Annotated in this window: 53 protein-coding genes, 4 tRNA genes and 1 pseudogene (2 of these 58 cut by a window edge); 32 read left to right on the plus strand and 26 right to left on the minus strand. The window is 59.0% G+C overall.

What is annotated here, in order from left to right:
* The 5 genes from msrP to QOM10_RS24795 all read right to left on the minus strand — a co-directional run.
* Positions 1-893 carry the 5' portion of a protein-methionine-sulfoxide reductase catalytic subunit MsrP gene (msrP, locus tag QOM10_RS24775; protein WP_316917111.1) on the minus strand. It extends 121 nt beyond the left edge of the window, so 893 of the gene's 1,014 nt are visible here — the first part of the coding sequence; the start codon lies at positions 891-893; its stop codon lies beyond the left edge, outside the window.
* 63 nt (positions 894-956) lie between these two features.
* Entirely contained in the window at positions 957-1,814 is an 858-nt protein-coding gene (gene pssA, locus QOM10_RS24780) for a CDP-diacylglycerol--serine O-phosphatidyltransferase (RefSeq protein WP_016983477.1), read from the minus strand.
* A 147-nt stretch (positions 1,815-1,961) separates the two neighbouring features.
* On the minus strand, positions 1,962-2,978 hold the full coding sequence (gene ilvC, locus QOM10_RS24785) for a ketol-acid reductoisomerase (protein ID WP_007909969.1): 1,017 nt from the start codon (positions 2,976-2,978) through the stop codon (positions 1,962-1,964).
* A gap of 48 nt (positions 2,979-3,026) precedes the next feature.
* Positions 3,027-3,518 (minus strand): acetolactate synthase small subunit, encoded by a 492-nt coding sequence (gene ilvN, locus QOM10_RS24790; protein WP_003176102.1) that lies wholly within the window; start codon positions 3,516-3,518, stop codon positions 3,027-3,029.
* 2 nt (positions 3,519-3,520) lie between these two features.
* Positions 3,521-5,245 carry an acetolactate synthase 3 large subunit gene (locus tag QOM10_RS24795; RefSeq protein ID WP_093434972.1) on the minus strand — a complete coding sequence of 575 codons (1,725 nt, stop codon included), beginning with the start codon at positions 5,243-5,245 and terminating at the stop codon, positions 3,521-3,523.
* A gap of 399 nt (positions 5,246-5,644) precedes the next feature.
* Here QOM10_RS24795 and QOM10_RS24800 point away from each other — a divergent pair, with 399 nt between their 5' ends.
* Positions 5,645-6,061: a DUF4124 domain-containing protein gene (locus tag QOM10_RS24800; RefSeq protein ID WP_095121820.1), complete on the plus strand. Its 417-nt coding sequence runs from the start codon at positions 5,645-5,647 to the stop codon at positions 6,059-6,061.
* Positions 6,062-6,169: 108 nt separating this feature from the next.
* Here the strand turns inward: QOM10_RS24800 and QOM10_RS24805 are convergent, their stop codons facing one another.
* The 3 genes from QOM10_RS24805 to mrcB are packed head-to-tail and all read right to left on the minus strand — an operon-like array spanning position 6,170 to position 9,595.
* Positions 6,170-6,505 (minus strand): YqcC family protein, encoded by a 336-nt coding sequence (locus QOM10_RS24805; RefSeq protein ID WP_316917112.1) that lies wholly within the window; start codon positions 6,503-6,505, stop codon positions 6,170-6,172.
* Positions 6,505-7,254 carry a tetratricopeptide repeat protein gene (locus QOM10_RS24810; protein ID WP_316917113.1) on the minus strand — a complete coding sequence of 250 codons (750 nt, stop codon included), beginning with the start codon at positions 7,252-7,254 and terminating at the stop codon, positions 6,505-6,507. Before QOM10_RS24810 ends, QOM10_RS24805 begins: the two co-directional genes overlap by 1 nt.
* Before the next feature lie 16 nt (positions 7,255-7,270).
* Complete coding sequence (gene mrcB / locus QOM10_RS24815; RefSeq protein ID WP_127929792.1) at positions 7,271-9,595, minus strand: penicillin-binding protein 1B; 2,325 nt, start codon at positions 9,593-9,595, stop codon at positions 7,271-7,273.
* 118 nt (positions 9,596-9,713) lie between these two features.
* Between mrcB and QOM10_RS24820 the strand changes: the two genes are divergently transcribed.
* The 4 genes from QOM10_RS24820 (at position 9,714) to QOM10_RS24835 (ending at position 13,055) form a co-directional block, all read left to right on the plus strand.
* Positions 9,714-11,270 carry an AAA family ATPase gene (locus QOM10_RS24820; RefSeq protein ID WP_095121812.1) on the plus strand — a complete coding sequence of 519 codons (1,557 nt, stop codon included), beginning with the start codon at positions 9,714-9,716 and terminating at the stop codon, positions 11,268-11,270.
* Positions 11,271-11,360: 90 nt separating this feature from the next.
* Entirely contained in the window at positions 11,361-11,705 is a 345-nt protein-coding gene (locus QOM10_RS24825) for a pentapeptide repeat-containing protein (protein WP_007909940.1), read from the plus strand.
* Positions 11,706-11,971: 266 nt separating this feature from the next.
* Entirely contained in the window at positions 11,972-12,244 is a 273-nt protein-coding gene (locus tag QOM10_RS24830; RefSeq protein WP_003228231.1) for a TfoX/Sxy family protein, read from the plus strand.
* Positions 12,245-12,260: 16 nt separating this feature from the next.
* Positions 12,261-13,055, plus strand: a complete 795-nt coding sequence (locus QOM10_RS24835) for a Crp/Fnr family transcriptional regulator (RefSeq protein WP_127929794.1) — start codon at positions 12,261-12,263, stop codon at positions 13,053-13,055.
* Positions 13,056-13,287: 232 nt separating this feature from the next.
* Here QOM10_RS24835 and QOM10_RS24840 read toward each other — a convergent pair whose 3' ends face one another.
* Genes QOM10_RS24840 through QOM10_RS24855 form a run of 4 tightly spaced genes read right to left on the minus strand, consistent with a single transcriptional unit; the run spans position 13,288 to position 16,834 of the window.
* Positions 13,288-14,139, minus strand: a complete 852-nt coding sequence (locus QOM10_RS24840; RefSeq protein WP_316917115.1) for a ChaN family lipoprotein — start codon at positions 14,137-14,139, stop codon at positions 13,288-13,290.
* 21 nt (positions 14,140-14,160) lie between these two features.
* A complete protein-coding gene (locus QOM10_RS24845) occupies positions 14,161-14,928 on the minus strand; it encodes a heme ABC transporter ATP-binding protein (protein ID WP_316917116.1) in 768 nt (255 codons plus the stop codon).
* Positions 14,928-15,911: an iron ABC transporter permease gene (locus QOM10_RS24850; protein WP_316918397.1), complete on the minus strand. Its 984-nt coding sequence runs from the start codon at positions 15,909-15,911 to the stop codon at positions 14,928-14,930. The genes QOM10_RS24845 and QOM10_RS24850 overlap by 1 nt, the downstream gene beginning before the upstream one ends.
* A 50-nt stretch (positions 15,912-15,961) precedes the next feature.
* Positions 15,962-16,834 (minus strand): hemin ABC transporter substrate-binding protein, encoded by an 873-nt coding sequence (locus QOM10_RS24855; RefSeq protein WP_316917117.1) that lies wholly within the window; start codon positions 16,832-16,834, stop codon positions 15,962-15,964.
* A 165-nt stretch (positions 16,835-16,999) separates the two neighbouring features.
* Here QOM10_RS24855 and QOM10_RS24860 point away from each other — a divergent pair, with 165 nt between their 5' ends.
* Positions 17,000-17,317 carry a Rieske (2Fe-2S) protein gene (locus QOM10_RS24860; protein ID WP_127929798.1) on the plus strand — a complete coding sequence of 106 codons (318 nt, stop codon included), beginning with the start codon at positions 17,000-17,002 and terminating at the stop codon, positions 17,315-17,317.
* Here QOM10_RS24860 and sfsA read toward each other — a convergent pair.
* Together sfsA and QOM10_RS24870 are read right to left on the minus strand one after the other, a co-directional pair.
* On the minus strand, positions 17,314-18,027 hold the full coding sequence (gene sfsA, locus QOM10_RS24865) for a DNA/RNA nuclease SfsA (protein ID WP_316917118.1): 714 nt from the start codon (positions 18,025-18,027) through the stop codon (positions 17,314-17,316). The two genes, QOM10_RS24860 and sfsA, sit on opposite strands and share 4 nt — an antisense overlap.
* On the minus strand, positions 18,027-19,199 hold the full coding sequence (locus QOM10_RS24870; RefSeq protein ID WP_316917119.1) for a pyridoxal phosphate-dependent aminotransferase: 1,173 nt from the start codon (positions 19,197-19,199) through the stop codon (positions 18,027-18,029). Before QOM10_RS24870 ends, sfsA begins: the two co-directional genes overlap by 1 nt.
* Positions 19,200-19,533: 334 nt before the next feature.
* Here QOM10_RS24870 and dksA point away from each other — a divergent pair, with 334 nt between their 5' ends.
* The 16 genes from dksA to QOM10_RS24950 all read left to right on the plus strand — a co-directional run bounded on the left by dksA (position 19,534) and on the right by QOM10_RS24950 (position 40,611).
* Positions 19,534-19,977 carry an RNA polymerase-binding protein DksA gene (gene dksA, locus QOM10_RS24875; RefSeq protein ID WP_064118688.1) on the plus strand — a complete coding sequence of 148 codons (444 nt, stop codon included), beginning with the start codon at positions 19,534-19,536 and terminating at the stop codon, positions 19,975-19,977.
* A 220-nt stretch (positions 19,978-20,197) separates the two neighbouring features.
* On the plus strand, positions 20,198-21,094 hold the full coding sequence (gene gluQRS, locus QOM10_RS24880; RefSeq protein WP_150751684.1) for a tRNA glutamyl-Q(34) synthetase GluQRS: 897 nt from the start codon (positions 20,198-20,200) through the stop codon (positions 21,092-21,094).
* A gap of 77 nt (positions 21,095-21,171) precedes the next feature.
* Positions 21,172-21,348, plus strand: a complete 177-nt coding sequence (locus QOM10_RS24885) for a hypothetical protein (RefSeq protein WP_003176118.1) — start codon at positions 21,172-21,174, stop codon at positions 21,346-21,348.
* Entirely contained in the window at positions 21,332-24,286 is a 2,955-nt protein-coding gene (locus tag QOM10_RS24890) for a sensor histidine kinase (RefSeq protein ID WP_162483053.1), read from the plus strand. The genes QOM10_RS24885 and QOM10_RS24890 overlap by 17 nt, the downstream gene beginning before the upstream one ends.
* Before the next feature lie 22 nt (positions 24,287-24,308).
* Positions 24,309-25,745, plus strand: a complete 1,437-nt coding sequence (locus QOM10_RS24895) for a sigma-54-dependent transcriptional regulator (protein WP_127929802.1) — start codon at positions 24,309-24,311, stop codon at positions 25,743-25,745.
* Between the two features lie 734 nt (positions 25,746-26,479).
* Positions 26,480-27,883, plus strand: coding sequence for a polynucleotide adenylyltransferase PcnB (locus QOM10_RS24900; protein WP_038369032.1), 1,404 nt, complete (start codon positions 26,480-26,482; stop codon positions 27,881-27,883).
* A gap of 4 nt (positions 27,884-27,887) precedes the next feature.
* Positions 27,888-28,373 (plus strand): 2-amino-4-hydroxy-6-hydroxymethyldihydropteridine diphosphokinase, encoded by a 486-nt coding sequence (folK, locus tag QOM10_RS24905; protein WP_150751686.1) that lies wholly within the window; start codon positions 27,888-27,890, stop codon positions 28,371-28,373.
* Positions 28,374-28,771: 398 nt separating this feature from the next.
* Positions 28,772-29,572 carry a 3-methyl-2-oxobutanoate hydroxymethyltransferase gene (gene panB, locus QOM10_RS24910; protein ID WP_316917120.1) on the plus strand — a complete coding sequence of 267 codons (801 nt, stop codon included), beginning with the start codon at positions 28,772-28,774 and terminating at the stop codon, positions 29,570-29,572.
* A complete protein-coding gene (gene panC / locus QOM10_RS24915) occupies positions 29,569-30,429 on the plus strand; it encodes a pantoate--beta-alanine ligase (protein ID WP_127929807.1) in 861 nt (286 codons plus the stop codon). The genes panB and panC overlap by 4 nt, the downstream gene beginning before the upstream one ends.
* Positions 30,430-30,638: 209 nt before the next feature.
* Positions 30,639-31,019 carry an aspartate 1-decarboxylase gene (gene panD / locus QOM10_RS24920; protein WP_095048673.1) on the plus strand — a complete coding sequence of 127 codons (381 nt, stop codon included), beginning with the start codon at positions 30,639-30,641 and terminating at the stop codon, positions 31,017-31,019.
* Between the two features lie 228 nt (positions 31,020-31,247).
* Complete coding sequence (gene pgi, locus QOM10_RS24925; protein WP_150774955.1) at positions 31,248-32,912, plus strand: glucose-6-phosphate isomerase; 1,665 nt, start codon at positions 31,248-31,250, stop codon at positions 32,910-32,912.
* 214 nt (positions 32,913-33,126) lie between these two features.
* Positions 33,127-35,064 (plus strand): acetate--CoA ligase, encoded by a 1,938-nt coding sequence (gene acs, locus QOM10_RS24930; RefSeq protein ID WP_316917121.1) that lies wholly within the window; start codon positions 33,127-33,129, stop codon positions 35,062-35,064.
* Positions 35,065-35,115: 51 nt separating this feature from the next.
* Complete coding sequence (locus QOM10_RS24935; RefSeq protein WP_127929810.1) at positions 35,116-35,988, plus strand: oxygenase MpaB family protein; 873 nt, start codon at positions 35,116-35,118, stop codon at positions 35,986-35,988.
* 138 nt (positions 35,989-36,126) lie between these two features.
* Positions 36,127-37,143: a class I SAM-dependent rRNA methyltransferase gene (locus tag QOM10_RS24940; RefSeq protein WP_316917122.1), complete on the plus strand. Its 1,017-nt coding sequence runs from the start codon at positions 36,127-36,129 to the stop codon at positions 37,141-37,143.
* A gap of 220 nt (positions 37,144-37,363) precedes the next feature.
* Positions 37,364-40,315 carry a DUF748 domain-containing protein gene (locus QOM10_RS24945; RefSeq protein ID WP_316917123.1) on the plus strand — a complete coding sequence of 984 codons (2,952 nt, stop codon included), beginning with the start codon at positions 37,364-37,366 and terminating at the stop codon, positions 40,313-40,315.
* Positions 40,315-40,611, plus strand: a complete 297-nt coding sequence (locus QOM10_RS24950) for a DUF2845 domain-containing protein (RefSeq protein ID WP_316917124.1) — start codon at positions 40,315-40,317, stop codon at positions 40,609-40,611. The genes QOM10_RS24945 and QOM10_RS24950 overlap by 1 nt, the downstream gene beginning before the upstream one ends.
* Before the next feature lie 270 nt (positions 40,612-40,881).
* Here the strand turns inward: QOM10_RS24950 and QOM10_RS24955 are convergent, their stop codons facing one another.
* Entirely contained in the window at positions 40,882-41,238 is a 357-nt protein-coding gene (locus QOM10_RS24955) for a BON domain-containing protein (RefSeq protein ID WP_047600285.1), read from the minus strand.
* Positions 41,239-41,536: 298 nt separating this feature from the next.
* Positions 41,537-41,968, minus strand: a complete 432-nt coding sequence (locus tag QOM10_RS24960) for a pilin (protein ID WP_034153877.1) — start codon at positions 41,966-41,968, stop codon at positions 41,537-41,539.
* A gap of 226 nt (positions 41,969-42,194) precedes the next feature.
* Between QOM10_RS24960 and pilB the strand changes: the two genes are divergently transcribed.
* The 5 genes from pilB to yacG are packed head-to-tail and all read left to right on the plus strand — an operon-like array spanning position 42,195 to position 46,806.
* On the plus strand, positions 42,195-43,895 hold the full coding sequence (pilB, locus tag QOM10_RS24965; RefSeq protein ID WP_150774961.1) for a type IV-A pilus assembly ATPase PilB: 1,701 nt from the start codon (positions 42,195-42,197) through the stop codon (positions 43,893-43,895).
* A gap of 2 nt (positions 43,896-43,897) precedes the next feature.
* Positions 43,898-45,115, plus strand: coding sequence for a type II secretion system F family protein (locus tag QOM10_RS24970; RefSeq protein ID WP_127929816.1), 1,218 nt, complete (start codon positions 43,898-43,900; stop codon positions 45,113-45,115).
* A gap of 1 nt (position 45,116) precedes the next feature.
* The gene (locus QOM10_RS24975; RefSeq protein WP_150751695.1) at positions 45,117-45,989 is read left to right on the plus strand and encodes a prepilin peptidase; all 873 of its coding nucleotides are present in this window, start codon (positions 45,117-45,119) and stop codon (positions 45,987-45,989) included.
* On the plus strand, positions 45,986-46,609 hold the full coding sequence (coaE, locus tag QOM10_RS24980; RefSeq protein WP_122607921.1) for a dephospho-CoA kinase: 624 nt from the start codon (positions 45,986-45,988) through the stop codon (positions 46,607-46,609). The genes QOM10_RS24975 and coaE overlap by 4 nt, the downstream gene beginning before the upstream one ends.
* Entirely contained in the window at positions 46,606-46,806 is a 201-nt protein-coding gene (yacG, locus tag QOM10_RS24985; protein ID WP_007909902.1) for a DNA gyrase inhibitor YacG, read from the plus strand. The genes coaE and yacG overlap by 4 nt, the downstream gene beginning before the upstream one ends.
* 5 nt (positions 46,807-46,811) lie before the next feature.
* On the opposite strand, the gene QOM10_RS24990 is transcribed toward yacG, so the two are convergent.
* The gene (locus QOM10_RS24990) at positions 46,812-47,027 is read right to left on the minus strand and encodes a hypothetical protein (RefSeq protein WP_007909901.1); all 216 of its coding nucleotides are present in this window, start codon (positions 47,025-47,027) and stop codon (positions 46,812-46,814) included.
* 65 nt (positions 47,028-47,092) lie between these two features.
* Positions 47,093-47,782, minus strand: coding sequence for an energy-coupling factor ABC transporter permease (locus tag QOM10_RS24995; RefSeq protein ID WP_150774964.1), 690 nt, complete (start codon positions 47,780-47,782; stop codon positions 47,093-47,095).
* Between the two features lie 192 nt (positions 47,783-47,974).
* Here QOM10_RS24995 and QOM10_RS25000 point away from each other — a divergent pair, with 192 nt between their 5' ends.
* The 5 genes from QOM10_RS25000 to QOM10_RS25020 all read left to right on the plus strand — a co-directional run bounded on the left by QOM10_RS25000 (position 47,975) and on the right by QOM10_RS25020 (position 51,402).
* Positions 47,975-48,601: a DUF1780 domain-containing protein gene (locus QOM10_RS25000; protein ID WP_007909887.1), complete on the plus strand. Its 627-nt coding sequence runs from the start codon at positions 47,975-47,977 to the stop codon at positions 48,599-48,601.
* The gene (locus tag QOM10_RS25005) at positions 48,598-49,125 is read left to right on the plus strand and encodes an MOSC domain-containing protein (protein WP_150751697.1); all 528 of its coding nucleotides are present in this window, start codon (positions 48,598-48,600) and stop codon (positions 49,123-49,125) included. Before QOM10_RS25000 ends, QOM10_RS25005 begins: the two co-directional genes overlap by 4 nt.
* Before the next feature lie 51 nt (positions 49,126-49,176).
* On the plus strand, positions 49,177-49,350 hold the full coding sequence (locus QOM10_RS25010; protein WP_007909875.1) for a DUF3094 domain-containing protein: 174 nt from the start codon (positions 49,177-49,179) through the stop codon (positions 49,348-49,350).
* A gap of 63 nt (positions 49,351-49,413) precedes the next feature.
* The gene (locus QOM10_RS25015; protein ID WP_016986237.1) at positions 49,414-50,712 is read left to right on the plus strand and encodes an NAD(P)/FAD-dependent oxidoreductase; all 1,299 of its coding nucleotides are present in this window, start codon (positions 49,414-49,416) and stop codon (positions 50,710-50,712) included.
* Positions 50,713-50,994: 282 nt separating this feature from the next.
* A complete protein-coding gene (locus QOM10_RS25020; RefSeq protein WP_127929823.1) occupies positions 50,995-51,402 on the plus strand; it encodes an EF-hand domain-containing protein in 408 nt (135 codons plus the stop codon).
* Between the two features lie 63 nt (positions 51,403-51,465).
* Here QOM10_RS25020 and QOM10_RS31425 read toward each other — a convergent pair whose 3' ends face one another.
* The 8 genes and pseudogenes from QOM10_RS31425 to pgeF all read right to left on the minus strand — a co-directional run.
* The gene (locus QOM10_RS31425) at positions 51,466-52,329 is read right to left on the minus strand and encodes a methyl-accepting chemotaxis protein (RefSeq protein ID WP_371044025.1); all 864 of its coding nucleotides are present in this window, start codon (positions 52,327-52,329) and stop codon (positions 51,466-51,468) included.
* Positions 52,321-53,091: pseudogene (locus QOM10_RS31430) on the minus strand (MCP four helix bundle domain-containing protein); the annotation flags it as partial. The gene QOM10_RS31425 and the pseudogene QOM10_RS31430, both read right to left, overlap by 9 nt.
* Before the next feature lie 164 nt (positions 53,092-53,255).
* Positions 53,256-53,332, minus strand: a tRNA-Pro gene (locus QOM10_RS25030).
* A gap of 97 nt (positions 53,333-53,429) precedes the next feature.
* Positions 53,430-53,505 (minus strand) — tRNA-Lys (locus QOM10_RS25035).
* 5 nt (positions 53,506-53,510) lie between these two features.
* A tRNA-Pro gene (locus tag QOM10_RS25040) sits at positions 53,511-53,587 on the minus strand.
* Between the two features lie 9 nt (positions 53,588-53,596).
* Positions 53,597-53,672, minus strand: a tRNA-Asn gene (locus tag QOM10_RS25045).
* 297 nt (positions 53,673-53,969) lie between these two features.
* On the minus strand, positions 53,970-56,534 hold the full coding sequence (clpB, locus tag QOM10_RS25050; RefSeq protein WP_127929824.1) for an ATP-dependent chaperone ClpB: 2,565 nt from the start codon (positions 56,532-56,534) through the stop codon (positions 53,970-53,972).
* A gap of 129 nt (positions 56,535-56,663) precedes the next feature.
* Positions 56,664-57,140, minus strand: partial view of a peptidoglycan editing factor PgeF gene (pgeF, locus tag QOM10_RS25055; RefSeq protein ID WP_316917126.1) — the 3' portion only. The gene runs 246 nt beyond the window's last position; only the last 477 of its 723 coding nucleotides appear in the window; the start codon falls outside the window, past its right edge — the gene reads right to left on this strand; its stop codon occupies positions 56,664-56,666.

Consider the following 57,140-nt stretch of genomic DNA (forward strand, 5'->3'; position numbering starts at 1 on the left):
CGCGCCTGCGTCCAGCGCGGGTGATCAACTGTCGGGTTCACATTTGCATAGAAGCCGTACTCATCTGCCGCAATGCTCTGCCAGGTCGTCTTCGGCTGCTCGCTGACCAGACTGATACGCACGATGGATTTGACGCTCTTGAAGCCATACTTCCACGGCACCACCAAACGCAGCGGCGCGCCATTCTGGTTCGGCAACTCACGGCCATACATGCCTACCGCCAGAATCGCCAAGGGATTCATCGCCTCATCCAGTCGCAGACCTTCTACATAAGGCCAATCGATCAAGGCAAAACCAGAACGCTGGCCAGGCATGGTTTTGGGATCCTGCAAGGTTTCAAACCGGATGTATTTGGCATTGGACGTCGGCTCGACCTGCTTGAGCAGCGCCGAGATCGGAAAGCCAATCCACGGAATAACCATCGACCACGCCTCGACACAGCGCAAACGATAGATACGCTCCTCCAACTGGTAAGGCTTCATGAAGTCTTCCAGCGCATAGCGCCCTGGCTTACCCACCTCCCCGTCGATCACTACGCTCCATGGTTCGGTTTTCAGTGAGCCGGCATTAGCTGCCGGATCACCCTTGTCGGTTCCGAACTCATAGAAGTTGTTGTAATGGGTGGCGTCTTTATAAGGCGTGATCGCCTCATCCTTAACGTTGACTGCTCCCCATTTAGTAGAGGACAGCTTGTCGTTAAACCAGGCAGGCGCTTTACCGGGTTCAACATCGGCGTACCGAGCGGCATCCTCGGCATTGGCCCAGCGCGGCAGGCTACTGACGACAAGTCCGGCAGCAGTAGCCCCCAACAATTGGCGGCGAGAGAGATAAATGGCTTCAGGCGTGACATCCGACTCGTGGCAGTCGGACGCTTTGGGGACTTTGATCAACATGGCAACTCCGCAGCTTTGGAGGACTGATGCACCCATAGACTGCGGAGTATGCGGGAAATTACATCACTCGGCTTTTTTGTGCCGACGAAGATGCAACAGGTACTGCACCGGGCCAGAAGCGGCGTAGGCGAGGAACACCAGCAGCAGAATGCGCGGTGGATCGCTGAAGACCACGGCGAACACCAGCACCACCGCAAGGATCGCCACGAACGGCACGCGACCTTTCAAATCCAGCTCCTTAAAGCTGTTGTACTTGATATTACTGACCATCAGCATGCCGGCCGCCGCAACCATCAGTGCGACCAGGAACGACATCTTCGAACCTTGAATGCCGTAATCGCTGAACGCCCAGACAATACCTGCAACCACACCGGCAGCCGCCGGACTGGCCAGACCGATGAAGTAGCGCTTGTCAGCCGTACCCACCTGAGTATTGAAGCGCGCCAGACGCAACGCCGCGCCCGCAACATAAATGAAGGCGACCATCCAGCCGACCTTGCCCATGTCACCCAGCGCCCAACCGAATGCCAGCAACGCCGGTGCAACGCCGAAAGCGACCATGTCCGACAGCGAGTCGTACTCGGCGCCGAAGGCACTTTGCGTATTGGTCATGCGCGCCACGCGACCGTCGAGGCCGTCGAGCACCATGGCGACGAATATCGCGATCGCGGCGAACGCGAAATACTTGCTCGCATTGGCTGAGTCGCCAGCGCTTAGAGCAGCCTGAGCGCTCATGGAGTTGATGATGGAATAAAACCCTGCGAACAGGTTCGCAGTGGTGAACAGATTCGGCAGCAGATAGATACCACGATGCCGGACTTTACGACCTTCTGCGTCGTGCCCTTCTTCGATGTGTTCATCGATGGGCAGCAGGCTTTCGGCGTCAGAAGCCTTGTTCGGCTCTTCGGGACGTTCGCTCATGGACATTACCTTGCAACGGTTTGGAGAAATTTCGACAGGTGCTTGAGGACGACAGTTCGGCCACAAACGCTGCAGCTTTATACCAGAACCACACGCTCAAACGAAAAAACGCGGCCGAGGCCGCGTTTTCCGTACAAGAAGGACGACTTAGTTTTTGGCTTTGTCGACGATCTTGTTGGCACCGATCCACGGCATCATGGAGCGCAGTTGCTCGCCGATGACTTCGATACCGTGAGCGGCGTTGTTACGACGCTTGGCGGTCATCGAAGGGTAGCCGGTTGCGCCTTCGCTGATGAACATTTTGGCGTATTCGCCATCCTGAATACGTTTCAGGGCGTTGCGCATGGCCTGACGGGACTCGGCGTTGATCACTTCCGGGCCAGTCACGTACTCGCCGTATTCGGCGTTGTTGGAGATCGAGTAGTTCATGTTGGCGATACCGCCTTCGTACATGAGGTCAACGATCAGCTTCAGTTCGTGCAGGCACTCGAAGTAGGCCATTTCCGGCGCGTAGCCAGCTTCAACCAGGGTTTCGAAACCGGCTTTTACCAGTTCAACGGTACCGCCGCACAGTACGGCTTGTTCGCCGAACAGGTCGGTTTCGGTCTCGTCCTTGAAAGTGGTTTCGATGATGCCGGTACGACCGCCACCAACACCTGCCGCGTAGGACAGTGCAACGTTTTTGGCGTTGCCCGAGGCGTCCTGGTAGATCGCGATCAGGTCAGGGATACCGCCACCCTTCACGAACTCGGAACGTACGGTGTGACCCGGAGCTTTCGGCGCGATCATGATCACGTCGAGGTCGGCACGCGGAACAACCTGGTTGTAATGGATCGCGAAGCCGTGGGAGAAGGCCAGGGTGGCGCCTTTCTTGATGTTCGGCTCGATTTCGTTTTTGTACAGGGAGGACTGGAACTCGTCCGGGGTCAGGATCATGACCAGGTCGGCAGCCGCAACAGCGGAAGCAACGTCGGTCACTTTCAGGCCGTGAGCTTCAGCTTTGGCAACGGTGGCCGAACCTTTACGCAGACCAACGGTAACGTCGACACCGGAGTCTTTCAGGTTGCACGCTTGGGCGTGGCCCTGGGAACCGTAACCGATGATGGCAACTTTCTTGCCCTGGATGATCGACAGGTCGCAGTCTTTATCGTAGAAAACTTTCATGAATTTCCCCTTTATATCCAGGCCGTTCAGGCCATTCGCTAATTTGGTTTAGATGCTGAGTACTTTGTCGCCGCGGGCAATGCCGGTCACGCCGCTACGGACGGTTTCCAGAATCGATGCGGTGCCGATGGACTGAATGAAGCTGTCGAGCTTGTCGCTGGTACCGGTCAATTGAACGGTATACACGCTGGCACTGACATCGACGATCTGTCCACGGTAAATATCGGTGGTGCGTTTGATCTCGGCGCGCTGGGCGCCAGTGGCCTTGACCTTGACCAGCATCAGCTCGCGCTCGATGTGAGCGCTTTCCGACAGGTCCACCAGCTTGACCACTTCGATCAGCTTGTTCAGGTTTTTGGTGATCTGCTCGATGACTTCATCGTGGCCCACAGTGGTCAGCGTCAGACGCGACAGGGTCGGGTCTTCGGTCGGGGCCACGGTCAGGCTTTCGATGTTGTAGTTGCGCTGCGAGAACAGGCCGACTACGCGAGACAAAGCGCCGGGTTCGTTTTCCAGAAGCAAGGAAATAATGTGCCGCATGATTAAGTACGCTCCGTCTTGCTCAGCCACATATCGCGCATCGAGCCGTCTTTGATCTGCATCGGATAGACGTGCTCGCTGGTGTCGACCGAAATATCGATCACGACCAGGCGATCCTTCATGGCGAACGCTTCTGCCATCTTCGACTTCAAATCTTTCGATTCGGTGATGCGTACGCCAACGTGGCCGTAGGCTTCAGCCAGCTTGACGAAGTCAGGCAGCGATTCCATGTAGGAGTGCGAGTGACGGCTGCCGTAGCTCATGTCCTGCCACTGACGCACCATCCCCAGAACACCGTTGTTCAGGATGACGATTTTGACTGGCAAGCCATACTGCAGGCAGGTCGACAGTTCCTGGATGTTCATCTGGATACTGCCTTCGCCGGTGACGCAGGCAACGTCGTCATCCGGGAAGCTCAACTTGATGCCCATGGCCGCCGGGAAACCGAAGCCCATGGTGCCCAGACCGCCGGAGTTGATCCAGCGATTCGGCTTGTTGAACGTGTAGTACTGCGCAGCGAACATCTGATGCTGACCCACGTCGGAGGTGATAAAGGCATCGCCCTTGGTCACTTCGCAAAGGGTTTCGATCACGGTCTGCGGCTTGATCAGGCTGCCGTCGCCCTTTTCATAAGGGAACAGGCCTCGATCACCGCGCCATTCATCCACCTGCTTCCACCAACTGGCCACGGACTCCTTGTTCGGGGTCTCGCCGATTTCCTTGAGGATCGCGACCATTTCGGTCAGGACGCTCTCGACCGGACCCACGATTGGCACGTCGGCCTTGATGGTCTTGGAAATCGAAGCCGGGTCGATGTCGATGTGGATGATCTTGGCGTTCGGGCAGAACTTCGCCGCGCCGTTGATCACGCGATCGTCGAAACGCGCGCCGACCGCGAGGATCACGTCAGCGTGGTGCATCGCCAGGTTGGCGGTGTAGCTGCCGTGCATGCCGAGCATGCCGATGAACTGACGATCAGTCCCCGGGAAACCACCCAGGCCCATCAAGGTGTTGGTCACGGGCAGGTTAAGCATTTTCGCCAGTTCGGTCAGCGGTGCGGAACCGTTGCCGAGAATCACGCCGCCACCGGAGTACATGACCGGACGCTTGGCCGCCAGGAGCATTTCTGCTGCCTTGCGGATTTGCCCGGAGTGACCGCGAACGGCCGGGCTGTAGGAACGCAGCTTGGCTTTCTTCGGGAAGATGTATTCGAACTTCTCGGCCGGGTTGGTCATGTCTTTCGGGATATCGACCACGACCGGGCCCGGACGACCGGATTGCGCCAGGTAGAAGGCCTTCTTCATGACTTCCGGGATTTCCGAAGCGTGCTTGATCATGAAGCTGTGCTTCACGATCGGCCGGGAGATACCGATCATGTCGGTTTCCTGGAACGCGTCGGTGCCGACCATAGTGCTTGGCACCTGACCGGAAATGATCACCATTGGAATCGAGTCCATATAGGCGGTCGCGATACCGGTAATGGCGTTTGTGGCGCCAGGACCGGACGTCACCAATACCACGCCGGCTTTACCGGTGGCACGGGCATAACCGTCAGCCATATGGGTTGCCGCTTGTTCGTGACGAACCAGAATGTGAGTCACTTCCGGTTCTTTGAACAGGGCATCGTAAACATGCAGGAGAGCACCACCCGGGTACCCGTAGATATATTTGACGCCTTCGTCACGCAAAAAGCGGACGAGCATCTCACCGCCAGATAAAAGCTCCACGTTGTTCACCTCTAAAACGCCAGAATACCGTCCACAAAAAAGGGGCGGGTCTTAATAGGTTTACTTCTCGGCAGAGCATGAGCGACGGTGGTCGCCGACTACGTCAGCACTGACTGAGCAAGTATTGGGATCGTCCCAAGTGTTGCGGGCCTTTCCCACCCAGCGCGAGGTAACGCGTTGCGGGTGTAACAGGTCGGCGCGGATGTGCGCCTCATGATCTACCGAGTGGGTCTGCTTCTGGCAGTCCCTCTACAGCGGACTTTGGATTCTTCTGTTTCGCCCTCTCCAAGTCAAGTCGTCTATGTGGTTAATTGTGGGTAAGCACATGAGAACGCAAGAAAAAACCTGAAAACCGCTACTCTGTTAGTGTCAATTGCGCAATTTTGCCAAGGAATCAGCATGCGAACGCTCCTCCTTACTCTGCTGATCGGCCTAAGCCCATGGTGCATGGCCGCTCAAATCTACAAATGGGTCGATGCTCAAGGTGTCACGCACTTTGATGCGCAGCCGCCGCAGGGTCAGCCATCGACGACAATGCAGACGCCCTCCTCGCCTCCGCCGAAGCCGGCGGCAATGCCGGGCAGTGGCGTGCTTGGTGATCAGAAGGCGATTGATGACAAGGTGAAGAAACAGGTCGCCGACCAACAGGCACAGCTCAAGCAGTTTTGCGAGCAAGCACGCACGAATCTGGCGCAATTGCAGAACAACCCACGATTGAGGGAGGAAGTGGAGGGACAGTTGCGGAGGCTGGATGATGCGCAGCGGCAGGAGCGCATTGTCGAGGCGCAGAAGCAAATCGCGCAGAATTGTGAATAGACACCTGTAGGAGCTGCCGCAGGCTGCGATCTCCTGATTTTGCTTTCAAAAACAAGATCAAAAGATCGCAGCCTGCGGCAGCTCCTACCTATCCGGTGTCAGTCTGGCTCAGCGCGAGGCAGTGATCAGCAGGTCAAACTCTTTGAGCAGCACCTGCAACCGACGATCCTTGCCACCCAGGTTGCGCTGGGCGAAGACCATTTCGGCCATTTCCTGAATACCCGAGGCATTCGGCAACGGCAGATCCTGCTCGAGGATCATCTTCATGCGAGGCAGGAAGATCCATTGCAGCCATTGCTCGAAGTCCAGCGTATCGACCGAAAACGGCTCGACACTGCTCAACGCTTCGGCCGACGGCGAAACTTCGTCCCACCAACCCTGAGTGCGCAGTTCACGCTCGATCAGCAATAGCTGATCGGCGATTCTCGGGAAACGAGCATCCATCACAGTGAAACCTTGGCCTTCTGACGGGCCAGAGCAGCACCGGCCGAGTCGCCTTGTTTCTCACGGGATTGAGCGATGATTTCCCACAGGCTGGCTTGCAGGTCAGGACGACCGTTGGCCATGGTCAACGCGCGGCGGGCAAACTGCTCGGCTTGCGGCGCATCACCTTGAGCCATGCGCACCTGCGCCAGACGATAAAGCACTTGCGGCTCACGCGGCGCAACGCGCTGTGCACGTTCAAGGCTGGAAGACGCACCGTTGAGGTCGCCACCGGCCTGTTGCTGTTGCGCGGTGGTCAGCAAAGCGAGAACCGGGCCGTCAAGTTGCTCATCGGCCGACAAGCCGCCGCCACTGCTGGCGGAAGGAATCCCGCTTGGCGTGGATGGCATGCTGTAGCTGCCCGTGTTGACCGGCGCCGAGTCAACCGCTGAAGGGTTGTACGGGCCCGCCGTGATACCACCGGATGCAGGGCCCGGCACGATCGGCGAAGAGCTGATGGGCGCGGACGTTGTCGCGCCGCCACCCGGCACCATGACCACCACGCCAGTATCACCTTGCGGGATCGCTTGAGTTTGCGCTTGCGCAGGACGCTTTACGGTTGTTTGACGGAAACCGCCATTGGCCGAAATGCGCTCGCTGTTGGACACCGCTGTACCGGAATCAACCACCGGAATCGAACCACGCTGTACGGTAGAGCAGCCGCTGAGCAAAGCCACGGCGGTCACCGCTGGAATCAACCACTTGTTCACTTGAAACCCTCTTTGCTTAATTCATCCAGCCCTTGACCCAATCCATCACCGACTCGCCGGAAGCAGGCGTTTCGCTTGCACAGGCAGCGCCGGGTGGCGGTTCGCTGCCGCGAATATACGGCATCTGTACCGCCCCCGGGCAGTTGGCATCGGAGCCCTGCCCGGTACGTGAATCGACCCATGCCTGCACGACGTTGTCCGGCTGCGGCATGTCCAGCGGCAGCGGATCGGCCTTGCGCATGAAACTGGTCCACACTTGCAACGCACCGGTGGCACCGGTGAACGGCGTCTTGCCATTGTCATCGCGGCCCAGCCAGACCACTGCCAGCAAGTCCTGACTGAAACCGGCGAACCAGCTGTCACGGGAATCGTTACTGGTACCGGTTTTGCCGGCCAGTGTCAGAGTCTTGGGCAGCACGTTATAAACCGAGCTGCCGGTACCTTCACGCATCACGCGCTGCATGGCGTTCTGGATCAGATAGATGGACGCCGGATCGAAACGCTGTTCGATCTGGAAAGGATAACGCTTGAGCGGTTCGCCCTCAGCGGTCAGCACGCTGCGAATCCCGCGCATCGGCGTATTGAAACCACCGTTGGCCAGCGTCTGGTACATGGTCGCGACTTCGATCGGGGTCATGCCACCGGCGCCCAGCAACATCGACGGGAATGCCGGGAACTCACGCGTCACGCCCAGACGACCCAAGGTCTTGAGCACGTTAGGCACGCCGACTTCCAGACCCAGACGCGAGGTCGACAGGTTGTAGGAATGCGCCAGGCCTTGATAGAGGAACACGGTACCGTGGGAGCGGCGGTCATAGTTCTGCGGTTTCCACACCTGACCGTTCGCGCCTTTGACCGACAACGGATCGTCGGACAGCCAACTGGTCAGTGTGTACTGGCTCGGTTTTTCCAGCGCGGTCAGATAAACCGCCGGTTTGATCAACGAACCGATCGGCCGCACCGCGTCCAGTGCGCGGTTGAAACCGGCATAACTGGCCTGACGGCTGCCGATCATCGCCTGGACTTCACCGGTTTCCGGATTGGTCACGACCATCGCCGCTTCGACATCATCGGAGCCTTTACGCCCGGACAGACGCTTAAAGGTGTCGTTGACCGACGCCTCGGCTTTCATCTGCAGGATCGGGTCGAAGCTGGTGAAGATGCGCAGGCCTTCTTCGGTCAAGTCTTCGTCGCGGTAGTCTTCACGCAACTGGCGCTTGACCAGATCGATGAAGCCGGGGAACGAGCTGTCGGCGAGCTTGCCGCGCGTGGTCACACCCAGTGGCATTTTCTTCGCCGCTTCGACCTGTTCGGCCGTCGCCACGCCTTGCTGCTCAAGCACATCGAGCACCAGGTTACGCCGCTCCAGCGCGCGCTCAGGATTGCGACGCGGGTTGTAGTAGGACGGACCTTTGACCATGCCGACCAGCATCGCCACCTGATGCAGCTTCAGCTCGGACAATGGCTGGCCAAAGAAGAACTGGCTGGCCAGACCGAAGCCGTGCACCGCACGTTGACCGTCCTGGCCGACAAAGACTTCATTGAGGTAGGCCTCAAGGATTTCCTTTTTGTCGTAATGCAGTTCCAGCAGCATCGCCATCATCGCTTCGGTGAGCTTGCGGCTCAGGCTGCGTTCGTTGGTCAGGTAGAAGTTTTTCACCAACTGCTGGGTCAGCGTACTGCCGCCCTGCGTCATCTTGCCGCCAGAGGTATTAACCCAGACTGCGCGGGCAATCGACTTCGGCGACACGCCCCAGTGGCTATAAAAGTCGCGGTCTTCGACAGCGATCAGGGTTTCGAGCAGATACGGCGGCACCTGATCGAGTTTGATCAGAATGCGGTCTTCGAGATTTTTCGGATAAATGCCGCCGATCATCAGCGGTTCAAGGCGCACCACGGACAGCTTCGACCCGTTGGTCGCCGACAGCTCAGCGACGTAATCACCAGAGAAACGCACGCGCACCGGCTGCGGTTTTTCCAGGCCTTCATAGAACTGGAAGCCACGGGTATTCAGATCGACCGTATTGCCACTGACGGCTGCGGCGCCGGGGCCATTGCTCACGGCTTCGCGGCGATAGCCGAGGGCATCGAGTTCGGTAAGGAAGTCGTCCTTGCTGAGCTTTTGTCCGACGAACAGCTCGAGCGGCCGCGCGTAAACCTTGGCCGGGATGGTCCAGCGCTTGCCGGAGAACTTCTCCTGCACCACGGCATCGAGGTAAACGGCGAAGCCGGCCAGCACCACAAGGCCGACCAGACTGAGTTTAATGGCCCAGCTCAACCATGGGCTGAGGCCCTTGGAGGGTGGTTTTTTCTTGGTACGGGGGGATCGAGTTCGAGTCATGGCGGCGGATTATACGCACTTTATTCATACTCAACAGGAGCGCTCCGAGGTTTGCGTCAGGCTGGCGAGCGGCCATAATGGCGACCTCGAATTTCCCCCAGTCTCTGAAGGATCGCCCGTGAGCCAGTCACTGATCGCTGCCCTGCAAAACCCGGCCCTCTACCCGCACCCTGTCGAAGGGTTTCAGGTCATCGAAACGCATATCTCGTGGGTGATCCTCACCGGTCCCTTCGCTTATAAAGTGAAAAAACCGGTTAACTTCGGCTTCCTCGACTTCACCGGCCTCGAATCACGCGCACATTTCTGCGCTGAAGAGCTGCGTCTGAACCAGCGCCTGACTGATGATTTGTATCTGGAAGTGTTGCCGGTAACTGGCAGCGTTGAAGCACCGCAACTGGGCGGCGACGGCCCGGCCATCGAATATGTGCTGAAAATGCGCCAGTTTCCGCAGACCGGTTTGCTCAGCACCCTGCAAGCCAACGGCGAGCTGACCACCCAGCACATCGACGAGATGGCGCAGCAGATCGCTCACTTCCACCTCACGGCGCCAAAAGTCCCCGCCGAACACGACGCAGGCACCCCGGACAGTGTGATGGCGCCGGTCTCGCAAAACTTCGAGCAGATCCTGCCGTTCCTCAGCGACAAAAACGATCTGCTGCAACTCGATGCACTGAAAGCCTGGGCCGAAAGCAGCTTCGAGCGTCTCAAGCCACTGTTCGCGCAACGCAAGGCCGAAGGTTTCACCCGTGAGTGCCACGGCGATATCCACCTGGGCAACGCCACGGTCATTGACGGCAAAGTGGTGATCTTCGACTGCATCGAGTTCAACGAACCGTTCCGCTTCACCGACGTCTGGGCCGATACCGGTTTCCTCGCGATGGACCTGGAAGACCGTGGCCTGAAATCCCTGGCTCGCCGCTTCATCAGCCAATACCTGGAGCAGACCGGCGATTATCAAGGTCTGGAAGTGCTGAACTTCTATAAAGCCTACCGCGCACTGGTTCGCGCCAAGGTTGCACTGTTCAGCATGCCGGCGGACGCGTCCCCGGTGCAGCGCGCCACCACCCTGCGCCAATACCGCAACTACGCCAACCTGGCGGAAAGCTACAGCACCATTCCTTCGCGTTTCATGGCGATCACCCACGGCGTTTCCGCTGTCGGCAAGAGCCACGTGGCCATGCGCCTGGTCGAAGCGCTGGGCGCGATTCGTCTGCGTTCGGACGTAGAACGCAAGCGTCTGTTCGGTGAGCAGACTGTTGCCAATGATGTGCAGGCCGGCATTTACAGCGCCGACGCCAGCGCCGCCACTTATGCGCGTCTGCATGAGATCGCGGAAGTGATCCTGCACGCCGGTTTCCCGGTGGTGATCGACGCGACTTACCTCAAACGCGAACAACGCGACAACGCGGCGAAGATCGCCGAAGCCACCGGCACGCCGTTCCTGATCCTCGACTGCAACGCGCCGCAAGCGGTGATCGAGAGCTGGCTGGCGATTCGTCAGGCGGACAAACAGGATCCGTCCGACGCCACACTGGCCGTGATCGAAGCGCAGCAGGCCAACCGCGAAGCGCTGACACCAGAAGAAATTCTGCGCAGCAAACGCGTGCAGACCAATGAATCCGGAACCCTGGACACCGTGGTCGCGCAGATCCGTCAGCGCTTGCCGGGCCTGTAAGAAACTATTTCGGCCGTGAAGCCCTCCCTCGCTTCACGGCCGTCAAATAGTGGCACTATACTGGCGTCATAAAACCAACGGTGATATGACATGAGCCAGCCGAAACTTCTCGACACCCCGCTATATGCCTTGCTGCACAAAGACGACATCACTGGCTTCAACAAGGAGCGTCCACAGGACGGCCCGATCGATATGGTCGGCGGCGATTTCCGTGGTCTCGATCTGCGTGAACTGAATGCCGATGGCGTGGATTTCCGGGACGCGTACTTCCGATCCGCCGATTTGCGCGGCATCGATTTCCGTAACGCATCGTTGGAAGGTGCAAGCCTGGCCCATGCGCAGATTTCCGGGGCGTACTTCCCGCCGGAGCTGAGTGCCGACGAGATTCTGATGTCGATGAATTTCGGTACGCGTTTGCGTTATCGCACTCGCTGATATAACCATCTAGCGCCTGCCCCTGTAGGAGTGAGCCTGCTCGCGATAGCGGTTTAACATTCAACACATGTGTGCCTGGCAGTCCGCTATCGCGAGCAGGCTCACTCCTACATTGATATGTGTGTTTCCCCCTCCTTTCTGCGTTCGCAGCCCTTTTCTTAGAAGCGTTTGCGTTGAATCCGACCAAACAACCACGCTTTTCCTACTGATGGCTACACTCCTGAGAAGCTCGCCCACGCACCATTCGGCCGTCGCAAGGAGGCTTGATGAATGATGAACTGCAACACCTGAAGAATCTTGGCAAGACGTCGGCGCAATGGCTGCATGCCGTGGGCATCCACAGCGCCTCCGACTTGCGTCGCCTGGGCGCGGTGGACGCCTACCGGGCCGTGCGTACCCGCGGGTTTCGCGCATCGAAGGTGTTGTTGTATGCGATCGAAGGCGCGCTGATGGATGTGCACTGGAACGACATCCCCGCCGAACGCAAGGACGCCCTGAACAAACAGCTTGAAGCCATCTCCTCGCGCCACAAGAACTGAACGGGCATAGACCGTCATGTATTTACTGGGGGAACAATCGGCTCACGTCGATGCCTTGATCAACCGTTTGCAGAGCTTGCCCGCGCTGTGGCTGCGCGATCTGTTGCCTTGCGGGCCGGTTCTGCAACTTGAAGCGACGGACGATCTGATACCGCAGTTACCCGCTGATCAGTTGTTTCTGCTCAATGACGGTGTGATCAATGGCTGCATCGGAACCCGGCCACTGTTTTATTGGCAGGAGGGCGATGTGATCGGCCTTCAGCAGGGAGACGACTGGACGGATTGCCGCTTATGCAGTGAGGGCACGTTACGTTTGACGCCCTATCGACGTCCGGAAGTCTTCCAGCATTTATTTGCTGACTCTCGTCGGGCAGAACAGTTTCTCGAGTATCTGCTGGGGCAAGTGGCGATCCTTGCCCATGCTGTCGCGGAACTGAAGCCGCGAGAGTTTCGCAGTACCAACGGTTTTAAACGGGTTGAGGCGGGGGAAACACTGATCAACCAGGGTGACGCTGCTGACCATGTGTTTGTGATCATCGATGGGCATGCCGAGGCGTTTGTGGACGGACTTAAGGTGGGAGACGTGGCCAAGGACGAGATTTTCGGGGCCATGGCCGTGTTTACCGGCGAGCTGCGCAATGCCACGGTCATTGCCCGGGAGCCAAGTACGGTGATGCTGATTCCCGGTGAGCAATTCTTGAGCATGACCCGCACCAATCCAAAGATCGCACACAGCCTGATCGAGAGCATGGCCCGACGAATCGGCCAACTGAACAAGCAAGTCACCCAATTGAGCGCAAACAAAAGCTAAGGCCACGCCCCTTGTTTTCGAGCCATTGCGGCCATTTCCAAGTCTAATTCAAAGAAATGAGAAAACAGTTGTTGACGCGGTAATGAGAATCGCTATGATTATCACAACTGGTCGCGAGATCAGTCGATATTCTGAAAGCCCTTGGTTCGGACTCTCAGATTATCTCCTCATCAGGCTAATCACGGTTATTTGACCCGGTTTTTACCGGGTCTTTTTTTTGCCTGTAGAAAAGTCATTTGCCGAACTGTTTGCGCATCTGTTCGCAGTAATCCTGTTTTGGTGTAGCAGGCGTATACCAAACGTAATCAGCCATCGCCGCGGTCACTTCGCCGCCCTGCTCTGCCAGCATCAGCACTGTCGGTGACTCAGTGGCGCCCAAATCCACAACGTGCAGCGGCACGCCAACATCCTTGCGCGCATGCCACGCACCGGCCAGCAACAGAACTGGTTTCGGTGCAGCCAACAAGCGTTCGGCCATCCGCCGATCACGTTGTTGCTGAACGGCGAGCATCGCCGGCATCTGTGATTCAGGCAGTAAACCGCAGTGAGATTCAGCGATCTGTTCCAGCAGCGTTTCTTTCACCGACGGCACGTTACTGTACGCACCGTTCATAACGGGAGGATTGCGGTAAAAGGCGCGGATTTCGCTGCTTTCAAGATTGGCCGCCAGCAGCGGATAAGTTTGCGTAAGGGCGAAACGAATGATCGGGCCATAAAGGTTCCAGTCCCAGCCATCCTGCCAAGCCAATGCGCCAGGGAGGTCAGCGGGTGGCGTTGTCGCCTGGCGCACTAGATCAACGCGAGGCTGCTGATCTGGCGTGAGCATTTCCAGGAGCAGGCTACCTTGCGGCCGCTGCTCACCGAGCGAGCGCAACAACCACAATTGCGCTGCGTGATGATCGGCGTTGTCATGCTGTTCACCGATAATCAGCCGTTCAGACTCGACAAGACGCGTCAGCAACTGCTGTGCCGTCAGCACTTCACCGCTGCGCAGATCGCGAATCTCGCCATTGATCGGCGGCGGCGCCAGAGCATGCTGACACCCCGCAAGCAACACCACCGCCAACAGCCACAAGCCACGCATGCAATCACCTCAATGATCCAGTCAGCGGGCGATAATCAGCGGATGCCCACGCTCCGGGTGCGGCTGCACCAGCACTTCCAGACCGAACACAGCCTGGAGCGTGTCCGGACGCAAAACCTGCTGCGGTGTATCCAACGCCACCGGCCGCCCGCCCTCAAGCAGCAGAATGCGGTCACAATAACGCGCCGCCAGATTCAGATCATGCAGGATCACCAACACCGCCGCGCCGCGATCGGCAAACTCGCGCACAGCCTGCAGCGTCGTGTGCTGATGCAGCGGATCAAGCATTGACGTCGGCTCATCCAACAGCAACGTCTGCCCGGCCTGACCAGGCCAAAGCTGCGCCAACACCCGCGCCAGATGCACACGCTGACGCTCGCCACCGGACAGCGCCAGATAACTGCGCCCGCTCAAGTGTCCGGCATCCGCCGCGGCCAAAGCCGCCGCGATGATTTCGTCGTCACGCACCCGACCGCTTTGATAAGGCAAGCGGCCCATGCCGACCACTTCTTCAACGCGAAAGGCGAAATCCAGGGTCGACACTTGTGGCAACACCGCCAATCGTTGCGCACGCTGCGGGCCAGTCCATTGACTCAATGCCTGCCCGTCGAGCGAAACCTCGCCCGCACTCGCCGCCAACTCACCGCACAAGGCGCCCAGCAAGGTACTTTTGCCAGCGCCGTTCGGCCCAAGCACACCGAGCACTTCGCCCGGTTCAAGTTGCAGCGTTACATCGCTGAGCACTGCCTTGCGCCCACGCTGGATGTGCAAATTTTGCGCACGCAACATCAGGCGCGTCCTCGCAGCAGCAGATAAAGGAAGAACGGCGCACCGATAAACGCGGTGACAATACCGATCGGCAACTCCGCCGGTGCCAAGGCCAAACGCGCGACCAGATCAGCCAGCAACAACAGACTCGCCCCGGCCAGCACCGATGCCGGCAGCAGCACTTTGTGATCCGGCCCCGCCAGCAAGCGCACCAGATGCGGCACCACCAGCCCGACAAAACCGATCATGCCCGCGGCTGCCACCGCTGCGCCAACACCCAGCGCCGTGCAGAACACCAGTTCACGCTTGAGCCGCTCGACATCAATGCCCAAATGCCCAGCCTCGGACTCCCCGAGCAGCAAGGCATTCAGCGCTTTGGCGCGACGTGGCAACCACAACGCCACGCCGGCGCTGATGATCAGCAATGGCCACAGCCGCGCGTAACTGGCGCCGTTGAGACTGCCGAGGTTCCAGAACGTCAGCGTACGCAGGGTCGCGTCATCCGCCAGATAAGTGAACAGGCCGACCGCCGACCCGGCCAGCGCGGTCAGGGCAATACCCGCAAGCAACATGGTCGCCACATTGGTCTGACCGTTACGGCGACCGAGGCGATAAACCAGCGCCGTTACCCCGAGGCCGCCGAGGAACGCGCAGGCCGACAGCAGATACGGCCCGAACCACTCCGGCAAGCCACCAAAAAACGAACAACCGACAATCGCAATCGCCGCACCCAGCGCTGCGCCGCTGGAAACCCCCACCAGCCCTGGATCCGCCAGTGGATTACGGAACAAACCCTGCATCGCCACACCGGACAGCGCCAGCACACCGCCAACCGCCAACCCGAGCAAGGTTCGCGGCAGACGAATCTGCCCGAGGATCAGCTCAGCCTGCTCCAGACCGTCCGGCGCCAGCGGCACGCCGAGCATGCGCAACGCTGCGCGCAACGTATCGAACAGCGGCAGGCTCACCGGCCCCAGCGCCAATGACAGCCAGATCGCCAGCAGACAGAGAAGCGTCAGGCCAATGAACAAGCCACGGGGTTTGACCAATGTGGTCATTGGCCGCTCTTGGTCGGGTAGAAACCGTCAGACAAGGTTTTCAGCGCTGCCGGCAAGCGTGGTCCAAGACCACCAACCAACAGGGTCGGGTCCAGCTCCAGCACTCGGCCGGCCTTGGCCGCGCGACTTGAATTGAGAATCGGGTTTTCCTTGAACAGCGCCGCTTTCGCCGCGTCTCCGGTCAATGCACGGTCGGCGAATACCAACACTTCAGGATCGAGACTGGCGAGGGATTCCACGGAAAACGGTTTGTAACCGGTATGCGTCGCCAGGTTATGCCCGCCCGCCTGCTGCAGCAGCCAGTCGGCAGCGGTGTCCTTGCCGGCGATCAATGGCTTGCCACCGGCATGCCCGAGCAACAACAGCACACCCGGCGTTTTTTGTTTGGTTTGCACCTGAACCACCCGTGCCTTCTGCGCATCGAGTTGCTGTTGATAACTTTGCAGTAGCTGCTTTGCCTGGGCTTCTGTGCCGAGCAACTGGCCCAGATGGGTGACGTTTTTCTCCAGTGTCGGCAGATCCGGCTGAGCCGAGAACAACTCCACCTGAACCTTGGCGGCCTTGACCTGTGACAGCACCGGCGGCGGGCCCATTTCTTCGGTGCCGATAAGAATGTCCGGGCGCAGACTGAGAATGCCCTCAGCGGAAAGGCTGCGCTGATAACCAATGCTCGGCAGCGCCTTCAACGACTCCGGATGCTGGCTGGTGGTATCAACGCCGACCAGCTTCGACTCGCCGCCCAACGCACTGACCCATTCCGACAGCGCACCGCCGGCGCTGACCCAACGTTGCGGCAACTCGGCCGCGGCAGCCTGATGGCTGACGAACAGTCCGGCACACAGCACAACAACGCGGGTACTCAGGCGCATACACAGCTTCCTTGAAAGACGTTTTTCCCGGGCATCCGGATGGCAGGCCAAGTATCCTCGCCCCTGCCAGCCGCCCTGCGGACGAAGGCCGCCATTTGATAATTGTTTGCATTTAAACGTCAAGCTCGGACATATCCAGACACGAGCGGACATTAGAGGATAGCCATGAAGTTTCTCTGCACGGGCACTGAACTCGCCGAAGCGGCCAGCCGTGGCTTTGAAGTCGACGGGAACAAGCTGTTCGCCGTGCGCCGCAATGGGCAAGCGTACGTTTATCTCAATCGCTGCCCGCACCGGGGCGTTGGTCTTGAATGGCATCCCGACCAATTTCTCGACCCCAGCAACAGCCTGATCCAGTGCGCCACCCACGGCGCACTGTTTCTGATCGAGGACGGTGAATGCGTCGCCGGGCCTTGCGCCGGGCAATCACTCACCGCCATTGCGTGCCGGGAAGACGCGCAAGGCTTGTGGATCGATGTTTAACCGTTGAGCAGCACGTCGAGACGCCGGTCGATGACCATCTCTTCATGGTTCAAGCGGACGCCGTAAGCCAGCACTTCAACACCACACGCCACCGCTTCACGCAGCGCCTTGGCGTAGGCCGAGTCGATCTCCTCGGCCGGTCGCACCGCTTCAATTCCGCCCAGATTGACGCAATACAACTGCACCGCCCGGATCCCGTCACGAGCCAAATGTGCCAGCTCACGCAGATGCTTGGCGCCACGCTGGGTCACGGCATCGGGAAACGCCGCTACTGCCGTTCCGTCGAAGCCCAGGGTGACGCTTTTCACTTCCACATACGCCGGACCGCTTGGGTATTCGAGGCGAAAATCGATGCGGCTTTTTTCCTGCCCGTAGGCCACTTCGCGCTTCAACGCGGTAAAGCCGTTCAACTCAGTGATAACGCCTGCCTGCAACGCCTCCTCAACCAAACCGTTGGCCCGGGCGGTATTCACGCAAAACAAGCGGCCCTGCGGGGTTTCACCAATTTCCCAAGTGCCCGGTAATTTGCGTTTCGGGTCATTGGAGCGGCTGAACCAGACCTGTCCGCCCTCGACCTGACAATTGAGCATCGAACCGGTGTTCGGGCAGTGAATGGTCAGCAACTCGCCGCCAACGGTTTCGATATCGGCGAGAAAACGCTTGTAACGACGGATCAGTCGCGCCTCTTCCAGAGGGGGATAAAAGCGCATCAGCCTTGCCAGCTCTTCAAGCCACGTGCGATGCGCTCCACCGCCTCCTGTAGGCGAGGGAGGTTTTGCGTGTAGGCAAAACGCACATGATGACTGGCCTGATAGCGACCGAAATCCAGCCCCGGCGTGAACGCGACATGTTCGGTTTCGAGGAAATGTCGGCAGAACGCGAAGGCATCGCCGCCGAACTGGCTGATATCGGCGTACAAATAGAACGCGCCCTCAGGCTCCACGGCGATGTTGAAACCCAACTCGCGCAGGGCCGGCAGGAGGAAATCCCGACGACGGCCGAATTCCGCGCGGCGCTCTTCCAGAATCAAGAGGGTGCCCGGCTCGAAACAGGCCAACGCCGCGTACTGCGCCATGCTCGGCGCGCTGATGTAGAGGTTCTGCGCCAGTTTTTCCAACTCGCTGACCGCCGCATCCGGTGCCACCAGCCAACCCAGGCGCCACCCGGTCATGCCGAAATACTTGGAGAAACTGTTCAACACAAAAGCGTTGTCATCGACTTCCAGCACGCTGGCGGCATCGGTGCCGTACGTCAGGCCGTGATAGATCTCGTCCACCACCAGATGTCCATGCTTAGCCTTGATGGCTGTGGATAACCCGGCCAGTTCATCGCGAGTCAGAATCGTGCCAGTCGGGTTGGCTGGCGAGGCGACCAGTGCGCCGACGCTGTCGTGATCCCAATGGCGCTCGACCAGATCCGGGGTCAGTTGATAGCGCACGTCCGGACCTACAGGAACAAGCTGCGCCGCGCCTTCGACCAAACGCAGGAAGTGCCGGTTGCACGGGTAGCCCGGATCCGCCAGCAGCCAGTGTTTGCCGGGATCGACCAGCAGCGCGCTAGCCAACAGCAATGCACCGGAGCCACCCGGCGTGATCAGAATCCGTCGTGGATCGATGTTCAAGCCATAACGCGATTGATAAAACCCGGCAATCGCCTCGCGCAGCTCCGGAATGCCGCGCGCGGCGGTGTAGCGCGTCTTGCCTGCCGTCAGTGCCGCTTGCCCGGCACGGATGATCGGCTCGGCGGTGGTGAAGTCCGGCTCGCCGATCTCCAGATGGATCACATCGTGGCCTTCAGCCTGCAATTCATTGGCCCGCGCCAGCAGCGCCATCACATGAAACGGTTCGATCGCACGACTGCGCGCACTGTAGGGCTGAGCCATTGGTTTTCCTTCGGCAGGGAAAAAGAGACGATTCTACCCATCTGCCGGAACGAGCGAGAACCCGCAGCGGTCACAGCCTCAAGAACGCTGGACTGTAACGATATGAGCGTACGCTCCAGGATTGACTAAAATCAGTGATTGAACAGGTCTTCAACACCACCAGACACGGCTTGCCAAACATTTGCAAGCGCCACCCGCCGGGGCCTCGACATCCGGGAGTAGCGCAGGCCGATTTGATCTGGTAAGTTCGCCCGCTTGCAGCCGCAGGGCCGGCAGGTGTCGGTGATGGAGCAATCCTGCGCAATGGATTACAAGAGTAGAGGCGGTCCATTTCATGCCCACCCAAGCAAAGCAACAGCAGCAAACGACGATCAGCGGTTTCGAACCTTACGTTCCGAAAGCCGGTGAAGAGTACATGGGCGCCCCGATGCGTGCGCACTTCACCAAGATCCTGAACAAGTGGAAACAGGACTTGATGCAGGAAGTCGACCGTACTGTTGATCACATGAAGGATGAAGCGGCCAACTTCCCTGACCCGGCCGACCGTGCCAGTCAGGAAGAAGAATTCGCCCTCGAGCTGCGCGCCCGCGACCGCGAGCGCAAGTTGATCAAGAAGATCGACAAGACGCTTGAACTGATCCAGGACGAAGAATACGGCTGGTGCGAATCCTGCGGCATCGAGATCGGCGTCAAGCGCCTCGAAGCCCGTCCTACTGCGGATCTGTGCATCGACTGCAAGACCCTGGCGGAAATCAAGGAAAAGCAGGTCGGCAAGTAATCTCGACCTGAACGAAAAACGGAGCGTGCGAACGCTCCGTTTTTGTTTCTGCCTTTTGCCTTTTGCCTTTTGCCTTTTGCCTTTTGCCTTTTGTAGGAGTGAGCCTGCTCGCGATAGCGGTGGGTCGGTCAATATCGGTGTTGAATGTCACACCGCTATCGCGAGCAGGCTCACTCCTACAGGTTGACCTGCATATAGCCTGAAAAGTAGTTTCGTTTCCATGACTGCCAAGACACCCCCCGCCTACATCGGCCGCTTCGCCCCAACCCCCAGTGGCCACTTGCACTTCGGTTCGCTGGTTGCCGCCCTCGCCTCGTATCTCGACGCCCGTTCGGTCGGCGGTCGCTGGCTGGTGCGCATGGAAGATCTCGATCCGCCCCGCGAAGAACCCGGTGCGCAGACAGCGATCCTCAAGGCGCTGGAAAGCTACGGCTTTGAATGGGACGGCGAGATGGTGCGCCAGAGCGATCGGCACGATGCCTACGCCGAAGTGCTCAATAGCCTGTTCAATCACGGTCTTGCTTACGCCTGCACCTGTTCGCGTAAACAGCTCGAACCTTACAACGGCATCTATCCTGGCCTGTGCCGCAATGCCGGCCACGACCAGCAGAATGCGGCCATCCGCCTGCGTGTGCCTGAACTGGAATATCACTTCATCGACCGCGTCCAGGGCGAGTACCGCCAGCATCTGGGGCGCGACGTCGGCGATTTCGTGATCCGTCGCCGCGACGGCCTCTACGCCTACCAATTGGCCGTGGTGCTCGACGATGCCTGGCAAGGTATCACCGACATCGTCCGCGGTGCCGACCTGCTCGACTCGACACCGCGCCAGCTCTATCTGCAGGAATTGCTGGGAATGCGCCAGCCGCGTTACTTGCACCTGCCGCTGATTACCCAACCGGACGGCAACAAGCTCGGCAAGTCCTACCGCTCGCCGCCGCTTGAAGCGGATCAAGCCACGCCATTGTTACTGCGAGCCCTGCGCGCCTTGGGGCAAAACCCCGGCGCCGAACTGGCCCACGCTTCGCCGCAAGAGTTACTCAAGTGGGGCAGCGCACACTGGGATGCCAGCAAGATCCCGCGCACACTGACCCTGCCCGAGGCGCAACTGCTATGACGGCACTTGCAGTCGTGCGCCCATCCGTTACCATCGCCGCACGTTTTCGGGCACGCGCATAAAAAAGAGAGGCCGGGATGTACATCTATCGCTTGGTCCTGCTTTTAGTCGTGGGGATCTATCTGTTTTCCCCCGCCATCATGGATTGGTGGATCGACGCTACGGGCGCCTGGTATCGCCCCTATCTGCTTTGGCTGATCCTGATTGTCGTGACCTTCATCCTGCAGAGCCAAAAAGATGCCGATGAGCTTTAGCCTGACCCAGATGATCCTGATCAGCGCCGCGTACCTGGCGGTGCTGTTCGGCGTTGCCTGGATCAGCGAACGGGGCATGATCCCGCGCGCGATCATTCGCCACCCGTTGACCTACACCTTGTCGCTGGGGGTTTACGCCAGTGCGTGGGCGTTCTACGGCACGGTCGGCCTGGCTTATCAGTACGGCTACGGCTTTCTGTCCAGTTACCTCGGGGTATCCGGCGCATTTCTGCTGGCGCCAGTGCTGCTCTATCCGATTCTGAAGATTACCCGCACTTATCAATTATCGTCGCTGGCCGATCTGTTCGCGTTTCGCTTTCGCAGCACCTGGGCCGGCGCGCTGACCACGATCTTTATGTTGATCGGCGTGCTGCCCTTGCTGGCGCTGCAGATTCAGGCCGTGGCCGACTCCATTGGCATCCTCACCGGCGAACCGATCCAGAGCCGCGTCGCGCTGGCGTTTTGTGCGCTGATCATTCTGTTCACGATTTTCTTCGGCTCCCGGCATATCGCTACGCGCGAGAAGCACGAAGGATTGGTGTTCGCGATAGCCTTTGAGTCGGTGATCAAACTGATCGCCCTCGGCGGCGTCGGTCTGTATGCGCTGTACGGTGTGTTCGACGGCCCGCAACAACTGGAACTGTGGCTGCTGCAAAACCAGACCGCCCTCGCCGCACTGCACACGCCATTGCAGGAAGGCCCGTGGCGTACGTTGTTGCTGGTGTTTTTCGCCTCGGCGATCGTGATGCCGCACATGTATCACATGACTTTTACCGAGAACCTCAATCCGCGCTCACTGGTCAGTGCGAGCTGGGGTTTACCGCTGTTCCTGCTGCTGATGAGCCTGGCGGTGCCGCTGATCTTGTGGGCCGGCCTGAAACTCGGCGCCACGACCAATCCGGAATACTTCACTCTCGGCATCGGCATAGCCGCCAACAGCAAACCGCTGGCATTGCTCGCCTATGTCGGCGGTCTGTCGGCGGCCAGCGGATTGATCATTGTGACCACGCTCGCGCTGTCGGGCATGGCACTGAACCACTTGGTGTTACCGCTCTATCAGCCGCCGGCCGAAGGCAATATCTACCGCTGGTTGAAGTGGACTCGCCGGGCGCTGATCGTCGCGATCATCATGGCCGGTTTCGGTTTCTACCTGATGCTCGGCGCCGAGCAGGATCTGGCCAACCTCGGTATCGTCGCGTTTGTGGCGACCCTGCAATTCCTGCCCGGCGTGTTGTCGGTGCTGTACTGGCCGACCGCCAACCGTCGGGGTTTTATCGCCGGTCTGCTGGCAGGGATTCTGGTTTGGGTGGTGACGATGTTGTTGCCGCTGGTCGGCAATCTGCAGGGCTTCTACATCCCGCTGCTGAACATGATTTACGTGCTCGACGACACCAGTTGGCACATGGCAGCCATCGCCTCGCTCGCCGCCAACGTATTGATGTTCACCCTGATCTCGCTGTTCACCAACGCCAGCCCCGAAGAAGCCAGCGCCGCCGAAGCCTGCGCTGTGGATAACGTCCGTCGCCCGCAACGGCGTGAGCTGCACGCGGCCTCGCCACAGGAATTCGCCACACAACTGGCGAAACCGTTGGGCGCCAAAGCTGCGCAGAAAGAAGTCGAGCAAGCGCTGCGTGATCTTTATCTGCCGTTCGACGAACGCCGCCCGTACGCCTTGCGCCGTTTGCGCGATCGCATCGAAGCCAACCTCTCCGGCCTGATGGGCCCGAGCGTGGCGCAGGACATGGTGGAAACCTTCCTGCCTTATAAGGCCGGCGGCGAAAACTATGTGACCGAAGACATCCACTTCATCGAAAGCCGCCTTGAGGATTACCACTCACGCCTCACCGGTTTGGCTGCCGAGCTCGATGCGCTGCGCCGATACCACCGCCAGACCTTGCAGGAACTGCCGATGGGCGTCTGCTCGCTGGCCAAGGATCAAGAGATCCTGATGTGGAACAAGGCCATGGAAGAACTCACCGGGATCGCCGCACAACGCGTGGTCGGTTCACGTCTGAGCACCATTGGTGAGCCGTGGAAAGAATTGCTGCAGGGTTTCATCAACCTGCCCGACGAGCATTTGCACAAACAGCATCTGGCCCTCGACGGTCAGACTCGCTGGCTGAACCTGCACAAAGCGGCGATCGATGAGCCGTTGGCACCGGGTAACAGCGGACTGGTGTTACTGGTCGAAGATTTGACCGAAACGCAGATGCTCGAAGACAAACTGGTGCACTCCGAGCGCCTGGCCAGCATTGGTCGCCTTGCCGCCGGTGTGGCCCACGAAATCGGCAACCCGATCACCGGCATCGCGTGTCTGGCGCAAAACCTGCGCGAAGAACGTGAAGACGACGGCGAACTGACGGAAATCAGCGGGCAGATTCTCGAACAGACCAAACGCGTCTCGCGCATCGTGCAGTCGCTGATGAGCTTCGCCCACGCCGGCAGCCATCAGCACAGCGACGAGCCCGTTTGTCTGGCCGAAGTCGCCCAGGATGCAATTGGCCTGCTGGCGCTGAACCGGCGCAATTTCGAAGTGCAGTTCTACAACCTGTGCGATCCCGATCACTGGGTCGAAGGCGATCCGCAGCGACTCGCCCAGGTCTTGATCAATCTGCTCTCCAACGCCCGCGACGCCTCGCCGCCGCACAGCGCGGTACGGGTCAAGAGCGAAGCCGGCGAACACACGGTCGATCTGATCGTCGAAGACGAAGGCAGCGGTATTCCGAAGAACATCATGGATAGATTGTTCGAACCCTTCTTCACCACCAAGGATCCTGGCGAAGGCACCGGTCTGGGCCTTGCACTGGTCTATTCCATCGTTGAAGAGCATTATGGACAAATCACCATCGACAGCCCGGCTGATGTACAAAGCCAACGCGGCACCCGTATCCGGGTGACCTTACCGCGTCATGTCGAAGCGACGTCCGCTGTGAACTGAGACCGTCGAGAGTATCGAATCAATGCCGCACATTTTGATCGTCGAAGACGAAACAATTATCCGCTCCGCCTTGCGCCGCCTGCTGGAACGCAACCAGTATCAGGTCAGCGAAGCCGGTTCAGTGCAGGAAGCACAAGAACGCTTCACCATTCCTACGTTCGATCTGATCGTCAGCGATCTGCGTTTGCCGGGCGCGCCGGGCACCGAGCTGATCAAGCTCGGCCAGGGCACACCGGTGCTGATCATGACCAGTTACGCCAGCCTGCGCTCGGCGGTTGACTCGATGAAGATGGGCGCGGTGGACTACATCGCCAAGCCTTTCGACCACGACGAAATGCTCCAGGCTGTCGCGCGGATCCTGCGTGATCGCCAATCGGCCCCTGCTGCCGGCGAGCCCGTTGCCGTGAAAACGACCAACGGCAGCGGCAAATCCGCGGTCGACAACAGCAACGGCGAGATCGGCATCATCGGCTCCTGCCCGCCGATGCAGGACCTGTACAGCAAGATCCGCAAGGTCGCGCCGACCGATTCCAATGTGTTGATCCAGGGCGAATCCGGCACCGGTAAAGAACTGGTGGCCCGCGCCCTGCACAACCTGTCGAAACGCGCCAAGGCGCCGATGATTTCGGTGAACTGCGCGGCCATTCCGGAAAGCCTGATCGAGTCCGAATTGTTCGGCCACGAAAAAGGCGCGTTCACTGGCGCCAGCGCCGGGCGTGCCGGTCTGGTCGAAGCGGCGGACGGCGGCACGTTGTTCCTCGACGAAATCGGCGAACTGCCGCTGGAAGCTCAGGCTCGCCTGCTGCGCGTGTTGCAGGAAGGCGAGATTCGCCGGGTCGGCTCGGTGCAGTCGCAGAAGGTCGATGTACGCCTGATCGCGGCCACTCACCGGGATCTCAAGAGTCTGGCGAAAATCGGCCAGTTCCGCGAAGACCTTTATTACCGCCTGCACGTGATCGCCCTGAAATTGCCGGCCCTGCGTGAGCGCGGCGCCGACGTCAACGAAATCGCCAACGCCTTCCTTGCTCGCCAGAGTGCGCGCATCAACCGTACCGACCTGAAGTTTGCCGCGGATGCCGAACAGGCGATCCGGCATTATTCCTGGCCGGGTAACGTGCGTGAACTGGAGAACGCAGTCGAGCGCGCGGTGATTCTAAGCGAAAGCCCGGAAATCTCGGCCGACCTGCTGGGCATCGACATTGAACTGAGCGATCTGGAAGACGACGAGTTCATCGGCCTGCCGCCACAAACGGCGGGTAACGCCAGCAACAGCAGCCATGAGCCGACCGAAGACCTGTCGCTGGAAGACTACTTCCAGCACTTCGTCCTCGAGCATCAGGACCATATGACCGAGACCGAACTGGCGCGCAAACTGGGCGTCAGCCGTAAATGCCTGTGGGAACGCCGTCAGCGTCTGGGCATTCCACGGCGCAAGACCGGGGTCGCCAGCGAGAGCTGAACGTTACCTGTCGAGTGTGCGGGTAACGCATGAGGATGTGAAAAAACTGTTACCTCAGTCCTTTCACGTAACAGAAGCCGGGGTTATCGGTAACGAAACCCCGGCTTTTTTTCGCCCCGACAAAACGGTTATATCGACCTAACCCCTTGTTTTATTGGGTTTCGCAAAAGTTGGCACGCCCCCTGCTATATGTTTAGTACAAGAACAATAACAAGCAATGCACAAGACAATAAAAATAAGACGAATCGACTCACGCACAATAAAAACAAGACGGCGAGAGGCGCAGCTAACTGATTCTTTTGGAGAGGCGTTGTATTTGGGGCTTGCCCCACGACCAGGCCGAGAACAACAAAAACTGTCCTAAGACAGAGCCTGTACTGGTTGGATCGAGAGATCACTGCAATTCAGCGACCAAAGCAATCCGTTTGCTCTTGGCTCCCGATTGGGAGGGTCACGAAGGAAACACTTCGTGGCGAGGGCACTCAACAAAAACAAGAAGCCCGAATCAATAATAAAAAGAGCACGCAACTACTTCTTGGGGAGCTTCGGCTCCCCTTGTAGTTTCTCCTCCCCGGCAAAATCCTCCATTTTTATCGCGCGCGATGCCTGTAGCCTGCGGCTTGCAGCTCAAATCGGCCGTGTCCTACACCATCCCCCGACTAAATGCTAGAATCTGCGCCCATCATGCGGTCATTCTTTGGTATGGCCGAACATTCCTTCAAACAGTGCATCCCATGCTGAAGAAGTTGTTCCAGTCATTCCGAACTCCCGTGCGTCGTACGCAACACATCCGCAGCACCCCTGAAGTGCTCAACAGCGGTCAACATTCGCTGCAGAAAACGCAGTTCAGCCGCTATGCGGTGAATATCGTCGAACGCCTGCAAGGTGCCGGTTACCAGGCTTATCTGGTCGGCGGTTGCGTGCGTGACATGCTGCTGGGCATCACGCCCAAGGATTTCGACGTCGCCACCAGCGCCACCCCCGAGCAAGTCCGTGCCGAATTCCGCAATGCGCGGATCATCGGTCGCCGCTTCAAACTGGTGCATATCCATTTCGGTCGCGAAATCATTGAAGTCGCGACTTTCCGCGCCAATCACCCGGTCAACGAAGACGACGAAGACAGCAACCAGTCTTCGCGTAATGAGAGCGGGCGGATTCTGCGCGACAACGTTTACGGCACCCTGGAAGAAGACGCGCAACGCCGCGACTTCACCATCAATGCCCTGTATTACGATCCGGTCAGCGAGCGCATTCTCGACTACGCCAACGGCGTACACGACATCCGCAATCACCTGATCCGTCTGATCGGCGATCCGAAGCAGCGCTACCAGGAAGACCCGGTGCGTATGCTGCGTGCCGTGCGTTTTGCCGCCAAGCTCAACTTCGGCATCGAGAAGCACACCGTGCAGCCGATCCGTGAACTGGCACCGATGCTGCGCGAGATCCCCTCGGCACGCCTGTTCGAAGAAGTGCTCAAGCTATTCCTCTCGGGCCACGGCGCGATCACCTTCGAAATGCTGGTCGATCTGCAACTGTTCGCCCCGCTGTTCCCGGCCAGTGCCGATGCGCTGGAACACAACCCGGAATACACTCACACGCTGATCAGCGAAGCGCTGACCAACACCGACCTGCGCATCAAGCAGAACAAACCGGTAACCCCGGCGTTCCTGTTTGCCGCGCTGCTGTGGCCTGCCCTGCCGGCCCGCGTGCTGCGCCTGCAAGAACGTGGCATGCCGCCGATTCCGGCGATGCAGGAAGGCGCCCACGAGTTGATCGCCGAACAGTGCCAGCGCATCGCGATTCCGAAACGTTTCACCATGCCGATCCGCGAGATCTGGGACATGCAGGAGCGCTTGCCACGTCGCAGCGGCAAACGTGCCGATCTGTTGCTGGACAACCCGCGCTTCCGCGCCGGATACGACTTCCTGCTGCTGCGTGAAAGCGCAGGCGAGGAGACCGATGGCCTGGGCGAGTGGTGGACCGACTATCAGGACGCCAACGACAGCGAGCGCCGCGACATGATTCGCGACCTCAGCGGTAAAGGTGATGACGCCAGCGGTGCTCCGCGCAAACGTCGCCGCAGCAGCGGTTCCAAACGCAAACGCGCCGGCGCACCGAGCGCTTCGACCGGCGAGTAAAGGCATGGAACGCATCTACATCGGCATGGGCAGCAACCTCGCTGACCCGGCCGAACAGTTGCGCAGCGCCGTTGAGGCGCTGGGGCAATTGCCGCAGACCACGCTGGTTGGCGTTTCCGCCTTCTACCAAAGCGATTCCCTGTTGCCTGGCCAGCCGCGTTACACCAACGCGGTCGCTGCGCTCGACAGCTCACTTGCACCACTGGAACTGCTCGACGCCTTGCAAGCTATCGAGAACGATCAGGGCCGTGAACGTCTGGAACGTTGGGGCCCACGCACACTGGATCTGGACATTCTGCTGTTCGGTGATCGACTGATCGACGAACCGCGCCTGAAAATCCCGCATTACCAGATTCAGGAACGCGCGTTCGTGCTCTATCCCCTCGCTGAACTGGCCCCACAAGATTTGCGTCTTGCCGATGGCCGCAGCCTGTCCGATCTGCTCACCGCCTGCCCGTTCGTCGGCCTGGAACGCCTCTCGACAGATTGATTGCAATCCCCTGTGGGAGCGAGCCTGCTCGCGAAAGCGGTGTGTCATTCAACACTGTGTTGACTGATTCGCCGCCTTCGCGAGCAGGCTCTCTCCCACATTGGTTTATTCCACACCCAGGATTTTTGTCGGACAAAAAATCGCCGAATCAGCCCTGCCGCGCCGCTGAATCGCATCAGTAACGCCGGTAACACTCCCCTCGTAACAATGCGGTAACACACGCAATTGACTTCCTGTTGGCTCATCACGACTATAGGCGTCCCGCTGCCGCCAACCCGGCACATACGGGCGCAATCCAGGCCTTATAAGCACGACAAAAGAGCGTGCGCCTGAGTAGATGACGAATCACGCGCGTTACTCGCAGTAGTTTCCAGAGCGCCTGAACGAGGATTTTTTACATGCCAGCCATCACCCTGACCACGCTCCAGAGCCTCAAGCAGAAAGGTGAAAAGATCACCATGCTGACCTGCTATGACGCGACCTTCGCCCACGCCTGCAACGAGGCCGGTGTCGAAGTGCTGCTGGTGGGCGACTCCCTCGGCATGGTCCTGCAAGGTCACGACAGCACCCTGCCGGTGACCACCGCAGAAATGGCCTACCACACTGCCTGTGTCAAACGCGGCAACACTGATGCCCTGATCCTCGCCGACCTGCCGTTCATGGCCAACGCCACCCTTGAACAGACCATGACTAATAGCGCCATGCTGATGCAGGCCGGTGCGCACATGATCAAGGTGGAAGGTCAGTTGTGGCTGGCCGAGTCAATCCGTCTGCTTGCCGAGCGCGGTGTACCGGTTTGCGCGCACATGGGTCTGACCCCACAAGCGGTGAACATTCTCGGCGGCTATAAAGTGCAGGGTCGCAACGAAAACCAGGCGCGGCAGATGCGTGCTGATGCGATTTCGCTGGAACAGGCCGGCGCGGCGATGCTGCTGCTCGAATGCGTACCGAGCGAACTGGCCGCTGAAATCAGCCAGGCCGTGAAGATTCCGGTGATCGGCATCGGCGCCGGTAACGCCACCGACGGCCAGGTTCTGGTACTGCACGACATGCTCGGCCTGTCGATCACTGGCCGTGTGCCAAAATTCGTCAAGAACTTCATGTACGGTCAGGACAGCATTCAGTCCGCGCTGAAGGCTTACGTCAGTGAAGTCAAAGCCACCACGTTCCCTGGCATCGAACACGGATTCTCTGCATGAACACCGTTAAAACCGTACGCGAACTGCGCGCCGCCGTAGCCCGCGCCCGCAGCGAAGGCAAGCGCATCGGCTTCGTGCCGACCATGGGCAACCTGCACAGCGGTCACGTTGCACTGATCACCAAAGCCACCCAACGTGTGGACTTCGTGGTCGCGAGCATTTTCGTCAACCCGCTGCAGTTCGGCGCCGGCGAAGACCTCGATAAGTACCCGCGCACGTTGGCAGCGGACCAGGAAAAACTGCTCGAAGCCGGTTGTTCCCTGCTCTTCGCTCCGACTGTCGAGGAAATGTACCCCGACGGCATGGCCGGACAGACTCGGGTCAGCGTGCCGCAATTGTCCGAAGGCCTGTGCGGCGCCAGCCGTCCGGGGCACTTTGAAGGCGTGGCGACCGTGGTCAGCAAGCTGTTCAACATGGTCCAGCCGGATCTGGCGATTTTCGGCCAGAAGGACTACCAGCAACTGGCGGTAATCCGCGCGCTGGTGCATGACCTGAACATGCCGATCCAGATCATCGGCGAGCCGACCGTGCGTGCCGCCGATGGCTTGGCGTTGTCGTCGCGCAATGGTTTCCTCAGCGAAGAACAGCGTGCGGTGGCGCCGGTGGTTTATCGCTCGCTGAGCAACATTGCCGAGTCGATCAAGCAAGGCGAACGGGATTTCCCGGCGCTGATCAGTGCCCAGGTGCAGCAACTGGAAGCAGCGGGCCTGCGTCCGGATTACCTGGAAATCCGCCACGCCTTGACCTTGCGCCCGGCAACGGCAGAAGACCGTGATCTGGTGATTCTGGTGGCCGCGTTCCTCGGCACCACGCGGTTGATCGATAACCTGCACCTGAATCTCGATACCCCGGTTTAAAGACACCGCAATACCCCCTGTAGGAGTGAGCCTGCTCGCGATAGCGGTGTGTCAGTCAGCATTAGTGTTGAATGACACACCGCTATCGCGAGCAGGCTCACTCCTACAGTGTTTTTCAGCGTCATGAAGATTGCATTCCAGCTGTATTGCCGCCTTAAAAGCCTTCGGGCACACTGCCCGCCGTTCGATTCCAACCCGGGAAAACCCTCATGCACGCGATCATGCTCAAGGCCAAACTGCACCGCGCCGAAGTCACCCATGCGGTGCTCGATTACGAAGGTTCGTGCGCCATCGATGGTGAGTGGCTGGACTTGTCCGGCATTCGTGAATACGAGCAGATCCAGATTTATAACGTCGACAACGGCGAGCGTTTCACCACCTACGCGATCCGTGGCGAAGAAGGCTCGCGGATGATCTCGGTCAACGGCGCCGCTGCGCACAAGGCCAAGGTCGGCGACCGCGTAATCATTTGTGCCTACGCCCATTACAGCGAAGCCGATCTGGTCAATTTCAAGCCGCGCATGCTTTACATGGCGCCGGGCAACGAACTGAGCCACACCAGCAACGCCATCCCGGTTCAGCTCGCCTGATCCCGATTTCGCCCCGCCCCCTCCGTTTGTCGGCCAGTTCCCTGTCTCGATGTTAAAAAAGTACAGGGATCTGGTCAGACAAAGTCAAGACAGAACGCAGCGCGAGGTTTACTGTATTCGCCCTGTGTCCGGAAATCGTGTCGACGCAGTTGATCCCATGCCCAAACATGGCGTGCCGGGTCTGTTCAGTGTTCAAAGGCCGTTCAAGTAAAAAGGAAAACCGCAGCGATGGCGTATTACCTCACTCCTCAAGACGTTACCGCTCTGCCCGCCTGGCAAGCGTTGAAAGACCACCGCCAAGCCATGCAGGATTTCAGCATGCGCGAAGCCTTCAACGCCGATCCGCAGCGCTTCAATCAGTTCACCCTCAGCAGCTGTGGACTGTTTCTCGATTATTCGAAGAATTTGATCAACGCCCAGACCCGCAACCTGCTGGTCGGTCTGGCCAATGAAGTCGATCTCAAAGGCGCCATCAAAGCGCTGTTTGAAGGCGAAATCGTCAACACTTCCGAAGGCCGCCCGGCGCTGCACACTGCCCTGCGTCGCCCGGTGGGCGACAAGCTGTCGGTCAATGGCGTCAACGTGATGCCGGAAGTCCACAAGGTTTTGAACCAGATCACCGATCTGGTCGGCCGCATTCACGACGGTCTGTGGCGTGGTTACACCGAGAAGCCGATCACCGACGTGGTCAACATTGGTATCGGTGGCTCGTTCCTCGGCCCTGAGCTGGTCTCCGAAGCACTGCTGTCGTACGCGCAGAAAGGCGTGCGTTGCCACTACCTGGCGAACATCGATGGCAGCGAATTCCACGAGCTGACGCAGAAACTGCGCGCCGAGACCACACTGTTCATTGTTTCGTCGAAGTCGTTCAACACCCTCGAAACCCTGAAGAACGCTCAGGCCGCACGTGCCTGGTACCTGGCGCAGGGCGGTTCGGAAGCCGAGTTGTATCGTCACTTCATCGCCGTATCGAGCAACAATGCAGCGGCCGTGGCGTTTGGTATCCGCGAAGAAAACATCTTCCCGATGTGGGACTGGGTCGGCGGACGTTATTCGCTGTGGTCGGCCATCGGTTTGCCGATTGCCCTGGCCATCGGCATGTCCAACTTCAAGGAATTGCTGTCCGGTGCCTACACCATGGACCAGCATTTCCAGACCGCGCCGTTCGAACAGAACATGCCGGTGCTGCTGGCCCTGCTCGGTGTGTGGTACGGCAACTTCTGGGGCGCGCAAAGCCACGCGATCCTGCCGTACGACCATTACCTGCGCAACATCACCAAGCACTTGCAACAACTGGACATGGAATCCAACGGCAAGAGCGTGCGTCAGGATGGCACGCCGGTGTCGACCGATACCGGTCCGGTGATCTGGGGCGGCGTCGGCTGCAACGGTCAGCACGCTTACCACCAGTTGCTGCATCAAGGTTCGCAGTTGATCCCGGCCGATTTCATCGTACCGATCGTCAGCTTCAACCCGGTTTCCGACCACCATCAGTGGCTGTACGCCAACTGCCTGTCGCAAAGCCAGGCGCTGATGCTCGGCAAGACCCTGGCGGAAGCCGAGCAAGAACTGCGCGACAAGGGCATGAGCGAAGAAGAAGTGCACAAACTCGCACCGCACAAGGTGATCCCGGGCAACCGTCCGAGCAACACCATCGTGGTCGAGCGCATCAGCCCGCGCCGTCTCGGCGCACTGGTGGCGATGTATGAACACAAAGTGTTCGTGCAAAGCGTGGTCTGGGGCATCAACGCCTTTGACCAGTGGGGCGTTGAGTTGGGCAAGGAATTGGGTAAAGGCGTTTACAACCGTCTGGTCGGCAGCGATGAAAGCACTGCTGATGATCCGTCTACCCAAGGCCTGATCAACTACTTCCGCGGTCGTCACCGCGGTTGATGTGAATGGGTTGCCCACAATTCCAGTGGGCAACCTATTTCCAATGTGGGAGCGAGCCTGCTCGCGAATGCGGTGTGTCATTCAGCCTCTTTGTTGACTGACTCACCGCATTCGCGAGCAGGCTCGCTCCCACAGTTGTTTTACACATGACTTGAACCTCTGCATCGCTCGGCGCATCTTTATTCCTGTCGCACCACAAGAATAAGGAACCGTCATGTTCGATATCAGCACGTTCCCCAAAGCCGATGCCGTCCGCCGGGCTGCGCAGTTGAGTCAGGAAGACTATCGGCGCCTGTACCGCGAATCCATTGAACACCCCAATACCTTCTGGGCCGAACAGGCCACGCAGTTCCTCGACTGGAGCACGCCGTGGCAGACCGTCCAGCGCTATGACCTGAAAACCGGTGAAGCCGCCTGGTTTTCCGGGGCCAAACTGAATGTAAGTTACAACTGCATTGACCGCCACCTGGAAAAGCGCGGCGAGCAGACCGCCCTGCTCTGGGAAGGCGACGACCCGGCCGAGTCGTCACAAATCACTTATAAAAAACTCCATCATCATGTCTGCCGCCTGGCCAACGTGCTGAAAAGCCGTGGCGTGAAGAAAGGCGACCGGGTGTGCATCTACATGCCGATGATCCCCGAAGCCGCTTACGCCATGCTCGCATGTTCGCGGATCGGCGCGATCCATTCGGTGGTGTTCGGCGGTTTCTCCCCCGATTCCCTGCGTGACCGCATTCTCGATGCCGATTGCCGCACGGTGATCACGGCGGATGAAGGCGTGCGCGGCGGCAAGTTCGTGCCACTGAAACAAAACGTCGACAAAGCCCTGCAGAGTTGCCCGGACGTCAGCACCGTCGTGGTGGTCGAGCGCACCCAAGGCAAAGTCGATTGGGTTGAGGGTCGTGACCTCTGGTATCACCAGGCTGTGCGCGACGTCAGCGACGATTGCCCGCCGGAACCAATGGACGCCGAAGATCCGCTGTTCATCCTCTACACCTCCGGCAGCACCGGCAAACCCAAAGGCGTGTTGCACACCACCGGCGGTTACCTGCTGCAAGCGGCGATGACCTTCAAATACGTGCTCGATTACCGCGACGGCGAAGTGTTCTGGTGCACCGCCGATGTCGGCTGGGTCACCGGCCACAGTTACATCGTCTACGGCCCATTGGCCAATGGCGCAACCACGCTGATGTTCGAAGGCGTGCCGAGCTACCCGAGCAGTTCACGCTTCTGGCAGGTCATCGATAAACACAAGGTCAACATCTTCTACACCGCTCCTACCGCTTTACGCGCGTTGATGCGCGAAGGTGCCGAACCGTTGCAGGAAACGTCGCGCGCCAGCCTCAGATTACTCGGCAGCGTCGGTGAGCCGATCAACCCGGAGGCGTGGGAATGGTATTTCAATGTCGTAGGAGAACAGCGCTGCCCCATCGTCGACACCTGGTGGCAGACCGAAACCGGCGGCATCATGCTCAGCCCGCTGGTCAGCGCACAACGGATCAAACCGGGCTGCGCCACGCAGCCGATGTTCGGCGTGCAACCGGTGTTGCTCGATGAGCACGGCAAGGAAATCAAAGGCGCCGGCAGCGGCGTGCTGGCGATCAAATCGAGTTGGCCGGCGCAGATCCGCAGCGTCTATGGCGACCCGCAACGCATGGTCGACACCTATTTCAAACCCTACCCCGGCTACTATTTCACCGGCGACGGCGCGCGCCGCGACGAGGACGGCGACTACTGGATCACCGGGCGCATCGACGATGTGATCAACGTCTCCGGTCACCGCATCGGCACCGCTGAAGTGGAAAGCGCGCTGGTGCTGCACGACAGCATCGCCGAGGCTGCCGTGGTCGGTTACCCGCACGACGTCAAAGGTCAGGGCATCTACGCCTTCGTCACCCCGATGAACGGCACCGAGCCGAATGATGAATTGAAGAAAGAACTGCTCGCCCACGTCAGCAAGGAAATCGGCAGCTTCGCCAAACCGGACCTGATCCAGTGGGCGCCGGCCTTGCCGAAAACCCGTTCAGGCAAGATCATGCGGCGCATCCTGCGCAAGATCGCCTGCAACGAACTCGACAGCCTCGGCGACACCTCGACCCTGGCCGACCCGAGCGTGGTGCAAGGCCTGATCGACAAGCGCCTCAATCAGTAACACTACGGGCGCGGTCAACCGGTCGCGCCCGCTCTTCTTCACTGAGTAGTCATGGAATTCATCCGTAGTCGTATCGAAAACCAACTGATGAGCCTGACCGGGCTGTCACTCGGCCAACTCGACCTCGAAAACCCCAAGGGCGATCCCGGCCTGTTCGGCCCCGACTCGGTCAGTTGGCAAGTGCACGGCGATTTCAGCAGCATGCTGATCGGCGGCATCAGCGCGTTGTTGCTGCAAGCCTTGCATCCACTGGCATTGGCCGGGGTTTGGGATCATTCGAATTTCCGTGAAGACATGCTCGGGCGCTTGCGGCGCACCAGTCAGTTTGTTTCCGGCACCACCTTCGGTTCGCGGCGGGATGCCGACTGGCTGATCGAGAAGGTGCGCACCATTCACCTGCAAGTGGTCGGCACTGCTCCGGATGGCCGGCCCTATGCGGCAAGTGATCCAGACTTGCTGACGTGGGTGCATGTGGCCGAGGTCAGCAACTTTCTCGCGGCACATTTGCGTTATCGCAATCCGCAGTTGTCGGGGGCGGATCAGGATCGTTATTACGCGGAAATCGCCGTGATTGCCGAACGACTCGGTGCTCAGGATGTGCCGAAATCGCGTCAGGCCGTAGCCGATTATCTGCAACGCATGCGCCCGCAGTTGCTGTGCGATGAGCGCAGCCGAGAAGTATTGCGCCTATTGCTGGCCGCACCGGCGCCCAGTGTTCTGGCGCGACCGTTTGGCGATTTGATGATGAAGGCCGGTATTGATCTGCTGCCGGACTGGGCCAGCGATATGCTCGATGTCCGCCAGAGTTCGCTGCAACGCCAGTTGATTCGCGCCAGCGTCAGACGCAGCGCGCCGATACTGCGCTGGGCGATGCGCAATGGTTCGGTGCAACGAGCCAAACGCAGGATGGGTTTGCTGACCTGAAAACTTCGCGAGCAGGCTCGCTCCCACATTTGGAATGCATTCCCATGTGGGAGCGAGCCTGCTCGCGAAGGTCGCAACTCGATTGCTCGCCAAACTGCTAAACTCCCGCGCCCCCATTCTCTCCAGCAAGGCGCCCGCATGTCTTCCTTGAATCAGGCGCTGCGCGCCGCCCTCGATCAACGCCAGGACTTGCTCGCCGAGTTGCACCGCCAGGGCACCGATTGTTATCGGCTGTTCCACGGCAGCCAGGAAGGCGCTGGCGGTCTGACCATCGACCGCTACGGCCCGCAACTGCTGGTGCAGAGCTTCCACCAGACCCTCGAGCGCGATGACCTGCTGCAACTGCACGCCATGGTCAATCAAACATTGGGCCTGGAAACGTTGCTGGTTTACAACGACCGCTCCCGTGGCAATTCGCGTATTGATCGTGAAGACAGCGTCTACAAAGCCGAAGACGCCGCGCTGGCCGATCTGGTCGGTCACGAATGGGGTCTGAACTACCGTGTGCGCGGGCGTCATGCCGGGCAGGACCCGCTGCTGTTCCTCGACCTGCGCAACACCCGTGGCTGGGTCAAGGATCACGCCAAAGGCAAATCCGTGCTCAACCTGTTCGCTTACACCTGCGGCGTCGGCCTCAGCGCAGCCGCCGGTGGCGCGCGTGAAGTGTGCAACCTGGATTTCGCCGAAGGCAATCTGGCGGTCGGCCGCGAAAACGGTCTGCTCAACCCGCAGTTGCCGCAGATGCAGTTCATCCAGTCGGACTACTTCCCGGCCATCCGCCAACTCGCCGGGCTGCCGATCAGCCAGCGCCGGGGGCAGAAACTGCCGAGCTACCAGCGCCTCGATCAGCGCCAATATGACCTGGTCCTGCTCGATCCACCGGCCTGGGCCAAGAGTGCATTCGGCACCGTCGACCTGCTGCGCGACTACCAGAGCCTGCTCAAACCTGCCCTGCTGACCACCGCCGACAACGGCGTGCTGATCTGCTGCAACAACCTGGCGAAAGTCAGCATGGACGACTGGCGCGAGCAGGTGCTGCGCTGTGCCGAGAAGACCGGACGCCCGGTGCGTGAGTGGAGCGTGATGACCCCGGGTGCCGACTTCCCGTCCATGGACCAGCAACCGCCGCTGAAAACCCTGATCCTGCAGCTCTGAACCGCTCGCACGGCTGACAACTATCTAATGTGGGAGCGAGCCTGCTCGCGAAAGCGGTGTATCAGCCAACGAAGAGAGCGACTGATATGACGCCTTCGCGAGCAGGCTCGCTCCCACATGGAAAACGTTCCTACAGAGGAATCTGAACAATCCTGCTCCATGCGAGGTACTTCGGAACCAGAATCGCGTGCCATACTCCAAGGCACTCCGATTCAGACAGATGAAGCCGCACATGCCCAAAGGATTGATTCGCGCGATTGGCGCCTTGTTGACTGCTCTGGCCCTCTACAGCCTGCTGGGGTTTCTGATTTTGCCGGGCATCGCCCTGCGTGTGGCCAATCAACAACTGGCCAATTACGCAACGGTGCCTGCGCATATCCAGCGTATCGAGCTCAACCCGTTCAGCCTTGAAGTCACCCTGTGGGGACTGGTCATCGGCGAGCCGGGCAAGGAACAGGTCGGCTTCGATCGCCTGTACGCCGACCTGCAAATCGACAGCCTGTGGACCAAAGCCCTGCATCTGGCCAACATCGAGCTGGACAAGCCGAAAACCGAAATCCTTTTCGCCAAAGACGGCAAACTCAACCTGCTCGGCCTGTTCAATGTGCCGGCCAGTGAGCCGACACCAGCCGACCCGGACGCCAAACCGTTCCCGCTGCGCATTGACAACATCAAGCTGGCCGGCGGCGTCGTGCACTTTGAGGACGTGCGCCCGAGCGAGCCCATCGAGTTTCTCTACGACGACCTCAGCTTCGAACTGAAAAACCTCAGCACCCTGCCCGAAGACAGTGCCGACATGACCCTGGTCGCCATCGGCCCGGCCGGTGGGCGGATCGACTGGAGTGGCAATTTCAGCCTGATCCCGTTCACTTCCGAAGGCACCCTGAAAGTCACCGACGGCAAGATGAAAGCGTTCTGGCCCTACGTGCGTGATTCGGTGCCGCTTGTGCTTGAAGACGGTGTGATCAGCCTCAGCAGCGAATACAAACTCAATCTGTCGAAAGAAACCGAGCTGCAACTGAACAACGTGGCGGTGAGCATCGCGCCGTTCGCCATCAAGGCTCCGGATGGGCGGCCACTGGCGAAACTCGAACGCCTGGACGTCAGCGAAACCTCGGTGGATCTGGCCAAGCAACAAGTCGTGGTCGGCAAGATCCGCAGCAACAAACTGGAAACCTGGGCTGCACTCGAAGCTGACGGGCAACTGGACTGGCAGAAACTGTTCGCCAGCCAACCGTCCAAACCTGCCGCCAAAGCCGCCGCAGAACCGGCGAACACGCCAGCCGCTGCCGACTCGCCGAAAGCTGAACCGACTGCGCCGAGCAAGCCATGGCAAGTGCTGCTCAAAGACGTGCAATTGCGCAACTACACCGTGCACCTTGCCGACCGCTCGGCAACACCTGCGGTGGCACTGGACATCACCCCGCTGAACGTCGACCTGCAGGATTTCGACAGCCTCAACGGTTCGCCCTTCAAGCTCAAGCTCGACAGCGGCGTGGGCAAGCAAGGCAAGATCACGGCCGACGGCACCGTCAATCTCGCCCCGGTCAATGCCCAGCTCAATGTGAAAACCCAGGACATCGACCTGCGTGTCGCGCAGTCCTACATCAACCCGTTCATTCGTCTGGAACTGCGCAGCGGCATGCTCGGCAGTGATCTGAAGGTCAATCTCAAGAGCACCGGACCACTGGCACTCAGCGTCACCGGTCGCGCACAAATCGATCAACTGCACACCCTCGACACCCTGAAAACCCGCGACTTCCTCAAATGGCAGCAAGTGGTGGTCGAAGGCCTGAACTATCAGCACGGCGACAGTCTGTCGATCGACAAGGTCAACCTGTTCCAGCCTTATGTGCGGTTCATGATCAACGACGATCGCACCACCAACATCGACGACCTGCTGATCCCGCAACCGGCCGACAGTGGCGCGAAAACCACGACAGCGAAACCGGCCAGCAACGAGAAACCGTTGGGCATTCACATCGGTGGCATCGCGATCAATGACGGCTCGGCCAACTTTGCCGACTTCAGCCTGACGCCGAACTTCGCCACCGCCGTGCAGCAGCTCAACGGCCAGATCGGCACCATCGACAGCCGTCAGGCGAAACCGGCCAGCGTCGAAATCAAAGGCAAGGTCGACCGCTACGCACCGGTGACCATCAAGGGCGCGGTCAATCCCTTCGACCCGATGGCCAGCCTCGACATCGCCACCAGTTTCAAACGCGTCGAGCTGACGACACTGACGCCCTACTCCGGCAAATTCGCCGGCTACCGTATCCGCAAGGGCCGGCTCAACCTTGACCTGCATTACCTGATCACCAAGGGCCAGCTCAAAGCCGAGAACAAAGTGGTGGTCGAGCAATTGCAGCTCGGTGAAAAGGTCGACAGCCCGGATGCCGTGAGCCTGCCACTGAAACTGGCGATAGCGCTGCTCAAGGACGTTGACGGCAAGATCTCCATCGAATTGCCGGTGACCGGCGACTTGAACAACCCGCAGTTCAGCGTGATGCCGATAGTCTGGCAGACCCTGCGCAACCTGATCGTCAAAGCCGCTGCAGCGCCGTTCAAAATGATTGGCGGGCTGATCAGTGGCGGCGGTTCGCAAGACCTAGGCACCGTGTCGTTTGCGCCAGGTTCCAGCGACTTGAGCAAAGATGCCGAAGCCGCGCTGATCAAGCTGTCCCAAGCACTGAAGGAGCGTCCGGCACTGCGCCTGGAGATCGAAGGCACGGCCGCCAAAAGCAGTGACGGCCCGTTGCTCGCCGAGCAGCGTCTGGAACGTGAATACCAGTACAACTACTACAAGATGCTCCAGCGTCGTGGCGATAAAGTCCCGGCTCAGGCGTCGCTGCTGCAAGTGCCAGAGGGCGAGAAAGGCCCACTGCTCGAAGGCATTTACCGCACCCGTCTGAAAACCCAGCCACCGGCCGAATGGAAGGATCTGGGCAAGGAAGAACGCACAGCGAAGATGCGCGACGGCGTGATCCAGTTCTGGAGTGGCAGCGATGTGCTGCTGCGTCAGTTGGGTCAGGACCGTGCCAGCAGCATCAAGGATTATCTGGTCGATAAAGGCCAACTGGCAGACGACCGCGTTTACTTTATCGATGCCAATCTTGGTGAGGCCGAGAGCGACGGCCGCGTGGTGACGCAAATGCATCTGGATGCCGAGTGATGAAGCGTCAATGGCTGGCCACGCTGACACTGGCGCTCGCTGCCAGCCATGCCGTTGCGTCCGATACCCTGCGCTGCGGCAGTCAATTGATCAGCCTTGGCGACCGCTCCAGCGAAGTCCTGCAAAAGTGCGGTGAGCCGGTCAGCCGCGATGTGCTGGGCTACAAGCGCAGCGCCAATCGCCGCGAGGAGTTTCAGGTAGAGGAATGGACTTACGGCCCGAGCAACGGCATGTATCAATACCTGCGCTTCGAAGGCAATCGCCTGCGGCAGATCAGCAGCAAACGCGGCAACTGACCCGACACCGATTCCCCTGTAGGAGTGAGCCTGCTCGCGATAGCGGTCTGTCAGCTAATCAAATTGCTGACTGACACACCGCTATCGCGAGCAGGCTCACTCCTACATTTGTTTTGTGTTGTCTCTGAAATAGAACAAGCCCCGACACAAGTGGCGGGGCCTGTAATGGTCACATCCGTGTGACCGTTCGCATGAACTCTAAAGTTGCGGCAGACGTATTGCTCGGCCCGTCTGTCGCGTCTTCTCCCGGTCCAGGCGAGAAGTCATGCCTTACTCGGCTTTCAGGCCGTCAGCGGAGACCGCTTTAACGCCTTTGATTTTCTTGGCGATTGCAACAGCAACGTCTTTCTGCGATTCAGTTACAGCAGTAGTCGACGACAGCGATACAACGCCTTTGTTGGTTTCTACTTTGATGTCGGTACCTGGAATGCCTTTTTCGGTGACCAGGTCAGCTTTGACTTTGGTGGTGATCCAGGTATCGGAAGTAGCTTCTTTAGCCTGGGTGACTTCACCGGCAGCCAGAGTCATTGGAGCCTGGGTAGCTTGGGTGGATTGTGCGAATGCACCGGAAGCCATGGTCAGGGTCAGCGCGGTAGCAGCAGCGGCAGTGATAGCGAACTTCTTCATACGAGTAACTCCTGTTTTTCTGGAAAGTCTGCTGGTTGTCTTGTCAGCAGGGTTACCAAGGTAGTTGCGAACGCTGTGCCAACTTTTGAGAATCGATAATTTCCTTATAAATCAATAAGTTATCAATTAGCAAAATTTTCGAAATCATGCAATTTGCATGACCTTCGAATTATCGACATGCAAGTTACGGTTTTTCGGAAAGTTCCTAAGGCGCTGAAATTATTGAAGCTTTTGTGAAGTGCCGCGCAATGGAAAATGCCCCGCAGTGCGGGGCATTTTCGAGTACATCACTGACCGCTTATGTACCGCTGGCGGTGCAGCCTTTAGGGGAATAATCCGGAGCAACGGTGGTACCGCAGGTCCATACACCCGCGCCGGTCCCTGAAGAACGAGTCAGGGTGATGGTCTTGCTCAGCACCGGACCCGGGGCATTGAGCAGTGTGCAAGTGATGGTTCCGGCACCGGTGGATGCAGTACCGGATGCGGCGAGTGTGCAGTTGGATGTCGCCGCCGTCGCACTACCCGCAACCAATGTCAGCGTAGGATCGGTGCCTTGATTGATGGTGTCTTCAAACGGCACCTTCAGCGCACTGATCTCCGCCAGCCCCGCCGTTACCTTCGACCGCGCCTGATACTTGGAATACTGCGGCAAGGCGATGGTCGCCAGAATCCCGATGATCGCCACCACGATCAGCAGCTCGATCAGAGTAAAACCTTGTTGTTTTTTCATAGACACGCTCCATGCATGAGTCGAAATCTCATGATCTGCAAGGGAAGCAGCATAGGCCATGCCAACGCCTTCGAAGCCCCGCCCCTTGGGCGCGAACCACATACATCGCCATTTCCTACAACCCGCAACCGCACTATCTGACACTTTTTGTCACCTGCACTGGCCGTGTTTGGCGCTGTCACTTGACTAGGCTATAAGTCATGAACTGCAAGCGTGCGGAATCCCCATGAATGACATCGCTCTGAGCGGTCTGGCCAAGCAATTGGTGCAGGCCGAACTGCTCACGGAAAAAAGCGCCCAGCAAGCCTCGCAACAGGCCCAGCGTAATCGCTTGTCGCTGGTCAGCTATCTGGTGCAGAACAAGCTGGTCAAGAGCTCACAGGTCGCCGAAATCGCCTCCGAGCATTTCGGCATGGCCTTGCTTGATCTCAATTGCCTGGACAAGGAAACCCAGCCCAAAGGCCTGGTCAGCGAAAAACTCGTGCGCCAGCATCACGCCCTGCCCCTGTGGCGACGTGGCAACAAGCTGTTCGTGGGCATTTCCGACCCGAGCAATCATCAAGCGATCAACGACATTCAGTTCAGCACCGGGCTGAGCACCGAAGCCATTCTGGTCGAGGACGACAAGCTCAGCGATGCCATCGAAAAATTCTTCGACACCAACGCCAGCGGTCTGGAGGACATGGCCGATGTCGATCTCGATGGCCTCGACGTCGAATCCATTGACGACAACAAACAGGATGCCATCGCCGGTCTCGACGCCGACGATGCGCCGGTGGTGCGCTTCGTGCACAAGATGCTGCTCGACGCGATCAAGAGCGGCTCTTCCGACTTGCACTTCGAACCCTACGAGAAGAACTACCGGGTAAGGGTGCGCACCGACGGCATTTTGCGCGAGGTGGCCAAGCCACCGATTCAACTGGCCGGGCGCATCGCCGCGCGCCTGAAAGTCATGGCCAGCCTCGATATCTCGGAACGGCGCAAACCGCAGGACGGGCGGATCAAGATGCGCCTGTCGAAAAGCAGGTCGATCGATTTTCGGGTCAACACGCTGCCGACCCTGTGGGGCGAAAAAGTGGTGATCCGGATTCTCGACCCGTCCAGCGCACAGATCGGCATCGACGCGCTCGGCTATGAGCCCGTGCAGAAAGACCTGTATATGGCCGCGCTCAAGCAGCCACAGGGCATGATCCTGGTCACCGGGCCCACCGGTTCGGGTAAAACCGTTTCGCTGTACACCGGCCTGAATATTCTCAACACCGTCGACATCAACATTTCCACCGCCGAAGACCCGGTGGAGATCAACATGGAAGGTATCAACCAGGTCAACGTCAATCCCAAACAAGGGCTCGACTTTGCCCAGGCACTGCGCTCGTTTCTGCGCCAGGACCCGGACGTGATCATGGTCGGCGAGATCCGCGATCTGGAAACCGCCGAGATCGCGATCAAAGCCGCGCAGACCGGTCACCTGGTGCTCTCGACCCTGCACACCAACAGCGCCGCGGAAACCCTGACGCGCCTGCACAACATGGGCATTCCCGGCTTCAACATTGCCACCTCGGTCAGCCTGATCATCGCTCAGCGTCTGGCGCGCAAACTGTGCAGTCACTGCAAGAAAGCCATCGAGATCCCCCGCGAAACCTTGATCAAGGAAGGCTTCCCCGAGGAACGCATCGGCCATTTCACGATCTACGAGCCGGTCGGTTGCGATCACTGCAACGGCGGCTACAAAGGACGCGTGGGGATTTATGAAGTGGTAAAGAACACACCAGAGCTGCAACGTTTGATCATGGCCGAAGGCAACTCGCTGGAAATCGACCTGCAGATGCGCCGAGACGGCTTCGACGACCTGCGCACCTCCGGGCTGCACAAGGCCATGCAAGGCATCACCAGCCTTGAAGAAATCAACCGGGTCACCAAGGACTGAACATGGCGGTCAAGGCAGCGAAAATCAGTATTTATGCCTGGGAAGGTACGGACAGGAAAGGCAGCAAAGTCACCGGTGAACTCAGTGGACAGAATCCGGCACTGATCAAGGCCCAACTGCGTAAACAGGGGATCAGTCCCGGCAAGGTACGCAAAAAATCCGCGTCGTTGTTGAGTTTTGGCAAACGCATCAAGGCCCAGGACATCGCCCTGTTCACCCGGCAGATGGCGACCATGATGAAGGCCGGCGTGCCGTTGCTGCAGTCGTTCGACATCATTGGCGAAGGCTTCGAAAACCCGGCCATGCGCAAGCTGGTGGACGAGGTCAAACAGGAGGTCGCGGCCGGTAACAGCTTCGCCACAGCCCTGCGCAAGAAGCCGCAGTATTTCGACGAGTTGTATTGCAACCTGGTCGATGCCGGCGAGCAGTCCGGCGCCCTCGACACGCTGCTGGAACGGGTCGCAACCTATAAGGAAAAAAGCGAACGGCTCAAGGCCAAGATCAAGAAAGCCATGACCTACCCCACCGCCGTCGTACTGGTCGCAGCGGTCGTGACCGGAATTCTGCTGGTTAAAGTGGTGCCGCAATTCCAGTCGGTATTCTCGGGGTTCGGTGCAGAGTTACCGGCCTTCACCCTGATGGTGATCAGCCTTTCGGAATTCATGCAGCAATGGTGGTGGGCGATTCTCGGCGCGCTGGTCGCGGCGATTTTCGGCACCCGTCACGCACTGAAAACCTCCCAGGCGCTACGTGATCGCAAAGACACCTGGCTGTTGAAACTGCCCTTGGTCGGCACGCTGATGTACAAGTCAGCGGTAGCCCGTTTCGCTCGAACCCTGTCGACCACGTTTGCTGCCGGTGTGCCATTGGTGGAAGCGCTCGACTCGGTGGCCGGCGCTACCGGCAATGTGGTGTTCAAGCGTGCCGTGCTGCGCATTCGCCAAGACGTCTCCACCGGCATGCAGCTGAATTTTTCGATGCGCAGCACCGGAGTCTTTCCCAACATGGCCGTGCAGATGACCGCGATTGGCGAAGAGTCGGGGGCGCTAGATGAAATGCTCGACAAGGTTGCAGGCTTTTACGAGGAAGAAGTGGATAACATGGTCGACAATCTCACCAGCCTCATGGAGCCGTTCATCATGGTCGTGCTGGGGGTGATCGTCGGCGGGCTGGTGGTAGCCATGTACCTGCCGATTTTCCAACTCGGCTCAGCGATCTGACATGCCTATCGACGAACTGTTCGCCCTGTATCCGCTGGCCTTTGTCTTTACCGCCCTGTTGCTCGGTCTGGTGGTCGGCAGCTTCCTCAATGTGCTGATCTGGCGCCTGCCGAAAATGCTCGAACGCGATTGGCGTCAGCAAGCCCACGACGTGCTCGGTTTGCCCGGCGAAACGCCGCTGTCGACCTACAACCTGATGCTGCCGCACTCTGAATGCCCGCACTGCGCCCACCGGATCCGCGCGTGGGAAAACATTCCGCTGCTCAGTTATCTGTGGCTGCGGGGGCGCTGTTCGGCGTGCGCTGCACCTATCAGCAAACGCTATCCGCTGACCGAACTGGCCTGCGGGCTGCTCTCGGCATTCATTGCCTGGCACTTCGGTTTCGGCTGGCCGGCGTGCCTGCTGATCGTCCTCACCTGGGGTTTGCTGGCGATGAGTCTGATCGACACCGAACATCAACTGCTGCCCGATGTGCTGGTGCTGCCGTTGCTGTGGCTGGGGTTGATCGTCAACAGTTTCGGCGTCTTCGTACCGTTGCACGATGCACTGTGGGGCGCGGTGGCCGGTTATATGGCGCTGTGGTCGGTGTTCTGGCTGTTCAAGCTGCTGACCGGCAAGGATGGCATCGGCCACGGTGATTTCAAGCTGTTGGCGCTGCTCGGTGCCTGGGGTGGCTGGCAGATTCTGCCGCTGACGATTCTGTTGTCATCACTGGTCGGCGCCATTATCGGGGTGGTTTTGCTACGCCTGCGCGAACAGAAAACCTCGACGCCGATCCCCTTCGGCCCCTATCTGGCCATTGCCGGCTGGATTGCCTTGCTCTGGGGTGGTCAAATAACCGACTTCTATTGGCTGTTTGTCGGTTTGAAATGAATACCCCTGTGGAAAAACCCTGGATTCTCGGCCTCACCGGCGGCATCGGCAGCGGCAAAAGCGCGGCGGCCCAGCACTTCATCGACCTTGGCATTCATGTGGTTGACGCCGATCACGCGGCGCGCTGGGTGGTTGAGCCGGGGCGCCCGGCGCTGGCAAAAATAGCCGAACACTTCGGGCCTGGCGTTTTGCAGGGCGACGGCACGCTGGATCGCGCCGCCCTGCGCAAACTGATATTCGAAGTGCCGGAAGAACGCCGCTGGCTCGAAGCCCTGCTGCATCCGTTGATCGCCGAGGAAATCGCTCATCATCTGGCGCTGGCAAAATCGCCTTACGCGATACTGGTTTCGCCGCTGTTGATCGAATCCGGGCAATACGCAATGACCCAGCGCATCCTGGTGATCGACGCTCCGCAACAACTGCAAATCGAACGCACCTTGCAGCGCGACCAGACCAGCGAGCAGCAGGTTCAGGCGATCCTCAAGGCCCAGTCGAGCCGCGAAGACCGTGTGAGCCGTGCCGACGACGTAGTGGTCAACGACCGCGACCTCGCCTGGCTGCACAGTGAGGTCGAGCGCCTGCATCACTTTTACCTGACTTTATCCGGAGGCCAAGCATGAGCCAGATCCCCACCGTTGAATGCCCGACCTGCGGCGCCCCCGTGGAATTCACCGCCGAAAACAAGTTTCGGCCGTTCTGCTCTGATCGCTGCAAGCTGATCGACCTCGGCGCCTGGGCATCGGAAGAACACAAGATTCCGGTCGCACCGGATGCCGAGGATGAACTGTTTTCCGGCGATTTCGATCCGCGCCACTGATCCGATCAGGGCCGCATAAAGCCGTAGTCCTGATCGTCGTCGAGGTTTTCCGCGAGAAAACGCAACTCGTCGGCCAGGTCTTCGGCGTTGCGCACGGCCTTGCTCTGCTGCACCACCGCACTGAGCAAGGCGCGCAAACTCAACCCCGGGTCAAAGCCCACCTCCTGCGCCATGTCCAGACTCTGCCGGGTTTCCTGCCTCGCCCACTCGTAAACACTCATGCCGCTGCTCCTGAAGGGATTTGCGCGAGCATGAAATTTCCCGCGCATGGCGGGTTTGATATGGATCAAGACTTGGGATCGTCGTCCTTCCACGGCGCCGAAAGGTAGCGCGTGCGATTGAACGTCTCCAGCCATTCCGGGCAGAACACCACCAGCGCGCTGACGACCATGCCGTTGATGAACGCCTCGGGAAACAGCAGCAGCCACAGATAACCGACGAAATCTTCCAGCCACTCCGGCATGGCGAAAATACCGTCGTACCACAGCAGCGTCAGGCTCAGGATCAGGCACAACAACGCTGAAAGCGCGGCGGCAAAAAAACCGGAGCAGAAGATATAAACGAACGGATTACGTGGCTGTGCGCGCTCGACGACGATCGCCACGCATTCGGTGATCAACACCGGTAACAGAATCAGCAGCGAACCATTGACCCCGATGGCCAGCAGATCCTGACGGCCCAGTAGCACCAGACCGATCTGCGCGACCAGACCACCGACAATCGCCAGCGGCCAGTCCAGCAGCAATGTAACTGCCGTCATGCCGATGAAGTGATAGGACACACCCGTGTCGAAATCCCTGCGCACCAGCCACAACAGAAACAACGCGAACACCGTCCCGAACAGCAGGTGCTGACGCCGACTGTCGCTGAACAACTCGACCCACGGCGCGCGCACAATCGCCCAGAGCAGCACCGGCACATAAATCAGCCAGCCGAGCGTCAGGCTCGCCGAGGACAACAGTTCAGCTCCAATCATGACCCTCACCTTTGCGACGACGCATTCCCTGTAGGAGCTGCCGAAGGCTGCGATCTTTTGATCTTGCTCCTTTAAAATCAAAAGATCGCAGCCTTCGGCTGCTCCTACAAGAGCTCGATGACGCGGCGGTTTGTAAGCATCAGCCCAAGCAAAGCTTTCTGCTTGTCGCATTTGAACGCTAAGCTTGGGCCTATGGATGACTCAGATTATTTACGCCTGCTGACCATCGCGGCCGAGCAGGCCAACGCCTTTCTGTCCAATGCCCGCAAATGGGAGCGTGAGCGTTGGGTCTGCCAGCGCCTGCTGCAAGGCCTGAACATTCCCTACCGCGCCGACGAATTCGCACCAGCCGGCGAGCCGCCGGACGTGCTGTTTCGCGATGCCAATTTCGAGGTGTTCTTCGTGCTCGACGAGGGGCGTCGGCTCAACGACGAATGGCGCGATGAATTGCAGCGCCGACGCAGCGCCTTTTCCCTCAGCCAACTGGTGCGCCGCGAAGCCAAGCCGAAACGCATTCCTGCCAATGAATTCCTGCTGCGACTGGCGCCGACCTTGCGCAAGAAGGCGCACAACTACAAAGAACGTGGCATGGATCTGGGCGAACTGGACATCATCGCCTTCGCCAGCCTCAAACGAGAAGTACTGGACTTGAACAGCCATTTTCCGCCACCTACCGAATATCTGCGTCAGGGTTGGCGCTCGCTTTCTCTGGTCGGCCCGACCTTCGCCCGTGTGCTGTTCGCCCATCCGGACGCACCGGACTTTCTGCGTAGCAACCTCGGTCGCAGCATTGTTTTTGATGTGGGAATCAGCCTGTGACACCACTTCAGCAATTGATCGCCGATGTGCCGCAGACTGGGCGTGTACGCTGGATCGGCGTGCGCCCCGAGTCGCGCGGGCCGATGATCGAACTCGATGCCGTGGAGGCGCGCCTGGAAGCAGGACTGACCGGCGATCACGCCCGCCCCGGTGTGCGCAACGCACGGCAGGTGACGCTGATTCAGTGGGAACATCTGGCGGTGATCAACGCCTTGATGGGGCGCCCCGACAATCAACCGGTGAAACCTGAAGATCTGCGGCGCAATCTCGTTATCAGCGGTATCAATTTGTTTAGCCTCAAGGGTCGGCGCTTTCGCATCGGTCAGGCAATATTCGAAACCACGGGCTGGTGTCAGCCTTGCGCACGTTTGCAGAACAACCTTGGCCCCGGCACCTTTCAAGCCGTGCGCGGGCATGGCGGAATTACCGCGCGGGTGTTACAAAGCGGGATTATTCGCCTCGAAGACCGGGTCAGCGTCGAGCCGGTTCCGGACAGCGGCTATGCTGCGTTCAACCCCGGATAAAAACCGCTGTAGCTTCTGCCCATTCAGCAACGTCTACCTGACGAGGCAAATATGACCAGCCGCCTGAACCCTGAAGACCAGAAACATGTCGAAGAGTACCTGCAACTGTCCCAACACCGAGTCGAGCGCCGGCCTTTCCGGCCGTGGATGCTCCTCGTGCTGGTGCTGGCAGTGACCATTGGTCTGGGCTTGTTGAGCCGCTTTATCAGTTACCTGACGCTATGAGCAGCTTGGCGCTCGCTTGGGTAACCGCACCGATTTCCTTTAAAAACCTTGCGAGTTATCCCTATGTCCCATCGTATTGTTATTGTCGGCGGCGGCGCCGGCGGTCTGGAGTTGGCTACCCGCCTGGGTAAGACTCTGGGCAAGCGCGGCACAGCCAGTGTGATGCTGGTCGACGCCAACCTGACGCACATCTGGAAACCGCTGTTGCACGAAGTGGCCGCCGGATCGCTGAACTCCTCCGAAGACGAACTCAACTATGTTGCCCAAGCGAAATGGAACCACTTCGAGTTTCAGTTGGGGCGCATGAGCGGGCTTGATCGCGCACAGAAGAAAATCCAGCTGGCAGCGACCTACGACGAAAACGGTGTAGAACTGGTGCCTGCACGCGAAGTGCAATACGACTCGCTGGTGATCAGCGTCGGCAGCACCACCAATGATTTCGGCACGCAGGGCGCGGCGCAGCATTGCCTGTTCCTCGATACCCGCAAACAGGCCGAGCGCTTCCACCAGCAGCTGCTGAATCACTATCTGCGTGCCCACGCCGGGCAAACCGATGTGGTCGAGCAGATCAGCGTGGCGATTGTCGGCGCTGGTGCGACGGGCGTTGAACTGGCTGCCGAACTGCACAACGCCGCCCATGAACTGGCGGCGTATGGTCTGGACCGGATCAAACCGGAAAACATGCACATCACCCTGATCGAAGCCGGGCCACGGGTGTTGCCTGCCCTGCCGGAGCGCATCAGCGGGCCGGTGCACAAGACCCTGGAAAAGCTCGGGGTCAATGTGATGACCAACGCTTCGGTCAGCGAAGTGACCGCCGACAGCCTGATCACCGCCGACGGCAACGAGATCAAGGCCAGCCTGAAAGTCTGGGCAGCGGGCATTCGCGCGCCGGGTTTCCTCAAGGACATCGATGGCCTGGAAACCAACCGCATCAATCAACTGCAAGTATTGCCGACCCTGCAAACCACCCGCGACGAGAACATCTTCGCCTTCGGTGACTGCGCCGCGTGCCCTCAACCGGGCACCGATCGCAACGTACCGCCACGTGCACAAGCGGCGCACCAACAGGCGTCGCTGCTGGCCAAATCGCTGAAGCTGCGCATCGAGGGCAAGACCCTGCCGGAGTACAAGTACACCGACTACGGCTCGCTGATCTCGCTGTCGCGTTTTTCGGCTGTGGGTAACTTGATGGGCAACCTGACCGGCAGCGTGATGCTCGAAGGCTGGCTGGCGCGGATGTTTTACGTGTCGCTGTATCGCATGCACCAGATGGCGCTGTACGGGCCGTTCCGCACGGCGATGCTCATGCTCGGCAGCAAAATTGGCCGAGGCACCGAACCGCGCCTGAAGCTGCATTGATGTAAGACCTGTAGGAGTGAGCCTGCTCGCGATAGCGATTTGTAAGTCAACATCATTGTTGAATGACAAATCGCTATCGCGAGCAGGCTCACTCCTACATTTGATTTGTGATTCTGTCTCGTAGTGTATCTGCGCCCTCCTTATCGCCCTTCGCTTACAAACTCTCCCGCTGCGCGACACAGTCGCGATACACCGCCACCGCTTAATGGCCACACCCGAGCAACACCTGCTCAGGCAATCGTCCTTAACGTGTGGTTGCACAGCGCAGCCAGGAGAATGTAAATGTCCCGTACTTCGACCCTCGGTAAAAAATCCATTGGCCTGATCGGCGCCGCACTGGCTGGCGGTCTGATGTTGTCCGGTTCGGTGTTTGCCGCTCAACCACTGGCGCAGGGCTACATGGTCGCTTCGGCGGAAACCTCGGTGAAAGCGCCGGAAGGCAAATGCGGTGAAGGCAAATGTGGCGATGCTTCGATGGCCAAGACGGACAGCGATGGTGACGGCAAGGTTTCCCGCGCCGAATTTCTGAAAGTCGCGCCGAAGTCCGACTTCGACAAGATCGACACCAACCATGACGGCTTCATTGACGAGCAAGAGGCCTACGACAACGTGAAGGCCAACTTTGAAGCCAACGGCAAGAAGATGCCAAAAGGCCTGTTCGAACACCTGAAAGATCAAGACGGCGCCTGATCAGCGGAAAAAACCAAGCCGCGCTTCTCCTGAGAGAAACGCGGTTTTTTCACGTCTGCCGTTTTACAACTGAAAGCGCCGCACCATGCCTTGCAAGGCGTTGGCCAGTTGCGACAACTCGTGGCTGGAGGCACTGGTCTGGTCGGCACCGGCGGCCGAGCGTACCGACAAATCCCGAATGTTCACCAGGTTGCGATCCACTTCCCGCGCGACTTGCGCTTGTTCTTCCGCAGCGCTGGCAATGACCAGATTGCGCTCATGGATCTCATGCACCGACGCGGTAATGGTCTGCAGCGCCTCACCGGCACGCTCAGCCAACGCCAGGGTGGTCGTCGCACGCGCGGTACTGGCCTGCATCGAATCCAGCGCCAGGCTCGAACCGCTGCGCATGCCCTGGACCATCTGCTCGATCTCCTGCGTCGATTGCTGCGTACGATAAGCCAAAGCCCTTACTTCATCGGCCACTACGGCAAAGCCTCGCCCGCTCTCACCGGCCCGCGCGGCTTCAATCGCTGCGTTGAGCGCCAGCAGGTTGGTCTGCTCGGCAATCGCCCGAATCACGTCGAGCACCTTGCCGATGTCCTGCGACTGGTTGGCCAGTGATTGCACCAACTCGCCGGTCTGTTGCACATCGCTGGCCAGAGCATTGATGGCCGTGGCGGTCTCACTGACACGCACCTGGCCCAGATGCGCCGACTCGCTGGACTGGCGAGTCGCGTCAGACGTCGACACCGCATTGCGTGCGACCTCTTCCACCGCTGCCGTCATCTGGTTGACGGCGGTCGCGGCCTGTTCGATTTCGTTGTTCTGCTGCTGCAGCCCCTGCGTGCTGTCGAGCGTTACCGCGTTAAGCTCATCGGCAGCGGTGGCCAGTTGCGTGGCCGAGCCGCTGATGCCTTGCAGCGTCTCACGCAGGTTCTGCTGCATGGTCGCCAGAGCCTTGAGCAAGCGACTGACTTCATCGTTGCCATGGGTCTCGATCGTTCGGGTCAGATCACCCTGCGCGACACTTTCTGCTGCACTCACGGCACTGCTCAGCGGCCGAACGATGCTGCGCGTGAGCATCATCGCCAGTGCCACCGTGGCCAGTGCGGCCAAGGCAATGAACAAACTGACAATCGTCCGCGAATTTTCGTAGTGCGCAGCGGACTTATGGCTTTCGGCGGCGACCTGTTTGGCGAACAGATCCGCCAGGTCGTTGAGTTGCTTGCCGGAGCCATCGACCACGGTTTTCATGTCGACCAGCAACAACCTGGTCAGCTCATCACGCTTGCCTTGCTCGGCGAGGGCGAAGGATTGAGCGATGCCACTGCGATAGGCAGCGAAGGTTTTCTTGAACTGGTCGTATAGCTGCTGGCCTTCCGGGGTGTTGACCAGTTTGTCGTAAGCGGCGATTTTCTCGCTCAGCTCTTTGTCGCGGGTGTCCATCTGGCTGCGGTAAGTCGCAATGTTGGCCGGATCCTGATCCAGCGCCATGCGCAGCGAGATGGTGCGGATGCGCAGCATGATCTCGCGAATCTCGTCGCCACCACGAATGCTCGGCAACCACTGATTTTCTACCGCGACCTCGCTGTCACGAATACTCGACATCTGCCCGAGCGCAAAAACGCCGAGCAAGGCCACCAACACCGCGATCAGGGCGAACCCCAGGGCCGCCCGGGGAGCAATATTCAACTGACGAAGCAACATGACGAACGCCCTTATTCTTGTATTGGCCAGATTCAAGGGGCGAAGCCATGGCAGTCCCCTCGTGTTAGCGGGCTATCGGCAGGTTGTATGATGACTTGAAGGGGAAATGAGTTTTTGTCGGACAAAAAAAATCCCCGTATCTTTCGATACGAGGATTTTTAATATGGTCGGGGTAAGGGGATTCGAACTCCTGACATCCTGCTCCCAAAGCAGGCGCGCTACCGGACTGCGCTATACCCCGGTAAAAAAAAGGCGACCTTTCAAAGATCGCCTTCTTCGATCAGCGCTTTTGGCCTCTGATCTTAAGATTCGATCCCAGCGTTAACTGGTTTCAAAAATGGTGGGTCGTGTGGGATTCGAACCTACGACCAATTGGTTAAAAGCCAACTGCTCTACCAACTGAGCTAACGACCCAAAAATGGTCGGGGTAAGGGGATTCGAACTCCTGACATCCTGCTCCCAAAGCAGGCGCGCTACCGGACTGCGCTATACCCCGGTTTGAAATTGGCTCCGTGACCAGGACTCGAACCTGGGACCCAATGATTAACAGTCATTTGCTCTACCGACTGAGCTATCACGGAACTACATATTTCAATTTACAACGGTGAAACTTGTTGCTTCCAGTCACTCGTTCGCATCGCTGCGTTCGTGTGTCTGAGGCGCGCTATTCTACAACCTAGAACACCTCTGTCAACCCCCTAAATTGCTTTCAAGTTAATGATTTGCAACTTATTTCAGATTTCAACTCAGTGAGCTGAGACCGTCTTGGCGACTGACTGCGGGGCGCACTTTACAAGCCTTTTCCTTTGAGTTCAACAGCCTAACGAAAAAAAAGGCCCCACAATGTGGGGCCCTCCTTTTTTCATTGGCGTTTGGACTCAGTTGAAAACGATTTCGTCGCTCTCGACCTTGCCGGTCGCCGTGTCGCCTGGCATGAAGTGACCCGAGAGGATCAACTGTGCCAACGGGTTTTCGATCCAGCGCTGAATCGCCCGTTTCAAAGGACGTGCGCCATACACCGGGTCGTAACCCACCGCGATCAGCTTGTCCATCGCTTCCGGGCTGAGCTCCAGCTTCAGCTCGCGCTCGGCCAGACGGCTGCGCAGACGACCCAACTGGATCTCGGTAATGCCCGCGATCTGATCCCGTGCCAAAGGCTCGAAGATCACCACTTCGTCGACCCGGTTGATGAACTCCGGACGGAAGTGCGACGTCAGCGCATCCATAACTGCAGCACGCTGCGCCTCGCGATCACCGACCAGCTCCTGAATCTGCACAGAGCCGAGGTTCGAGGTCATGACGATCACGGTATTGCGGAAGTCCACCGTGCGACCATGGCTGTCGGTCAGGCGACCATCTTCAAGCACTTGCAGCAAGATGTTGAACACATCCGGGTGCGCCTTCTCGACTTCGTCCAGCAGGATCACCGAATAAGGCTTACGACGTACCGCCTCGGTCAGGTAACCACCCTCTTCGTAACCGACGTATCCCGGTGGCGCACCGATCAAGCGAGCCACGGAATGCTTCTCCATGAACTCGGACATATCGATCCGCACCATCGCCTCTTCAGTATCAAAGAGGAATTCGGCCAGCGCCTTGCACAGCTCGGTTTTACCGACACCGGTCGGGCCGAGGAACATGAACGAGCCGCTCGGACGATTCGGATCGGACAACCCGGCACGTGAACGCCGTACTGCGTTAGCGACGGCGACCACCGCTTCTTCCTGGCCGATAACGCGTTTGTGCAACAGGCTTTCCATCTTCATCAGTTTGTCGCGCTCGCCTTCGAGCATTTTCGACACGGGAATGCCGGTCCACTTCGACACGACTTCAGCGATTTCTTCTTCAGTCACCTTGCTGCGCAGCAACTGGTTTTCGCTCTTGCCGTGCTGATCGACCATTTGCAGGCTGCGTTCCAGATCCGGGATCACCCCGTACTGCAACTCGGCCATGCGGTTGAGGTCGCCTTTACGGCGCGCAGCTTCCAGTTCCTGACGCGACTGTTCGATCTTCTGCTGAATCTGCGCAGAACCCTGCACCTCGGCTTTTTCCGAGTTCCAGATTTCTTCCAGATCGGAATACTCGCGTTCGAGGCGGACGATTTCTTCCTGGAGTTTTTCCAGACGCTTCATTGCCGCTTCGTCGCTTTCTTTCTTCAGTGCCTGGGACTCGACCTTCAACTGAATCAGGCGACGCTCCAGACGATCGAGCACTTCCGGCTTGGAGTCGATTTCCATGCGGATGCGGCTGGCCGCCTCGTCGATCAGGTCGATGGCCTTGTCCGGCAACTGCCGGTCAGTGATGTAGCGATGGCTGAGCTTGGCCGCCGCAATGATCGCGCCGTCAGTGATCGCCACCTTGTGGTGAACCTCGTAACGCTCTTTAAGGCCGCGCAGGATCGCGATGGTGTCTTCTTCGCTCGGCTCATCCACCAATACTTTCTGGAAGCGTCGCTCGAGCGCCGCGTCCTTCTCTATATATTGGCGGTACTCGTTGAGCGTGGTCGCGCCAACGCAGTGCAACTCGCCGCGAGCCAGTGCTGGCTTGAGCATGTTGCCGGCGTCCATCGAGCCTTCGCCTTTACCCGCGCCGACCATGGTGTGCAGTTCGTCGATGAACAGAATGATCTGCCCTTCCTGCTTCGACAGCTCGTTGAGCAGCGATTTCAGGCGTTCTTCGAACTCACCGCGATACTTGGCACCGGCAATCAGCGCGCCCATGTCCAGCGAGAGCAGACGCTTGCCTTTAAGGCCGTCCGGCACTTCGCCGTTGATGATGCGCTGGGCCAGACCTTCGGCAATCGCGGTTTTACCCACGCCAGGCTCACCGATCAGCACCGGGTTGTTCTTGGTGCGGCGTTGCAGAACCTGAATGGTGCGACGGATTTCGTCGTCACGACCGATCACCGGATCGAGCTTGCCGTCCTCGGCGCGCTTGGTCAGGTCGACGGTGTATTTATCCAGCGCCTGCCGCGACTCTTCATGGTTGGCATCATTCACCGCTTCGCCGCCACGCAGATTGTTGATCGCGTTTTCCAGGGCTTTCTTGCTTACGCCCTGGCCGAGCAGCAACTTGCCGAGCTTGCTGCTCTCGTCCATCGCCGCGAGCAGCACCAATTCGCTGGAGATGAACTGGTCACCCTTCTGTTGAGCCAGACGGTCAGCCTGGTTAAGCAGGCGCGCCAGATCCTGCGACATGTTGACGTCGCCGGTGGGGTTCTGGATTTTCGGTAATTGGTCGAGCTCTTTGGTCAGCTCTTTACGCAAGCTGTTGACGTCGAAGCCCACCTGCATCAGCAGAGGTTTGATCGAACCACCCTGCTGTTCAAGCATGGCTTGCATCAAGTGCGCCGGCTCGATGGCCGGATGATCGTGGCCGACTGCCAACGACTGGGCGTCGGACAAGGCCAACTGTAATTTGCTGGTTAAACGGTCTATTCGCATAAGTCACCTTCCTTTTGAGCAGGCCGGACCTAAAAACCATCCTGAATAAAGAAACCTGCCAGATACCGCTATAGATGCGGTCGATTCTGCAAGATTCAAGCGTCAGGCAGTTGATGCAGATCAGACAGTCTAGCGGGTGAGCCAGATAAGGGAGGCAAAGCGACCGGTGCGTGGGGCACGGCGATAAGAGAAGAAGCGTAGATCGGTCACGGTGCAGAAACCGCCACCATAAACAGCGGTGACACCGCGTTCAGCCAGACGCAGGCGCGCCAGCTTATAGATGTCAGCCATGAACTTGCCGGCATTGTCGCTCGGTACGAACGCTTCTGCTGCTTCAGGCAGTTGATTGATGAAGACTTCCCGTACTTCCGGGCCGACTTCAAAGGCTTTGGGGCCAATGGCCGGACCGAGCCAGACCAGCACCTCTGCAGCCGGAACATCGAGGCTGTCGAGAGTTGCCTCAAGCACGCCCGCCGCCAGACCACGCCAACCGGCATGAGCGGCCGCGACACGCGTGCCGGCACGATCGCAGAACAATGCCGGCAAACAGTCTGCCGTCATCGCCGCGCAGGCAATGCCCGGCGTTGCCGTCCAGCTGGCATCGGC

The sequence above is a fragment of the Pseudomonas sp. P108 genome, assembly GCF_032613195.1.
GTDB lineage: Bacteria > Pseudomonadota > Gammaproteobacteria > Pseudomonadales > Pseudomonadaceae > Aquipseudomonas.

Bases quoted from the DNA above. Each gene is read 5' to 3' on its own strand.
- folK (WP_150751686.1), top strand. From the start codon at position 27,888: ATGGAACGCATCTACATCGGCATGGGCAGCAACCTCGCTGACCCGGCC.
- QOM10_RS24870 (WP_316917119.1), bottom strand. From the start codon at position 19,199: ATGGCTCAGCCCTACAGTGCGCGCAGTCGTGCGATCGAACCGTTTCAT.
- ilvN (WP_003176102.1), bottom strand. From the start codon at position 3,518: ATGCGGCACATTATTTCCTTGCTTCTGGAAAACGAACCCGGCGCTTTG.
- panC (WP_127929807.1), top strand. From the start codon at position 29,569: ATGAACACCGTTAAAACCGTACGCGAACTGCGCGCCGCCGTAGCCCGC.
- QOM10_RS25010 (WP_007909875.1), top strand. From the start codon at position 49,177: ATGACCAGCCGCCTGAACCCTGAAGACCAGAAACATGTCGAAGAGTAC.
- QOM10_RS25020 (WP_127929823.1), top strand. From the start codon at position 50,995: ATGTCCCGTACTTCGACCCTCGGTAAAAAATCCATTGGCCTGATCGGC.
- QOM10_RS24935 (WP_127929810.1), top strand. From the start codon at position 35,116: ATGGAATTCATCCGTAGTCGTATCGAAAACCAACTGATGAGCCTGACC.
- QOM10_RS24900 (WP_038369032.1), top strand. From the start codon at position 26,480: ATGCTGAAGAAGTTGTTCCAGTCATTCCGAACTCCCGTGCGTCGTACG.
- QOM10_RS25000 (WP_007909887.1), top strand. From the start codon at position 47,975: ATGGATGACTCAGATTATTTACGCCTGCTGACCATCGCGGCCGAGCAG.
- QOM10_RS24885 (WP_003176118.1), top strand. From the start codon at position 21,172: ATGTACATCTATCGCTTGGTCCTGCTTTTAGTCGTGGGGATCTATCTG.
- QOM10_RS24845 (WP_316917116.1), bottom strand. From the start codon at position 14,928: ATGTTGCGTGCGCAAAATTTGCACATCCAGCGTGGGCGCAAGGCAGTG.
- QOM10_RS24990 (WP_007909901.1), bottom strand. From the start codon at position 47,027: ATGAGTGTTTACGAGTGGGCGAGGCAGGAAACCCGGCAGAGTCTGGAC.
- QOM10_RS24860 (WP_127929798.1), top strand. From the start codon at position 17,000: ATGAAGTTTCTCTGCACGGGCACTGAACTCGCCGAAGCGGCCAGCCGT.
- QOM10_RS25015 (WP_016986237.1), top strand. From the start codon at position 49,414: ATGTCCCATCGTATTGTTATTGTCGGCGGCGGCGCCGGCGGTCTGGAG.
- QOM10_RS31425 (WP_371044025.1), bottom strand. From the start codon at position 52,329: ATGCAGCAGAACCTGCGTGAGACGCTGCAAGGCATCAGCGGCTCGGCC.
- pgi (WP_150774955.1), top strand. From the start codon at position 31,248: ATGGCGTATTACCTCACTCCTCAAGACGTTACCGCTCTGCCCGCCTGG.
- clpB (WP_127929824.1), bottom strand. From the start codon at position 56,534: ATGCGAATAGACCGTTTAACCAGCAAATTACAGTTGGCCTTGTCCGAC.
- QOM10_RS24950 (WP_316917124.1), top strand. From the start codon at position 40,315: ATGAAGCGTCAATGGCTGGCCACGCTGACACTGGCGCTCGCTGCCAGC.
- QOM10_RS24895 (WP_127929802.1), top strand. From the start codon at position 24,309: ATGCCGCACATTTTGATCGTCGAAGACGAAACAATTATCCGCTCCGCC.
- QOM10_RS24995 (WP_150774964.1), bottom strand. From the start codon at position 47,782: ATGATTGGAGCTGAACTGTTGTCCTCGGCGAGCCTGACGCTCGGCTGG.
- QOM10_RS24890 (WP_162483053.1), top strand. From the start codon at position 21,332: ATGCCGATGAGCTTTAGCCTGACCCAGATGATCCTGATCAGCGCCGCG.
- ilvC (WP_007909969.1), bottom strand. From the start codon at position 2,978: ATGAAAGTTTTCTACGATAAAGACTGCGACCTGTCGATCATCCAGGGC.
- QOM10_RS24940 (WP_316917122.1), top strand. From the start codon at position 36,127: ATGTCTTCCTTGAATCAGGCGCTGCGCGCCGCCCTCGATCAACGCCAG.
- panB (WP_316917120.1), top strand. From the start codon at position 28,772: ATGCCAGCCATCACCCTGACCACGCTCCAGAGCCTCAAGCAGAAAGGT.
- gluQRS (WP_150751684.1), top strand. From the start codon at position 20,198: ATGACTGCCAAGACACCCCCCGCCTACATCGGCCGCTTCGCCCCAACC.
- acs (WP_316917121.1), top strand. From the start codon at position 33,127: ATGTTCGATATCAGCACGTTCCCCAAAGCCGATGCCGTCCGCCGGGCT.
- panD (WP_095048673.1), top strand. From the start codon at position 30,639: ATGCACGCGATCATGCTCAAGGCCAAACTGCACCGCGCCGAAGTCACC.
- QOM10_RS24840 (WP_316917115.1), bottom strand. From the start codon at position 14,139: ATGCGTGGCTTGTGGCTGTTGGCGGTGGTGTTGCTTGCGGGGTGTCAG.
- dksA (WP_064118688.1), top strand. From the start codon at position 19,534: ATGCCCACCCAAGCAAAGCAACAGCAGCAAACGACGATCAGCGGTTTC.
- sfsA (WP_316917118.1), bottom strand. From the start codon at position 18,027: ATGCGCTTTTATCCCCCTCTGGAAGAGGCGCGACTGATCCGTCGTTAC.
- QOM10_RS24805 (WP_316917112.1), bottom strand. From the start codon at position 6,505: ATGGATGCTCGTTTCCCGAGAATCGCCGATCAGCTATTGCTGATCGAG.
- pssA (WP_016983477.1), bottom strand. From the start codon at position 1,814: ATGAGCGAACGTCCCGAAGAGCCGAACAAGGCTTCTGACGCCGAAAGC.
- QOM10_RS24945 (WP_316917123.1), top strand. From the start codon at position 37,364: ATGAAGCCGCACATGCCCAAAGGATTGATTCGCGCGATTGGCGCCTTG.
- QOM10_RS24835 (WP_127929794.1), top strand. From the start codon at position 12,261: ATGTATTTACTGGGGGAACAATCGGCTCACGTCGATGCCTTGATCAAC.
- mrcB (WP_127929792.1), bottom strand. From the start codon at position 9,595: ATGACTCGAACTCGATCCCCCCGTACCAAGAAAAAACCACCCTCCAAG.
- coaE (WP_122607921.1), top strand. From the start codon at position 45,986: ATGAATACCCCTGTGGAAAAACCCTGGATTCTCGGCCTCACCGGCGGC.
- QOM10_RS24975 (WP_150751695.1), top strand. From the start codon at position 45,117: ATGCCTATCGACGAACTGTTCGCCCTGTATCCGCTGGCCTTTGTCTTT.
- QOM10_RS24960 (WP_034153877.1), bottom strand. From the start codon at position 41,968: ATGAAAAAACAACAAGGTTTTACTCTGATCGAGCTGCTGATCGTGGTG.
- QOM10_RS24955 (WP_047600285.1), bottom strand. From the start codon at position 41,238: ATGAAGAAGTTCGCTATCACTGCCGCTGCTGCTACCGCGCTGACCCTG.
- QOM10_RS24830 (WP_003228231.1), top strand. From the start codon at position 11,972: ATGAATGATGAACTGCAACACCTGAAGAATCTTGGCAAGACGTCGGCG.
- QOM10_RS24825 (WP_007909940.1), top strand. From the start codon at position 11,361: ATGAGCCAGCCGAAACTTCTCGACACCCCGCTATATGCCTTGCTGCAC.
- QOM10_RS24855 (WP_316917117.1), bottom strand. From the start codon at position 16,834: ATGCGCCTGAGTACCCGCGTTGTTGTGCTGTGTGCCGGACTGTTCGTC.
- yacG (WP_007909902.1), top strand. From the start codon at position 46,606: ATGAGCCAGATCCCCACCGTTGAATGCCCGACCTGCGGCGCCCCCGTG.
- pilB (WP_150774961.1), top strand. From the start codon at position 42,195: ATGAATGACATCGCTCTGAGCGGTCTGGCCAAGCAATTGGTGCAGGCC.
- QOM10_RS24800 (WP_095121820.1), top strand. From the start codon at position 5,645: ATGCGAACGCTCCTCCTTACTCTGCTGATCGGCCTAAGCCCATGGTGC.
- QOM10_RS24970 (WP_127929816.1), top strand. From the start codon at position 43,898: ATGGCGGTCAAGGCAGCGAAAATCAGTATTTATGCCTGGGAAGGTACG.